Below are 57,506 nucleotides of genomic sequence, written 5' to 3' on the forward strand. Positions count from 1 at the left end.
CGCGGTCCCTCGTCCTTCTTCGCGGGTTCGAGCGCGCCGAGTTCCTCGAGCAGGGCGATGCCGTCGCGGATCGCCCGCGGGTCGGGAGCCTCGACGAACGGGAAGTTCTCGATGTCGCCGAGACCGAGCGCGGTCATCTGCAGCACCACCGACGCCAGGTTGGTCCGCAGGATCTCCGGTTCCGTGAACTCCGGCCGGCTCTCGAAATCGTCCTCCGAGTAGAGCCGGATGCAGATGCCGTCGGCGACACGACCGCAGCGGCCGGCACGCTGCCGGGCCGAGGCCTGCGAGATCGGTTCGATCGGCAGCCGCTGCACCTTGGTGCGCACCGAGTACCGCGAGATGCGCGCGGTGCCGGGGTCGACGACGTACCGGATGCCCGGCACGGTCAGCGACGTCTCGGCGACGTTGGTGGACAGCACCACCCGCCGCCCGGTGTGCGGCGTGAACACCTTGTGTTGTTCGGCGGCGGAGAGCCGGCCGTAGAGCGGGAGGATCTCGGTGTTGCGCAGCTTGCGGTCGCGCAACGCGTCGGCGGTGTCGCGGATCTCCCGTTCGCCGGACAGGAACACGAGGATGTCGCCGTCGCCCTCGCGTTGCAGTTCCTCGACGGCCTCGCACACCGCGTCGACGGGATCGCGGTCGACGAGCGTATCGCCCACCTCGACGGTCAGCGGCCGGTAGCGCACCTCGACGGGATAGGTCCGGCCCGAGACCTCCACGATCGGGGCGGGCGTGCCGTCGGGGGCGGCGAAGTGCCGGGCGAAGCGTTCCGGGTCGATCGTCGCCGAGGTGATGATCACCTTCAGGTCGGGTCGGCGCGGCAGCAACTGCGCCAGATAACCCAGCAGGAAGTCGATGTTGAGGCTGCGTTCGTGCGCCTCGTCGATGATGATCGTGTCGTACTGCCGCAGCAGCCGGTCGCGCTGGATCTCGGCGAGCAGGATGCCGTCGGTCATGAGCTTGACCAGCGTCGACTCGGTGACCTGGTCGGTGAACCGCACCGTGTAGCCGACGGTGTCGCCGAGCTCGGTGCCGAGTTCCTCGGCCAGGCGCTCCGCCACCGCGCGGGCCGCGATCCGGCGCGGCTGGGTGTGGCCGATCAGCCCGCGCACCCCGCGGCCGAGTTCGAGGCAGATCTTCGGGATCTGCGTGGTCTTGCCCGAACCGGTCTCACCGGCGACGACCACGACCTGGTGGTCGCGGATCGCCGCGGCGATGTCGTCCTTGCGCTGGGAGACGGGCAGATCCTCGGGATAGCGGATCTCGGGGACCGAGTCGGCCCGCGTCGCGAGGCGGCTGCGGGCGTTGTCGATCTCGACGGCGATCTTCGCGAGGGCCTCACCGCCCCGCGCCCGATCGAGCCGGCGACGGAGCCGGTTCTCGTCGCGGAGGGAGACCTCGGACAGGGCAGCGCGCAGTTCGCGACGATTCGGGGCAGGGGAATTCGACATGCTGATCGACCAGCCTAGCGAAGCGGCCGGTCCCGGGCTTCTCGGGACCGGCCGTCCTCCGGTGCCTGCACCCGGGCGATCACCGCACCGAACACCTCCCGGTAGGGCGCGTGGACGGTGAAGTGGGTGAACCCGAAGCGGTCACGGCTGCGCAGGAGCTGCTCGGCCATCTCGTCGACCGTGCCGATCAGCACGAAGGGGGAGTCGAGCAGATCCGCGGCGGCGACGGTGCCGCCGAACCGGGCGGCGAGCGCCGCAGCCGCTGCATCCGGGTCGTCGGTCTCGACGACTGCCTGCAGCAGGGTGTGCCACTCGATCCGGTCGGCGCGGTCGCCCGCCTGCGCCCGCGCGAAGGCGACACGCTCGTCGGCCTCGGCGGCGGTGCCGATCCGGAAGCTCCCCGGCGGTCGTCCGCGCAGCCGGACCGCTCCGGCGACGCTCACGACGTCCGCGTGGGCCGCGGCTATGGACAGGACCCGGTCGCCGGTGCCCCCGACGATCAGCGGCGGGCCGTGGCCGCCGAAACCGTGGCGCTGTACGGGCGCGAGCACCGGTACCCCGAAGGCCTCCCGCAGTCCGGCCTGCTCGGGGAAGGCCGGTTCGGCGAAGGCGCACTGCAGTTGCCGCAAGGCGTCCTCGAGCCGGTCGGCGCGCTCGTCGAAGCGCTCCCATTCGATGCCGGCGGTGTCGAACTCCCATTTCATGTGTCCCGCACCGAGTCCGACCTCGAGGCGGCCGCCGGTGAGCAGGTCGGTCGTGGCGATCTCGCGGGCGAGCAGGGCGGGGTTCCAGAACGCCGTGTTGAGCACCAGCGTGCCCACCCGCAGCCGCTCGGTGGCCTGCGCCGCGGCGACCAGCACGGGGAACGGTGCGGGCACCCCGAGGTGGTCGGCGGTGTAGAGCGCGTCGAAGCCCGCCGCCTCCACCTGCCGGCACCACGCGGCGAACGCGTCCGGTCCCTCGACGGTGAAGACGTTGACGGAGAAGCGGAACTCGCCCATGGAATCCAGGGTGGCCGCTGTGGGGTGCCGGGCGCCAGGGTCACCCCGCATCTCGGGCGGCACGGCCGCCCTGCACCTCGGGCGGCGGGAGCGCTCGCGCGCGTCGGGCGCCGGAACCGGTGGATCCGCATACGATGACGGATGTCGTGATCGATCGTGGACGGGAGCTGGTCGTGGGTGCGTTGTGGCACGGATTCGCCGATATGGGCGCGGTCGAGAAGGACGGCGCCTTCGTCGTCGCGCGCGGCGAGGGTGCGTACATCTGGGACACCGACGGCAACCGCTATCTCGACGCCACCGCCGGCCTGTGGTTCACCAACGTCGGGCACGGCCGCATCGAGATCGGGGAGGCCGTCGCCGCACAGATCGGGAAGGTCGCGCACTACTCGAACTTCGGTGACCTGACCGCCGAACCGACCGTCGAGCTCGCCGAACGTCTCGCGGCGATCGCCCCGGTGACCGGCAGCCGGATCTTCTTCACCTCGGGCGGCTCCGACTCCGTCGACTCCGCTGCGAAGCTGGCGCGCCGCTACTGGCAGGAGGTCGGCCGGCCCGGCAAGACCCTGCTCGTCTCGCGCGAGAAGGCCTACCACGGCATGCACGTCGGTGGCACCTCGCTGGCCGGCATCCCGGTCAACGGCGAGGGCTACGGGCAGCTCTGGGAGGACACCGCGCGGGTGGCGTGGAACGACGCCAAGGCCTTGCTCGAACTCATCGACTCCGTCGGCGCCGACAGCATCGCGGCGTTCTTCTGCGAACCGATCATCGGCGCGGGCGGGGTGTACCTGCCGCCGGAGGGCTATCTCGCCGAGGTCCGCGAGATCTGCCGCGACCACGACATCCTCTTCGTCGTCGACGAGGTGGTCACCGGATTCGGGCGTATCGGCGGTTCCTGGTTCGCGTCGTCGCGCTTCGATCTGCGCCCGGACATGATCACCACGGCGAAGGGCCTGACCTCCGGCTACGTGCCGATGGGTGCGCTGTTCGTCGCCCCGCACGTCGCCGAGCCGTTCTTCTCGGGCGGGGTGTGGTGGCGCCACGGCTACACCTACGGTGGGCACGCCGCCGCCGCGGCCGCCGCCCTGGCGAATCTCGACATCATCGAACGTGAGAACCTGCTCGCCGAGTCGGCCAGGATCGAGCGGACGCTGCACGAGAAGCTCGCCCCGCTGGCCGAACATCCGCGGGTGGCCGAGGTACGCAGCGGTCTCGGAGCCGTGGCCGCCGTGCAGCTCGCCGACCCGTCCGAGGCACTCGGCTTCGTCAAGACCCTGCGGCAGCACGGCATCTCGAGCCGGGCGGCCGGTCAGGGCGCGATGCAGATCTCCCCGGCGTTCGTCATGACGGACGAGCAGATCGGCGCTCTCGCCGACGGAATCGCCGCAGCACTCGGCTGATCCGCTCCTTCGGGCCGGACGGGACCTCGTCGAGGGGGAGCTCGGGGCTGCCGTCGCGGGCCGCGAGCGACCGCGCGTACCGCTCGTGCAGCACCGAGCGCACCTCCTCGGGGGTGTAGTTGCGGCGTTGCCGCTCGTTACGGACGGCGACCGCGCCCGTCGCCGCGACACCCACGAGCCCGGCGAGTCCGACGAGCTTCCACCACTTTCCACCGCGCAGCGCCATGGACACGACCCTAACCGTGTAGTGTGCACGGCCCCAGCGGGCAGCGGGCACGGCGCCAGCGGGCAGCGGGCATGGCAGGCTGGCGGCATGGACACTTCACCGGGATCCCGTTCCGCCGGTGCACCCTCGCGGCTGCCGCTCGACGAGGCCGTGGCGACGACCCGCACGGGCGACGTCTGGATCTTCCGGGGAGCGACGCCCGCCGACCGGGCGATCCAGACCCTGACCAACGCGCCCGTGAACCACGTGGGGATGACCGTCGCGCTCGAGGACCTGCCGCCGCTGATGTGGCACGCGGAACTCGGGAGCAGCCTGCCGGACATGTGGACGGGCCGACACCAGCGCGGGGTGCAGCTGCACGATCTGCGCAGCGCGGTGCAGGTCTGGGCCGCCCGCTACGGCCAGCGCGGCTGGCTGCGGCAGATCACGGTGGAGGTCACTCCGGAGCAGGAGGACCAGCTGCTGCGCACCATCGCCCGGCTCGACGGCACGCCCTTCCCGTCGACGACGCGGTTGACCGGGCGCTGGTTCGCCGGCCGGTTGCCGCGCCGCCGCCGCACCGAGACGCCCTCGGGGGGTCTGGAGAGCGCCTACTGCGCGGAGGTGGTGGGCCTGACGATGGAGGAGATGGGTCTGCTGCAGCAGCGGCACCGGGGCAGCAACTGGTACGACCCGGGCCGGTTCTGGAGCGGCGACCGGTTGCCGCTCGCGCCGGGCGTCGAGCTGGGCGGGGAGATCGAGGTCGTGCTGTCGGAGGCGGACCTCGAGGCGGGCCGCGCCGCGGGCGGGTCCTCCTGAGCCGGTGGTAGGTGGGTCTCCGGAATCCTTTCTAAAGGTAAAGATGATAGGTCGTACTACACTGATAGGAATGACCGATCAGAGCTACCAGCCCACGCTGTCGCAGCTGCGCGCCTTCGTGGCGGTTGCCACCTACCGCCACTTCGGGACCGCCGCGGCGCGGCTCGACGTGAGCCAACCCACCCTGTCGCAGGGGCTGGCGGCACTCGAGAACGGCCTGGGGGTGCAACTGATCGAACGCAGCACCCGCCGCGTCCTGGTCACCGCCGCCGGTGAACGACTGCTGCCCTACGCCGAAGTGGTCCTCGAAGCGGCCGACAACTTCGTCGACGCCGCCGCCGGCATGGCCGACGGGCTCTCCGGACCGCTGCGGCTCGGGCTCATCCCCACGGTCGCGCCCTATCTGCTGCCGAGCGTGCTCCCGGCCTTCGACGAGTCCATGCCGTCGCTGACGCTCCACGTCGTGGAGGACCAGACCGCCCGCCTGCTCGACTCGCTGCGCGCGGGCACCCTCGACGTCGCCGTCCTCGCCCTGCCCGCCGACGTGCCCGGCGTGGTCGAGATCCCGCTCTACGACGAGGACTTCGTGGTCGTGCTCCCGCACGGACACGAACTCGCCGGCCGCACCGACCTGCCGGTGTCCACCCTCGACGACGCGCCGCTGCTGCTCCTCGACGAAGGGCACTGCCTGCGCGACCAGACCCTCGACCTGTGCCGGTCGGTGGACGTGCGGCCCACCTTCGGCGACACCCGCGCGACCTCGCTGTCGACCGTCGTGCGCTGCGTCGCCGGGGGACTGGGCGTCACCCTCGTCCCCGCCTCGGCCGTCCCGGTCGAGACCGCGCGCGGCGATCTCGACACCGCCCACTTCGCCGCACCCGCTCCGGGGCGCCGCATCGGCCTGGTCCACCGGTCCTCGTCGCCGCGCAGCGCCGACTACCGGATCCTCGCCGACGTCCTGCGCGGCTGCGTGCCGGAGCAGTGCCGGCCGGTCGTGCCCACCGCCTCTGCCTGAACCGTCGGCGCCTGGACCGTCAGCGACGGCCCTTGCGGCGCGGCGGCTTCCCCGACCGCTTCCGCGCGGGTGTCGTGGACCGGCGGGCGGCCGCACCGTCGCGCGCGCGGCGCGTCGGCGTCGACCCCTTCCGCTCACCCCGCCGCGTCGGCTTCTCCTCCTCGGCCTTCTCCTGCCGGCCGCGGGACGAGTTGGCGGTCCGGCCGCGGACGATGCCCACGAACTCCTCGACCAGATCGGTCGTACGGTCTGTGAGCCACACCAGGCCCACCTGCGAGGACGGCGCGTCGGCAACCGGCCGGTAGGTCAGGTCGCGGCGGTGGTGCAGGCGGGCGAGGGACTGCGGCGTCACCAGCACCCCCACCTCCGAGGCGACGTACGAGATCGCGTCCGCGGTGGTCGCGGGCCGCTCGAAGGCCTCCTCCCCGGGCAGCGAGGCCCAGTCCAGCACGTCGTCGAGGGGATGCAGGACCGTCTCGTCGGCGAGATCGGCCACGGACACCTCGTCCACCGCCGCGATCGCGTGTTCCTTGGGCACCACCACGACCGAGGTCTCGGTGTACAGCGGGATCACCGACAGGCCGTCCCGCAGCAGCGGCAGCCGCAGCAACGCGATGTCGGCCGCACCCTCGCGCAGCGGCTCCGCGCCCACGGTCGGCTCGACGGACACCAGTTCGATCGGCACCTCGGGCATCCGCTCGTTCCACACCCGCACCCACTTGGCGGGGGTCACCCCCGGGACGTAGGCCAGACGGAACGGCTGCACGGTCTCTTCGCTCACCGCGTCAGGCTACCGCCGCCCCGCCCGCCCGATCGCAGCGAATCAGCCCTCGACGATCTCGAACTCGTCGAAGACCACCTCACCGGCGGCGTCCGACTCCGCGAGGTTCACCTCGCCGATCAGCGCCCACCCGTGGTCGCCCCGGGGGTCGTGCAGGGTCTGGCGCACCCGCCACACCTCGGGACCGGTCTCGACGGTGAACAGCAACGGGCCGCGGGCGTCGGGGCCGGTGCCGATCTCGTCGTACTCCTCGAAGTACAGCTCGAGCAGGTCCTCCCAGTCCTCGGCCTCGAGACCGTCCCCGAGCGCCGCGAGGTCCTCCCAGCGCCGGCGCGACGCCAGCTCGACCCGCTTGAACATCGCGTTGCGCACCATCACCCGGAAGGCACGTTCGTTCGCGGTGAGCGGACGTGGCGAGTCGGCGCCGAAGGCGAGCTGCTGTTCGTCGGACTCCACCCCCGGATGGGTGAGCTGCTCCCACTCGTCGAGCAGCGACGAATCCACCTGGCGGATCAGCTCACCGAGCCACTCGATGATGTCCTCGAGCTCCTCCGTGCGCGCCGAGTCGGGGACCGTCTGGCGCAACGCCCGGTACGCGTCGGCGAGATAACGCAGCACCAGGCCCTCCGAGCGGGCGAGCCCGTAGTGCGAGACCAGCTCCGAGAAGGTCATGCTGCGCTCGATCATGTCCCGCACCACCGACTTCGGCGACAACGGGAACTCCGCCACCCAGGGGTGACCGCCGCGGTAGGTGTCGAAGGCCGGTTCGAGCAGCTCCGCCAGCGGCTTGGGCCAGGTGATCTCCTCGAGCAGCTCCATGCGCTCGTCGTAGTCGATGCCCTCGGCCTTCATCTCCGCGACCGCCTCGCCGCGCGCGGCGTGCTGCTGGGCCATGAGCACCTGACGCGGATCGTCGAGGGTCGCCTCGATCACCGAGACGACGTCGAGCGCGTAGGTGGGGGAGTCGACGTCGAGCAGCTCGATCGCGGCGAGCGCGAACGGCGACAACGGCTGGTTGAGCGCGAAGTCGCGCTGCAGGTCGACGGTCAGGCGGGCGCGGCGCCCGAACTCGTCGGGCTCGTCGAGCTGCTCGACCACGCCGGCCTGCAGCAGCCCCCGGTACAGCGAGATCGCCTTGAGGATGAGCTTGCGCTGCGCCGCGCGCGGCTCGTGGTTGTCCTCGAGCAGGTGCCGCATCGCGTCGAAGCAGTTGCCGGGCCGCGCGATGACGTTGAGCAGCATCGAGTTGGTCACCTTGAACCGCGACTGCAGCGGCTCCGGTGACGCCGCGACGAGCTTCTCGAAGGTGCCCTCACCCCAGGAGACGAATCCCTCGGGTGCCTTCTTGCGCTGCACCTTCCGGCGCTTCTTCGGATCGTCGCCGGCCTTCGCCAGCGCCCGGACGTTCTCGATCTCGTGCTCGGGTGCCTGCACCACGACGGTGCCCATCGTGTCGTAACCGGCGCGGCCCGCACGGCCGGCGATCTGGTGGAACTCGCGGGCCTTGAGCTGCCGGGTGCGAGTGCCGTCGAACTTCGTCAGACCGGTGAGCAGCACCGTGCGGATGGGCACGTTGATGCCCACCCCGAGGGTGTCGGTGCCGCAGATGACCTTCAGCAGTCCGTCCTGCGCGAGCTTCTCGATCAGACGCCGGTACTTCGGCAGCATGCCCGCGTGGTGCACCCCGATGCCGTGCCGGACCAGCCGCGAGAGGGTCTTGCCGAAGCCGGTGGAGAACCGGAAGTCGCCCAGTGCCTCGGCGATCACCTCCTTCTCGGCCTTCGTGCACATGTTGACGCTGGTGAGCGCCTGCGCGCGTTCCAGGGCCGCAGCCTGGGTGAAGTGCACGACGTAGACCGGGGACTGATGGGTGGTGACGAGCTCCTCGATGGCCTCACCGATCGGCACCTGCGAGTACGAGAAGGTCAGCGGCACCGGGCGTTCCGACCCGGAGACCTCCACCGTCGGACGGCCGGTGCGGCGGGTCAGGTCCTTCTGCAGGAAGGTCACGTCGCCGAGCGTCGCCGACATGAGCAGGAACTGCGCGTGCGGTAACTCGATGAGGGGTACCTGCCACGCCCAGCCCCGGTCGGGCTCGGAGTAGAAGTGGAACTCGTCCATCACCACCTGGCCGATGTCGGAGTCCGCACCTTCCCGCAGCGCGAGATTGGCGACGATCTCCGCGGTCGCGCAGATGATCGGGGCACCGGAGTTGACCGAGGCGTCACCGGTCATCATGCCCACCTTGTCGGCGCCGAAGACGTCGCACAGGGCGAAGAACTTCTCGCTCACCAGCGCCTTGATCGGCGCGGTGTAGAAGGTGCGCTTGCCGTTCGCCAGCGCGAAGAAGTGCGCACCGAGGGCGACCATCGACTTCCCGGAGCCGGTGGGGGTGGCGAGGATGACGTTGGAACCCGCCACGAGCTCCATGAGCGCTTCCTCCTGCGCCGGGTAGAGCGACAGGCCCCGATCCGACGTCCAGGTGGTGAACGCGTCGAACAGGGCGTCGTCGTCGACGGGGTCGGGTATCAGATCCGGAAGCAGCACTTCTCCAGGCTAGTCGGCGCCCGGTCCCGCGAGCGCCCCGGTCGGCGGGCCCTGCTCAGGTGGCGCTGCGCTCGTCGGTGCCCATCGCTCCCAGCACCGCCATCCGCGTCTGCGGCGCTCCGCCGAGCTGCGATTCGCTGACCCCCTCCATCAGGAGCCGCCGCCAGCGGTCCTCATCGAACTCCAGGGGAGCGGTGGTCTCCAGGAAGTGCTCGACGACGCGCAGGAACCGCAGAGGATCGTCGCGGAACGGGAAGTGGCCGGCGCCGCGGAAGATCTCGAGGTGCGATCCGGGCATGGCCGAATGCGCGAGATAGGCGTGCGAGACCGGGATGACGGTGTCGTGGTCGCCCCAGATCAGCTGCACGGGAAGGTTCTCGGTGAGATAACAGCGGTCGAGCATGGTCACCACCTGCCCGCGCCAGTCCACCACCGCGCGCAGGGTGCGCAGATACGCATCGCACGCCGTGGGATCGGGGAGGTTGCCGAGCACCCGCACCAAATCCGAGGTGTCGTGCAGCAACGCGCCCGGCCGCAGGGGGGAGCCGTGCAGCTGCGTCAGGGCCGCACCGGCCACCTTCAGCGCGGGCATCGCCCCCGGCAGCCGCAGCACCTTGAGCACCTCGCTGACCAGTGGCAGCGACACCAGGCGCAGCGCCGGATGCACGTCCTTGGTGACCCCGCCCGACGACACGAGCACGAGGCGGTCGACCATCCGGGGGAACTGGTAGGCGAACTGCATCGCCACACCGCCGCCGAGGGAGTGCCCGATCACCGTCACCGACTCGATGCCGAGCACCGACAGCAGGTCGCGCATCCCGTTGGCGTAGGCGGCGACGGAGTAGTCGGCGCGGGGCTTGTCCGACCGGCCGTGACCGAGCAGATCCGGGGCGATGACCGTGTACTTCTCGGCCAGATGGGGGATCACGTCCTGCCAGGTGGACGAGTCGTCGCCGATCCCGTGGATGAGCAGCAGCGCCGGGCCGCTGCCCGCCATGCGGAAGGCACGGCGGTAGCCGTGGATCGTCCGGAACACGATGCGCGGTTCCGCGTCGGGAACCGGGCGGAGCGTACGTGCGCGCGGTTGAACCATGAGCGTCTCCTGCCACGTCGGGGATCGCCTACGGGTGGCCGGATGTTCGACCGGGGCGGTGATCGGACGTCCTACCACTGTGGCATGTCGACGAAGCGTACCGTCTGTATGTGACGTCGACAACGGCGATTGTGACGATCATGAAACATCCGCGCGACCGGCCCGGGGCCGGTGCGGCGGACGGAACCCGCGACTCAGCGCGAGGTCGGGTCGTCCCCGTCCCCGCCCTGGTCGGAGGCATCGTCGTCTTCGTTCCCGGCGGGGGTGTCCTCACCGAATCCGGGGTTGTCGGGGAAGCCCTCGCCGAACCCGCCCCGCTGGTCGTACTCGGCGAGGAACCGCTCGAACTCGGCGCCGAGCTCCTCACCGGTGGGCAGGTCGTCGTCGGTCGGCAGGGGAGAGGTCTGCTGCTCCTGGGCGGCGACGTAGCTGTCGTACTGCCGCTCGAGGGCGCGCACCACGGCGAGCACCTCGGCGTTGTCCTCGATGTGCTCGTCGATCTGCTCACGGACCCGGGCGGCGGCCTCCCCGAGCGGCTGCAACGGCAGTTCGAGCCCACCGACCTCGGCGACGTGCGTCAGCAGCGTCTCGGCCGCGGCGGGGTAGTCGGTCTGGGCCAGATAGTGCGGCACGTGCACCGAGAACCCGAGCGACTCGTGCCCGTGCTGTCCCATCCGGAATTCGAGCAGCGACGACACCCCGGCCGGCACCTGCAGCTCACCGGACCAGCGGTGGTGGCCCGCGATGAGCTCCTTGTTCGTCGAGTGCGCCGTCACCGCCAGCGGGCGGGTGTGCGGGATCGCCATCGGAATGGCGTTGAGCCCGATGGTCCGCCGCACCCCGAACTGCTCGGCCAACAACCGCACCGCGGTGATGAACCGCTCCCACTTCAGGTCGGGCTCGACCCCGGCCAGCAGCAGGAAGGGGGTGCCGGCCTCGTCGACGAGGGCGTACAGGTTCAGCTGGGGTTCCGCATAGTCGGAGAAGTGGTCGGCCTTGAAGGTCATCAGCGGCCGCCGCGACCGGTAGTCGATCAGTTCGTCGACGGCGAACGACGCGACGAGCTCGGTCTCCAGGTTCTCGCGCAGATGGGTGGTCGCCAGTCGAACCGCATGGCCGGCATCGGCGAAGCCTTCGAGTCCGTGTACGAGAACCGGCCCCTCGCCGTCCGGCGACGTGAGCCGTGGAGCCGGGAACTCCAGCTCGTACATCCGGGACTGCTCGTCCATCTACGAACCACTCCGATCACACTGCGTCGTCCTGGCATCCGCGCCGGGACGGACCCGGCGTGGCATGGTGGTGTCCGAGTCTAATTGAAACCGTGACGGCCTATTCCGGGGCGCGAGCCCGTGGCCGGCACCGACGACCACGGAGGTTCGGGTGACGCAGCGCGAAGGTCGGCGCGGACACGCGAGAGGGGTCGGCCGGCGCGCACTGCTGCTCGCCTGCCTGCTCGTCGTCCCGGCATGCTCCACCACCGTCCCGGGCGAGCCGCAACCGGAACCCGCGGCGCTCACCACATCGGGGCCCGTCCCGACGACCACCGCGGGTGCGTCCGTCCCCCCGACGGCCACCTCGACGCCGTCCTCCACGGCCTCGTCCACCGCGCCCTCGTCCACCGCACCGTCCGCCGCGACGACGTCGGCCCGGGCCGCCTCCCGCACCCCCGCCGACCTGCTGCTGCCCCCCGACGAGTTCCCGGAGCCCTACGAGGCGGTCGTACTGCCCGCCGAGGCGGTCGCCCAGGCCGCACCCGACCTGACGGGCATCCACCCCGGATCGAAGGTGGATCCGGCCGGATGCCTGCCGCCCGCACAGGACTACGGCCCGGCCCGGACCGCGATGGCCGTCGGCACCGACAACACCAGTCGCGCGACCATCAGCGTCGAGGTGACCACCGCGGCCGGTGGTCTCGACGAGTACCGCAGCCTGCTCGAGCAGTGCCCGCGGGTGGAGGCGACACAGCGGGGCGTGACCGCCACGGTCGTCACGGATCTCGGGTCCGACCCGAAGCCCCCGGTGCCCGGCGCCGGGACGCTCGCCCTGACCCGGTCGGTGACCTCCGGGAAGGTCACGGGCGGTGTCACCCAGTCGATGACCACCCGCATCGCGCAGCTCGACGACGTGCGGGTGACGGTCACCCACATGTCCTTCGACTCCACGCCCCCCGACACCGCCGTCCTCGACGAGGTGTTCCGCGACGCGGTGGTGTACGCCGCCGGCGGATAGTGGGGGTCGCGCACCCTAGCAGCGTGCACCGACACGCCAGGGGTCGCGGGACCCCGATGGACCGGGGCGGCCCGGAGCTGTCCACACCCACCCGATCCATCCCCAGAAACGGCGGATCCGGGCCGGAAGACGGTGTCCGGCCGGCCGCATCGGGGACGGTCGGAGCATGACCACTTCGACACCATCGTCCTCGCATCCGTCCTCGCCGCCGCTGCGCCTCGCCGACGTCGGCGAGCTGATCGCCGCACTGCCCGCGCTGATGGGCTTCCCGCCGGTCCGCTCGATCGTCGTCATGTGCCTGACCCCGAGCGGGATCGCACCCTCGCGGCCCACCGCCCGCACCGCGAGCATCGGCGCCGTCATGCGCCACGACCTGCTGATACCCGGCCCCGGCGAACCCGTCCCGGACCGGATGGACGAGGCGTTCCGACGGTTCCGCGCCGTCTGCGCGCGGGAGGGCGCCGAGTCGGTCGCGGCCGTGCTCGTCGACGACCGCCTCACCGACCCCGGAGCAGACGGGATCGCCGATCTGTGCCGGCTCGTCGACGTGTTCGCCGACCGGCTCGACGTCGTCGGCATCGACCTCGCGGGCGTCTACGCGGTACCGGAGATCGCTGCGGGAGCAACGTGGTTCGTTCCCGGACGGGACGTGAGCGGACGCGTCGCCGATCCCGCCGCATCGGTGGTCGCCGCGGCGCGCGTGTACGAGGGCAGCCCCATCCGCGGCTCCCGTGACGAACTCGCGGCGTTGCTCGCGCCGTACCCGTCCGCGGTCCGGCAGGAGGTCGCGCGCTGCATCGACGAGGTGGTCGACAGCCGCGACCGCGAGTACGAACGCGTCGCCCGCAGCGGCGGCGGCGAACGCGCAGACCGGCTCGAACTCGAAACCGTGCTCGCGCACATCCGTGCCCACGCCGCCGGGACGAGCCTGAGCCCGTCCGACCACGCCGAGCTCGCCGTGCTGCTCGCCAACCGGACCGTACGCGACGCGGTGATGGGACTGGCGAACGGTGCCCTCGCCCGCGACGCCGAACGGTTGTGGATCGAACTCGCCCGGGTCCTGCCGGATCCCGAACGCGCCGACGCGGCCGCCCTGGTCGGCTTCGGTGCCTACGTGCGCGGCGACGGTCCCCTCGCCGGGGTGGCGTTCGCCGCGGCGCTCGGATCGGATCCGCGCCACCGTCTTTCGGACCTGCTCGACCAGGCGCTGCAGGCCGGGTTACGGCCCGACGCAATCCGGGGGCTCGCCGAGACGGGACACGAGATCGCATCCCGTCTCGGGGTGACGCTCCCGCCCCCGGAGGGCGGGGACCGCACCTCCGGGCACTGACCGGGTCAGCGACGCGCGGCGTGCAGACGGTCGCCGAGCGAACGGGTGAACTCCCATGCGTCGGCGACGATCTCGTCGAGGTCGGTGTGCTGGGGGTTCCACCCCAGTTCCGCGATCGCGCGGGCGCTCGAGGCGATGAGCACGGCCGGGTCGCCGGCGCGGCGCGGCGCGTCGACCGACGCGATGGGCAGGCCGGTGACGCGCTCGCACGCCGAGATGACCTCGCGCACGGTGAATCCCTCACCGCTGCCGAGGTTGTAGATGCGGTGGGTGCCGGGTTCGGACTTCGTCAGCGCGAGCACGTGGGCGTCGGCGAGATCCTTGACGTGGATGTAGTCGCGCACCGCGGTGCCGTCCTTGGTCGGCCAGTCGGTACCGAACACGGAGATGCTCTCGCGTACACCCAGCGCGACCTGCAGCACCAGCGGGATCAGATGGGTCTCGACGACCCGGTTCTCGCCCGCTCCGCCGTAGGCGCCGGCGACGTTGAAGTAGCGCAGGCTCGTCGCGGCGAGACCGTGTGCGTGGGCGTACGACGAGATCGCATGGTCGATCGCCAGTTTCGACGCGCCGTACGGATTGGTGGGCCGGGTGGGGGAGTCCTCGGTGATGGGCACCTCCTCCGGCTCCCCGTAGGTCGCCGCGGTGGAGGAGAACACCAAGCGCGGCGTCCCCGAGCGGCGGATGGCCTCGAGCAGGGCCAGGGTGGTCACCACGTTGCCCTGCCAGTACTTCTCGGGGTGCTCCACGGACTCGCCGACCAGCGACTGGGCACCGAAGTGGAGGACACCGTCGAAACGGGATCCGGAGAGCAGTCCGTCGGCGACGGCGGCGATGTCGCCCTCGACGAATTCGGCGCCCGCAGGCACCGCGTCGGCGTTGCCCGTGGACAGATCGTCCACGACCACCACCTCGTGGCCGTGCTCGAGCAGCACGGTGGTGCACACGCTGCCCACATAGCCGGCACCGCCGGTCACCAGAAGTCTCACGCTGGTCGTCCCCTTTTTCGCATGCCCGGCCGGGCATGCGAAAAAGGGGTCTGCATCAGACCTGTTTCACCTGCACGGCGTGGGCCATCTCGTCGGAAAGCTCGAAACTGTCGTGACCGGACACGGTGATGAGCACCGACCCCGGCCGCGTCTCGACTGTAACGCGTGCATCCGGAACCACACCGGCCTCGCGCAGGCGCGCGATGACCTCCGGGTCGGACTGCACGTACTCGGCGAGGCGCCGCACCACGACGGCCGTGGGCTGCCCGTGCGGGATCTCGGTGAGCCGCACGAGCTTCTCCTCGGCCTCCACCGGCTTGTCCAGGCCGAGCTGGGCCAGGCCCGGGATCGGGTTGCCGTAGGGGGAGGTCGTCGGGTTGTTGAGCACCTCCACCAGGCGGCGCTCGACCTCCTCGCTCATCACGTGTTCCCAGCGGCACGCCTCGGCGTGCACGTTCTCCCAGTCGAGACCGATGATGTCGACGAGGAGACGCTCGGCCAGCCGGTGCTTGCGCATGACCGAGACCGCCAGATCGCGGCCCTTCTCGGTGAGCTGCAGGTGCCGGTCGCCGGCGACGCGGAGCAGACCGTCGCGCTCCATCCGGGCGACGGTCTGGCTGACCGTGGGTCCGCTCTGCTCGAGCCGCTCGGCGATACGCGCCCGCAGCGGCACGACTCCTTCCTCTTCCAAGTCGTAGATGGTCCGGAGATACATCTCCGTGGTATCGACCAGGTCCTTCACTCTCACACCCCTTCGTCCGGGCCGATTCTAACCGTGCGAACAGGGCGGCGGGGGTGCCCGTCGTTGCTCGCATGTGGGGGTGCGGACCAGTAGCGTCTGTGGGCATGACCACGAGCTCCACCGCGGCGGGCGGTACGACACAGCTGAGCGGCGATCGGATAGTGGTGTGGAGCCCCGACTACCTCGATTACCGATGGGGTCCGACACACCCGATGAACCCGACGCGACTCGATCTCACGATGGCGCTGTCCCGGAGTATCGGTCTGCTCGAGGGGGTCGAGACACTCCGTCCCTCGCCGGCCGACGACACCGATCTGCTGCGCATCCACACCCCGGCCTACGTCGACGCGGTCAAGCGCGCCGGATCCGCGCCGGAGGGCACACCGCCCCCTCCGGACGCCCCCCACGGACTCGGCACCGAGGACAACCCGATCTTCCCGCGCATGCACGAGGCCAGCGCCATCCTCGCCGGCGGCACCCTCGCCGCCGCCCGCGAGATCGCCTCCGGACGGGCCCGCCGCGCGGTGAGCATCGGCGGCGGCATGCACCACGCCATGGCCGACTGGGCCGCCGGCTTCTGCGTCTACAACGACGCGGCCATCGCGATCTCGTGGCTGCTCGACCACGGCTTCGACCGCATCGCCTACATCGACGTCGACGCCCACCACGGCGACGGCGTCCAGCACGCCTTCCTCGGCGACCCGCGCGTGCTCACCATCTCGCTGCACCAGCACCCGGCGACGCTGTGGCCCAACACCGGCTGGTCCAGCGAGATCGGCTCGGGCGCCGCCGAGGGCACCGCCATCAACCTGCCGGTGCTGCCCGGCACCGTCGACGCCCTGTGGCTGCGGGCCTTCCACGCCGTCGTGCCCGGGGCTCTCGCCGCGTTCCGGCCGCAGATCCTGATCAGCCAGTGCGGCGCCGACAGTCACCGCGAGGACCCGCTCGCCGACCTGTCGCTCACCGTCGACGGGCAGCGCGCGTCCTATCTGGCGATGCGCGAGCTGGCCGATCGCTACTGCGAGGGCCGCTGGCTCGCTGTCGGCGGCGGCGGATACGGGCTCGTGCGGGTCGTGCCGCGTGCCTGGACGCACCTCATCGCCGCGGCGCTGGACCGCGAGATCGACCTGGACACACCGATCCCCGCGGAGTGGAGCGACCGCGTCACGAAGCTCGCCCCGAGCGTCGACCTGCCCACCACCATGGGGGAGGGCTCCGACCTGGCCTATCTGCCCTGGGACGGTCCCGGCGGTACACCCGAGACCGGGATCGCCTCGCTGGACCGGGCGTTGACCCGCATCGACTCGGCGATCATCGCGACCCGGCGGGCGGCCTTCCCTCTGCTCGGCCTGGATCCGGAGGACCCGCGTGACTGATCCGCAGAATCCTGCACCCGCCCCGCAGAAGCCCGCCGCAGCGGAGACCGACCCGGCGCGCGAGGCGGCACTGGCCCGGGCACGGGACTATCCCCGCCACTGGGTCGCCGACGTCCTCGCGTCCGACGGTGGGGTCGTGCACCTGCGGCCCATCGTCCCCGAGGACGCCGACGCGATCCTCGCGTTCCACGCCAAGCTCTCCGAACGCACCCGCTACCTGCGTTACTTCGGCCCGTATCCGACCATCTCGAAGAAGGACCTGTTCCGGTTCACGGTCGTCGACCACCGGTCGCGGGTGGCGTTCGTCGCCGTGCTCGGCGACGAGATCATCGCCGTCGGCCGGTACGAGCAGCTGACCGACGAAGGCGACGGGTTGTCCGCCGAGGTGGCCTTCACCGTCGCCGACTCCCATCAGGGCCGCGGTCTCGGCCCGATCCTGCTCGAGCACCTGGCCGGCGCGGCCGCCGAGAACGGCATCCACACCTTCGTCGCGGAGGTCCTCGCCGAGAACCGCCACATGATCACCGTCTTCCGGGAGGCCGGTTACCAGGTCAGCCGCAGCTTCGAGGGCGGGGTCGTGCGGCTCGAGTTCGCCATCGACCCCACCGAGGCCCTGGTGTCGGTGCGCAACGCCCGCGAACGCGCCGCCGAGGCCCGCAGCGTCCGCAACATCCTCACCCCGTCCAGCGTGGCGGTGATCGGTGCGTCCACCGACAGCCGCAAGGTGGGCAACGCAGTGCTGGTGAACATGCTGCGCAGCGGCTTCACCGGCCCGGTCTACCCGGTCAACGCCGAGAACCGGTCGGTGCGCGGTGTCCGCGCCTATCCCACCGTCCGCGACATCCCCGACGAGGTGGACCTGGCGATCGCCGCGGTGCCCGCCGAAGCGATCGACGCCGTCCTCGACGACTGCCTCGCCAAGGGTGTCAAGGCGCTGCTCGTCGTGTCCTCGGGCTTCGGTGAGACCGGTGCCGAGGGCCGCGACGCCGAGCGGCGGCTCGCCCTCGCGGCCCGCTCGCACGGCATGCGCCTGATCGGCCCCAACGCGCTCGGTGTCGCCAACAACGATCCCGCTATCCGGATGAACGCGACCCTGGCGCCGGTGCTGCCCGCCGCCGGCAACGTCGGCTTCTTCTGCCAGTCCGGCGCGCTCGGCATCGCCATCCTCGACGAGGCTGCCAAGACCGGCGTGGGCCTGTCGTCGTTCGTGTCGGCCGGCAACCGCGCCGACCTGTCGGGCAACGACCTGCTGCAGTACTGGGACACCGACCCCGCCACCGAGGTGATCCTGCTCTACCTGGAGAGCTTCGGTAATCCCCGCAAGTTCTCGCGCATCGCCCGCCGGGTGGCCCGCAGCAAGCCCATCGTCGCCGTCAAGAGCGGCCGGCACGCCGTCCCACCGGCCCTCGCGGCGCGTACCGGTGAGATGGACGACACCATCGTGCGCTACCTGTTCGAACAGGCCGGTGTGGTCCAGGTCGACTCGATCGGGCAGCTGTTCGACTCGGCACTGCTGTTCGGCTACCAGCCGCTGCCCGCCGGGCCCCGCGTCGCCGTGGTCGGCAACTCCACCGCACTCGGGGTCCTCGCCGTCGACGCGGCGCGCGGGCAGGGACTGCAGGCCCCCGACGCGGTGGACCTCGGCGCCCAGGCGACCCCCGAGGAGTTCGCCACCGCGGTCGCGCAGGCCCTCGAATCACCCGAGGTCGACTCGGTCATCGCGGTGTTCGTCCCGCCGGTCGCGGTGGACGTCCAGCCCTTCGCGCAGGCCCTGCGCGACGCCGTCGCCGGGTCGGAGAAACCCGTCCTCACGACCTTCCTGGCCACCGAGGGTATCCCCGACGTACTGGCCGTGCGCGGGCCGGACGGGAACCCGACCCGCGGGTCCGTGCCGTCCTATCCCGGGCCGGAACGCGCCGCCCTCGCTCTGGGGCGGGCCTGGCGCTACGCCAAGTGGCGCAGCCGGCCGCCGTCGCAGGTGGTGCGGCCCGCCGGGATCGATCCGGAGCGGGCCCGCGCGCTCGTCGAGTCCTGGCTCGCCACCACCCCCGAGGGACGATTCCTGTCCGACACGGAAGCCGCGCTGCTGCTGTCCTGCTACGGCGTCGAGGTGGCCCCGTTCCGGGCCGTGACCACGGAGGACGAGGCCGTCGCCGCCGCCGAGGAGATCGGGTTCCCGGTGGCCGTCAAGGCCACGGGCGCGCAGTGGCGGCACCGCCCCGATCTGAGCGGGGTCCGCCTCGATCTGGTCGACACCGACTCGGTGCGGGTCGCCTACCGGGACCTCGCGGCGGCGTCGGGGGAGCCGCTGATGCACGTGCAGCGGATGGTGCCCAAGGGCATCGGCTGCGCCATCCGGGTGCAGGACGACCCGTCGTTCGGTTCGCTCATCTCGTTCGGGCTCGCCGGTGTCATCTCGGACCTGCTCGGCGACCGGGCCTACCGGGTGCTGCCGCTCACCGAGGACGAGGCGGTCGAACTGATCGACGCCCCGAAGGCGGCGCCGCTGCTGTCCGGCTACCGCAACGCCGAGCCGGTGAACAAGCCCGCCCTCGTCGACTTCGTCCAGCGCATCTCCGCGCTCGCCGACGACCTGCCCGAGGTGCGCGAGCTGGTGTGCGAGCCGGTACTGGCGTCACCGACCGGGGCGGAACTGACCGACGCGCACGTGCGCATCGGTCCGGAACCGCACCCGCTCGATCTCGGCCCACGTCGACTGCGCTGAGGTCTCGACCACCGACGGTCCCCGAACGGCAACGATCCCCGAGAACCCAGCCCGGTTCTCGGGGATCGGATACCGCTGACGCGCCCGGTCAGCTGGCGTAGGCGCGAAGGCGCTCGGCGCGCTCGCCTTCGCGGAGCTTGGACATCACTTCGCGTTCGATCTGGCGGACCCGCTCACGCGACAGACCGAACAGCTTGCCGATCTGGTCGAGGGTGCGGGGCTGGCCGTCGTCGAGGCCGTAGCGCAGCCGGATGACCTGCTGCTCGCGCTCGTCGAGGGTCGCCAGCACGCTGCGGACGTCGCTGTGCAGCAGCCCGGCGATGACCGCGGTCTCGGCGGAGGTGGCCTCGGCGTCCTCGATGAAGTCGCCCAGCGGGGCCTCCTCGTCGTTGCCGACCGGCATGTCGAGGCTCACCGGGTCGCGGCTGTGATCGAGCAGGTCGGCGATCTTCTCGACCGGGATGCCCGACTCGGCCGACAGCTCCTCGTCGGTGGCCTCGCGGCCGAGCTGCTGGTGCAGCTCACGCTTGATGCGGGCCAGCTTGTTGACCTGTTCCACGAGGTGGACGGGGAGCCGGATCGTGCGGCTCTGGTCGGCCATACCGCGGGTGATGGCCTGCCGGATCCACCAGGTGGCGTAGGTCGAGAACTTGAAGCCCTTGGCGTAGTCGAACTTCTCCATGGCGCGGATCAGGCCCAGGTTGCCCTCCTGGATGAGGTCCAGCAGCGGCATGCCGCGGCCCGTGTAGCGCTTGGCGAGGGAGACGACGAGACGCAGGTTGGCCTCCAGCAGGTGGCTGCGGGCGGCCTGACCGTCGCGGACGATGATCGCGAGGTCACGCTTCTTCGCCGGGGACAGGCGCTTCTTGGTCTCCAGCAGATGCTTGGCGTACAGGCCTGCCTCGATCCGCTTGGCCAGCTCCACCTCGTCCTCCGCCGTCAGCAGCGCCGTGCGTCCGATGCCGTTCAGGTAGACGCGAACGAGATCGGCTGCGGGGCTCTGGCCGTCGAGGTCGGAATCGAAGCGGGTGGTGGTTTCGGGGCGTGCCATGACGTGCCTCCTCATCGGTGGTGTCTCACAGGGTTCAACGACCGGCGAGGCCGCGGAGTTCCCGTCCACCGTCGAGTACCACCTCTCTGACCTGCGCTAACCCGACGCGTGCCTGAGAAGTTGCTGAGAGATCCGCCTCAGGGAACCCGGACCGGCTCCACGAGACCGTGACGCACCAGACCGTGGACGAGCTCCACCGCCCGGTTCGCGAGGTCCTCCTCGTCCTCCCCGTGCGCGGCCGCCAGGAGCGACACGAGATCACCGAGGGCCAGACCGTCGGCGCGCATCCCGCCCAGCAGCGCCGCGGCGAGATCGTCCACCTCGTGCTGCCAGGCCGGCCCGCCGCCGCGGTGCACCCGCACCACGACCTGCTCCCAGCCCTCCTCGCCGGGCAGATGGACCCGTTCGAGCGCCGTGTCCGGGCGCACCGCGAAGCGGGATTCGAGCACGTCGTGCTCGCGCAGCCAGTCCAGCCGGCGGAAGTAGTCGACGGCCTCGTCGCCCAGCGCGTCGGTGAAGGCGTGCCGCAGATCCTCGGCGAGCACGTCGGAGGGCAGCTCGGTGCGCCGCAGGTACACGAACCCGAAGCCGACACCTTCCACCCCGTGCCGCTCGAAGTGGTCGAGCCACTGCTCGGCGCGCACCGCGACCTCGGGATCACGCTGGTCGGCGTCCCCGTCGCGCAGCCAGGTACCCACGTACAGGGCCGGGTCGGCGACGTCGCGCTGCACGATCCACGCGTCCACGCCGTGCGAGGGCAACCAGGACGCGACCCGCGTGCGCCAGTCCTTGCCCTCGATGTGCACCCAGGAGGCGAGCATCGCGGCGGTGCCGCCGGGGTTCAGGTGCTCCACGGCGCGGGAGATCATCAGCTCGCTGGCGCCGTCGAGGTCCAGCCCGGAGTCGCGGTAGCTGTGCTCGATGTCACCGGTGCTCACCACGAAGGGCGGATTGGCGACGAGCCGGTCGAAGGTGCGCCCGGCGACCGGTTCGAACCACGACCCCTCGAGGAACTCGATGTCGGTGTCGTTGAGGGCGGCGCTTGCGGCGGCCAGCGCCAGGCAGCGCGGATTGATGTCGGTCGCGGTAACCGTGTCGGCGTAGTCCGCCGCGCGGATCGCCTGCACACCGCAGCCGGTACCGAGGTCGAGCACGGTGCCGACCCGGTCGGTGGGGGTGGCCTGCAGCAGCGACAGGGAGGCCTGGCCCACGCCGAGGACGTGGTCGGGTCGGGTGGGAGCGGGGCGCATCGCGCCGTCGAGATCCGACAGGACCCAGCGGCTGCCCGCCCCGGCGTCGAGCGGGCGCAGGTCCAGAGCGGTGCGGATACCGTCACCGTCGGGCTCGAGCAGCCCGGCGCGCACCGCGTCGTCGAGATCGACGGGGTCCAGAGCGCGGGCGACCTCCTCGCGGCTCAGGGTGTCCTGCAGGAGGAACAACCGCACCAGGACGCCCAGGTCGCCGGCCTTGCGGGCGATGCGCCGGGCGGGCACGGGCTCGCTGCGTCCGAGGGCGGCGTGCGCCTCGGCGCCGAGCAGTTCCCGGAGGGAGTCGAGTTCGTAGCGGCAGCGCTGCAGCGCCGTCCGGAGGGCGGGGCAGATCGACAGGAGGAGATCGCGGTCCATCCGGCCATTCTCGCAAGCCGCCGGAACGAGCCCGACCCGGCCGTTCGGGACTCAGCCGTTCGGGACCCGGTCGTTCGGGACTCAGCCGTTCGGGACCCGGCCGTTCGGGACTCAGCCGTCGATGATGTGGTGTCGCGTCGGCTCGATGGCGGGTGCGTCGGTCTCGAACCGGCCGTCCCACCGGCTCGGCTCGTCCTTGCGGCGCGGCGGGCGGTCGTTGGCGATGAGCACGGCCATCCACGGCAGCGGGATGGACAGGCCGATGATCGCCATGGACAGCCAGGGGTTCTCCCAGATCCCGTAGGCGATCGCGGCGAAGAGCAGGGCCGGGATGCGGATGGACATCAACGTGAGGTACTTGCGAACCCGTGCTCGGTGCTGGTCCTCGAGCGACGTGGCCGCCTCGGTGATCAGAACCGGGTTGTCGGGTGATCCGTATTCGGGGGATCCGCCGAAACCGTGAGTTCTTGCCATGTCTTCCACCTTCCCACGCCGGACCGGCTCGTGCACGTACGCATCCGCGCTCCGCGTGCGGCATCATGGACACGTGAGCACGGATATCAAGGAACGGCCGGATACCACCACCGACGAGACGACCCAGGACGACACTCCCAAATTCTTCCACTACGTGAAGAAGGACAAGATCGCCGAGAGCGCGGTCATGGGAACGTACGTGGTCGCGTTGTGCGGTGAGGTCTTTCCGGTGACCCGGTCGCCGAAGCCCGGCTCCCCGGTGTGCCCCGAATGCAAGAAAGTCTACGACGGTTTGCGCAAGGGCGACTGAGGCACCTGAGGCAGCACCGCCCGAGGGCGCACGGGTAGCGGATCGTCGGCCGGGGGAACGCAGCGTCCCCCGGCCTTCTCGTCGTGGCCGGTGACCTCCGGTTCCGTGTCTGCTCGGTCGGTGGTCTTCCGGACCGTGTCCTCCGGTTCCGTGTCCTCCGGTTCCGTGTCTGCCCGGTCGGTGGTCTCCGTCCGCGTCTCCCGTTCGTCGTCCCCGGGTGCCTCGTCGATCGGCCACGACTCGCGATCTCCCGGTCGCAACAGATCCGACAACGGGATGGCGTTCCCACCGGTCAGACGGCGGGTGAGGCTCGTGACCGGACCCGGATCGGGATCCGGATCGCGGGCCGACTGGGCGGCCAGCCACTCGCGCCACTGCTCCAGACGCGTCGCACGGGCCGGCCAGAACTCCTGGATCGTCGCGTTGAACTCGGCGCCGAGCACCACGGCGAAGCCGAGGAAGAAGGTGAACAGCAGGAACGCGATCGGGGTGGCCAGCGCGCCGTAGGTGTAGCCGGTGGCGGCGATCCACGACAGATACCAGCGCAGCACCACGCTCGACGCGAGGAAGAACACACCGGCCAGCACCGCCCCGCCCAGCAGCCGGTGCCAGGGCAGCGACTTCGGCAACGCCACCTTGTAGAGGGTCGTCAACCCCACGAGCAGCAGCAACGCCACCGCCGGGTAGTAGAAGACGTCGATGATCCGCAGCCCGATCTCCGACCACGCCTCCGGTAGCAGCCGGCCGATGAGCGTGGGCCCCAGCGCGACCAGCGGCAGGGTGAACACCGCCAGCACCAGGAACATCACGTAGAGCAGCAGGCCGAAGATGCGCTGCCACACCGGGTGCCGGTGGTCCTGCTGGTGGTGTGCCTCCACGATCGAGTCCACGAAGGTGGAGATCGCCGACGAGCCCGCCCACAGCGACATCACGAAACCCAGCGACATCACGTCGGCGCGACCCCGGTTGAGCACGTCCTCGACGGTCGGCTCGATGATCTGGTCGACGACACTGTCGCTGAACACCGACCGCAGGAAGGTGACGATCTTCGAGGTGATGATCTCCACCGTGTCCGGACCGAACCAGCCGCCCACGTAGCCGAGACTGCCGAGCAGGCCGAGCAGCAGCGGGGGCAGGGAGAGGGTCTGCCAGAACGCGGCCGTGGCGGCCTTGCCGAAGATCGAGTGGTCCCAGGCCGACGACGCGGTGTGCGTCACCACCTGCCAGCCGCGGCGCAGGGCGTGCCGCAGCCGTCCGCCTGCTGCGGATGCCGGGGGTGGTGGTGTGTCGTTCATCTACTTCCAGAATTCCTGAAGACACACTTTCGTGCGCACACAGGCAGGTGAGGACCCGTCGAATTCTGCCACGCACCCCGATTCGGGACCCGTTCACGCCGTGGCGTCGGCGGGTCGGAGGCCGCCGAGACGATAGGCTGCATGGCGGTCGGAACCCGGGGACCCCGCGGAACCGGCCCGAGCGAAGCGGACAAGGAGCACGAGTAACCGGTGAGCACCGAAACCGTCGGACAAGCTACGACCTCCGCCCCCACGGGCCAGCTGCGCGCCTGGCAGCGCCGTGCCCTGACCAAGTACCTGGCGACGAAGCCACGCGACTTCCTCGCGGTCGCGACCCCCGGCGCCGGTAAGACGACCTTCGCGCTGCGGGTCGCCTCGGAACTGCTGCGCGACCGGACCGTGGACCAGATCACCGTCGTCGCCCCCACCGAACACCTCAAGCACCAGTGGGCCGCTGCGGCCGCCCGCATCGGCATCGCCCTGGACTCGAACTTCACGAACTCCACCGGGCAGACGTCGAGCGACTACCAGGGGGTCGTGGTGACCTACGCGCAGGTGGCCTCCCACCCGTTCAAGCACCGCGTGCGCACCGAAGCGCGGCGCACCCTGGTGATCCTCGACGAGATCCACCACGGCGGCGACGCGAAGAGCTGGGGCGAGGGCATCCTCGAGGCGTTCGGGGACGCCACCCGGCGCCTGGCACTGACCGGTACGCCCTTCCGCAGCGACGACAGCGCCATCCCGTTCGTCACCTACGAGCCCAACGAGGACGGACTGCTGCAGTCCAAGGCCGACCACACCTACGGCTATGCCGACGCCCTCGCCGACGGCGTCGTGCGGCCGGTGGTCTTCCTCGCCTATTCGGGAGAGGCCCGTTGGCGCACCAGCGCGGGCGAGGAGTTCACCGCCCGCCTCGGCGAGCCGCTCAACGCCGAGCAGACCGCGCGAGCGTGGCGCACCGCCCTCGATCCCCAGGGCGACTGGATCCCGGCGGTCCTCGGCGCCGCGAACACCCGCCTCGAGCAACTGCGCGCGGGTGGCATGCCCGACGCCGGTGGTCTCGTCATCGCCACCGACCAGACCACCGCCCGCGCCTACGCGAAGATCCTCCAGGACCTCACCGGGGAGGCCCCCACGGTCGTCCTGTCCGACGACCCGACGGCATCGGATCGGATCTCGCAGTTCAGCGAGGGCACCCAGCGCTGGATGGTCGCCGTCCGTATGGTGTCGGAAGGCGTCGACGTGCCGCGTCTCGCGGTGGGTGTCTACGCCACGAGCGCGTCGACCCCGTTGTTCTTCGCCCAGGCCATCGGTCGTTTCGTGCGGTCGCGGCGCAAGGGCGAGACCGCGAGCGTGTTCCTGCCGTCGGTGCCGGTGCTGCTCGAGCTCGCCAGCCAGCTCGAGGCGCAGCGCGACCACGTGCTCGGCAAGCCGCACCGCCCCAAGGAGGGCTTCGACGACGAACTGCTCGCCGACGCGAACCGGCGCAAGGACGAACCGGGGGAGGAGGAGAAGGCCTTCCACTCCCTCGGCGCCGAGGCCGAACTCGACCAGGTGATCTACGACGGGTCCTCCTTCGGCACGGCGACCTTCGCCGGGTCCGACGAGGAAGCCGACTATCTCGGCCTCCCGGGTCTGCTCGACGCCGAGCAGATGCGGGCCCTGCTGCGTCAGCGGCAGGAACAGCAGCTGAACAAGAAGAAGGCGGAACCGCAGGCGCCGACACCCCCGCCGCAGGTGGTCGAGCGGGTGGAGACGGCGGACACCCTCGCGCAGCTGCGTCGCGAACTGAACTCGCTGGTCGCGGTGGTCCACCACCGTACCCGCAAACCGCACGGGGTGATCCACGGAGAGCTGCGCCGGCAGTGCGGGGGCCCGCCGACGGCGATGGCGACCGCCGAGCAGCTGCGCGACCGTATCGCGGTGCTGCGCAGCTGGTGAGCGGCCCCGGAAACACGGAACGGGCGACCACCTCGCGGTGGTCGCCCGTTCGGCTCGGGCCTCGGAACCACTGGTTCCGGACGGCGGATCTACACGGTGGCGTCGGACTCGCTCACGATCGTCGCTCCGAGTTCCCGGAGGCGGTCGGTGTGTTCGTTGGCGTGATGTCCGCAGAACAAGAGTTCTCCACCGGTCGGAAGGACGGCGCGGACACGAGCGGCAGCATTGCACCGATCGCAGCGATCTGCAGCGGTCAACTTCGGGCTGGTCAACGTACCGGGCATGACTCCTCCAAACTGGCCACCGCTCATATCGGGTGCCGGGGTCTGGTCCGCCGCACCGGGGTGGCGCGGTAGATCTACTCTGACAGACGTTTTCCGTTCGCGTGTTGTTCCCCTGGGTGCCCCGCCGTGGTGCGTTTCACGCATCGAGCAGCGAAAAGGCGTCCGACGTGCTGCTTTGTCCCGCAGTGTGTTCGCTCACAGCGCAGCGCGTCACACCACCGGATGTGTCCCGGACCGCACAATGAGGGCATGACCGCCACGCTGCTGCACATCTGTTCCCGCGACGACTGGGAGAGCGCCCGCGGCAGCGGCGCCGTCACCCCGCCCTCGCTGGAGACCGAGGGTTTCGTGCACCTGTCCACACCCGACCAGGTGCACCTGCCGGCCAACCGCCTGTTCGCGGGCCGTACCGACCTGCTGCTGCTGCACGTCGACCCCGCGCGGCTGACCGACCCGGTGCGCTACGAACCCGGTGTGCCGGGAGACCCCGAGTCCATGCGCTTCCCGCACCTGTACGGGCCGCTTCCCGTCGCCGCGGTCGTGGACGTCACCACCTTCGAACCCGGCGCGGACGGGCGCTTCGCCGCCCCGGCGGTACCGGCCACGACCGAGAACGCATCGGAGGGTTAGCCTCAATCTTTCGCGCGGACCGCGTGCCGGCCTGAGCGGTCTCGGATTGGGTGTGGAAACCGTGGATCCGGCGTGCATCCACGGTCGACTGCCCGACACGGTCGGGTGGCGTCGGGGTCCACGGCCCCGGAAATCGTGTCCTTTCGTCTCGATGAAACTGGTACATGCAGGTCACGCAGGCGCAGGTAGCGCTGCGAGCCGGTTCAGGCTGGCCACGAGAAGATCGACATCCGGAGCTGTCGCAGCCAGTCGCAGACGAACACGGCGGGCATGCCGGGCGATCTTCCCGGCGATCGACAGCAACCGCAGCCGCAGCCGTTTCGGTTCCCACCGCCGCGCTGGAACCTCGGTCAAGGCGAGCATCTGCATCCACGCGAGCAGCTCGCATGCCAGTTGCACGAGCGCCAACCAGATGCGGTTCTGGTCGAAACCGTGCAACGGAAGATTCTGCAAGCCGGTGGCTTTCGCTGCCCGGATCCGGTCCTCGCACCGAGCCCGTCGCCGATGCCGCAACTCCAGATCTGGCAGCTGACCGCGGCGGGTGTTCGTCACGAACGCGGTCAGGCGTAGGCCGTCGCGGTCGGTGAACCGCAACTGCGCACCGGGGTGTGGGCGCTCCTTCCGGACGATCACCCGCATGCCTTTCGGCCAGGTGGACAGGTCGAGTAGGTCGGTGATCTCGGTGATCCAGGCACCGTCGCGGACCTGCCCGTCGGCGTCGTAGGCGGGGTCCATGCCTGTTCCGGAACCAGATCGATCGCGTCGGCGTGGGCGTCGGTCAACCCGAATCCGATCGAGTACGATAGGCGACGCTTGGTGAGGTACTCGATCAGGTGGTGGGTACCGCCGGCGCCGTCGATACGGACCAGTACCTTCTTCCCGACCCGGTATGCCGGGTCGAGCGGCAACTGTGCGAGTGCGTCCTGCACCACGGTGATGTGATCGGAGGCGGTGTTCGATCCCGAGTTACCCGGCCGCAGCAGCATCGCGACGGGTTCACCGGTACCGCCGGTGCCGTGGTCGACGAACGCGCACAACGGATGGAAACCGAACCCTCGCTTGAACGTCGGGGCGGCCTGTTCCTTCTCGGAATGCGCGGTGACCAGGGTGGCATCGATGTCGAGGACCAGCGGATGCGCTTCGTCGATGGCATGGTCGGGAGCCGATGTGCCGGCAGCGGCCCAGGCGTGGGAGCGGGCGGTGGCGCGGGCCCGGTCGATCGCGGCCAGTGCGGTGTCGGTGTCGGCGGCCAACCTGCTGATCAGGCGGGAGACGGTCGGGTCGGAGGCCACCGCACCGAACAGTTCGGGGTGAGCGCGCAGTTGTGCGATGTCGGCGAGGCAGTCCCCACCGAGTGCGAGGGATACCGCGAGGTCGAGGACGATCTTGCCGGGATCGTGTCGGGTCAACGGCTTTCGATACGGTGCGAGTTCGGTCGTCAATGCCGTGGCAAGTCCGGTTTTCTCCGCGGTGCGCAGCAGCAGGACGGCTCCGGCATGCGACACGAGGCCGGTTCCGGTGGCTGATGCGGACAGGTGGGGATAGGGGGACGTAGACTTGCTCACCGGAATGGTGCTCCTCGAACTGGGACTGATTCAACCTTCGCAAGTCGAATTATCCCAGCTCAGAGCATCATTCTTCGTGATTGACACGGGTTTCCGCTCAATCGGCATGAATGCCCGAGGTTAGTCTCTGGGCATGAACGTCGACGTGACGCCACTGCCGGGTATCGGCGTGCGGAAGGACTTCGAACTGGCGTCGGGTCGCCGTATCGGAGTGATCACGCACCGGGACGGACACACCGATCTGATCATCTCCAAGGCCACCGACCCGGACGCCTGCGCCGCCTCGCTGCCGCTGACCGTGGAGGAGGCGGCCACCCTGAGCAACCTGCTCGGGGCGCCCCAGCTCGTCGCCCAGCTCGAGGACGAGCACCGCGACGTGCCGGGCGTTCTCACCCGGCAGCTGCACGTCCACGAGGGCTCGCGCTTCGACGGTGCCCAGCTCGGCGACACCGCGTTGCGCACCCGCACCGGGGCGTCGATCGTCGCCGTGATGCGGGCGGGACAGGTGGAACCGTCCCCCAAGCCGGACTTCGTGCTCACCGGAGGTGACATCCTGGTGGTCGTCGGGACCGCGGAAGGCCTCGACGCCGCCGCCAAGATCCTGCGCAACGGCTGAGCCGGGGCCATGAACACGACCACCCTCGCGCTCATCGAACTGGGCGCGGTGTTCTTCGTGCTCGGTGTCCTGGGGCGTCTCGCGGCCCGGTTCGGCATGTCGCCGATCCCGTTCTACCTGATCGGCGGCCTGTGCTTCGGCAACGGCGGATTCATCCAGCTCGGTGACATCGGCGAGTTCAGCCATCTGGCGAGCGAGATCGGCGTCGTCCTCCTGCTCCTGCTGCTCGGGCTCGAATACACGGCCGGGGAACTCGTCAACGGCCTGCGGCGCTCACGCGCGGCGGGCCTGATCGACCTGGCCCTCAACGCCACACCCGGTGCCGCGGTCGCCCTGATCCTGGGCCTCGGGCCGATCGGGGCGTTCGTGCTCGCCGGGGTCACCTACATCTCCTCGTCGGGAATCATCGCGAAGGTCCTCGGAGATCTCGGCCGCCTCGGCAACCGGGAGACGCCGGTCGTGCTGTCGGTCCTGGTCTTCGAGGACCTGGCGATGGCGGTGTACCTACCGGTGCTGACGACGCTGCTCGCCGGCGTGAGCCTGATCGGTGGGCTCGAGGCCGTCGCGATCTCGCTCGGTGTGGTCTCGGTGGTGCTCGTGCTGGTGCTCCGGTACGGCCGGTACATCTCGATCGTCCTCGACAGCCCGGACCGCGAGACCCTGCTGCTCAAGCTCCTCGGCGCCGCCCTGCTCGTCGCGGGTGTCGCATCCGCCCTGCAGGTCTCCGCCGCGGTCGGCGCGTTCCTGCTCGGCATCGCGATCTCGGGGTCGACCGCACACAACGCCGTCCGCGTCCTCGAACCCCTGCGAGACCTGTTCGCGGCGATCTTCTTCGTGTTCTTCGGTCTCACCACCGACCCGACGGCGATCCCGCCGGTGCTCGGATGGGCGATCCTGCTCGCCGTGCTCACCTCGGCCACCAAGTTCGCCACCGGATGGCTCGCGGCGGTCGGGCACGGGATCGCCGTGATGGGCCGCGCCCGCGCCGGGGCCGCGCTCATCGCCCGCGGCGAGTTCTCCATCGTCATCGCCGGTCTCGCCGTCGCCTCGGGGCACGTCGACGAACGGCTCGCGGCGCTCGCCTCGGCCTACGTGATGATCACCGCGGTGCTGGGCCCGATCGCGGCGCGGTTCGTCGAACCGGCGATGCGCGCCGTCATGTCGCGACAGTCGGGACGGGCCGGGCAGCCCGACGTCGCGGCCGAGGAACCCGACCTGCTGTAGAGCACGGGCCCGGAGAACCCCGGGCCGCACACGAACGAAGGAGGGCCGTCCCGCCGGGGACGGCCCTCCTTCGTCGAACTCGTGGTCAGTCGAGGTAGTCGCGCAGCACCTGCGACCGCGACGGGTGGCGCAGTTTCGACATGGTCTTCGACTCGATCTGGCGGATGCGCTCACGCGTCACGCCGTAGACCTGGCCGATCTCGTCGAGAGTGCGCGGCTGACCGTCGGTGAGACCGAAGCGCAGACGGACGACGCCGGCCTCGCGTTCGGACAGGGTCTCGAGCACCGACTGCAGCTGGTCCTGCAGCAGGGTGAAGGAGACCGCGTCGACGGCCACGACCGCCTCGGAGTCCTCGATGAAGTCGCCGAGCTGGCTGTCGCCCTCGTCGCCGATGGTCTGGTCGAGGGAGATGGGCTCACGCGCGTACTGCTGGATCTCCAGCACCTTCTCCGGCGTGATGTCCATTTCCTTGGCGAGTTCCTCCGGCGTGGGCTCGCGGCCCAGATCCTGGAGGAGTTCGCGCTGGATGCGACCGAGCTTGTTGATGACCTCGACCATGTGCACCGGGATACGGATGGTGCGGGCCTGGTCGGCCATGGCGCGGGTGATGGCCTGACGGATCCACCAGGTGGCATAGGTCGAGAACTTGTAACCCTTGGTGTAGTCGAACTTCTCGACCGCGCGGATCAGACCGAGGTTGCCTTCCTGGATGAGGTCCAGGAACGCCATGCCGCGGCCGGTGTAGCGCTTGGCGAGCGAGACCACGAGACGGAGGTTCGCCTCGAGCAGGTGGTTCTTGGCGCGGTTGCCGTCGCGGCAGATCCAGTTCAGGTCACGGCGCTGCGCGACAGGGAGCTTCTCGCCCTTCTCCGCGTACTGCTGGAGCAGGTGGGTCGCGTACAGGCCGGCCTCGATGCGCTTGGCCAGCTCGACCTCCTCCTCGGCGTTGAGGAGGGCGACCTTGCCGATCTGCTTGAGGTAGGCGCGGACCGAGTCGGCCGAGGCGGTGAGCTCGGCGTCCTTGCGGGCCTGCCGCAGCGCCTCGGACTCCTCCTCGTCCCAGACGAAGTCGCCGGAGGCCTTGTCCTTCTCGCTGGGCTCGTCGTCCTCGACCACGACCTCCTCGACGGCGAGATCGCCCTCGGAGATGTCGAGATCGGCGAGATCGGCCTCGTCGGCGGCGTCGAAATCGTCCTCACCGGCGCCTGCGGCCTTGGTGGACTTCTTGGCTGCGGCCTTCTTGGCGGTCTTCTTCGCAGCGGTCTTCTTGGCAGGCGACTTCTTGGCTGCGGCCTTCTTGGCGGGGGCCTTCTTGGCTGCGGCCTTCTTCGCCGGCTTCGCACTCGGTGCGGTGCCTGCCGTGGAGTCCGCAGCGTTGGCGACGCCCGAAGCGTCCGCAACGGGTGCCGATTCGGGGGAGGAATCAGCGGTGTGGATGTCGGTGGCTGCCACGTACGCCCTTTCGTGACGAGGTAGTGCGGCGTCGCGCCAGAGTGGTTCCGGCGGAGAGGTCTGTCGGGATGGGGGCCGGTTCCGGCCGGCTGTGGACCATTGTAACGATCCCTCGGCGGCCGGATGCGCCGGACTCAGGGAGTGACACCTGTTTTCGCAGCGTAGGCGGCTCCCACGATTCCCGCCGCGTTGCGCAGTTCCGCGGGGACGACGGGTGTGCGGTTCGTGAGCAGCGGCACCCACTTCTCGTGCTTGCGGCTGATTCCGCCGCCGACGATGAACAGATCCGGCCACAACAGGGCCTCGAACCGCTCGAGCACCCGCGAGACCTCCTTGGCCCACTGCTTGTACGACAGGTCCTTGCGTTCCTTCACGGACGAGGCGGCGCGGTGCTCGGCTTCCTTGCCGTCGACCTCCATGTGCCCGAACTCGGTGTTCGGCAGCAGGACGCCGTTGTGCAGGACCGCCGAACCGATCCCGGTGCCGAAGGTCAGCAGGATCACCACTCCGTCGGTGCCCTTGGCGGCACCGAACCGGTCCTCGGCGATACCGGCGGCGTCGGCGTCGTTGAGCACCGACACCTCGCGGTCTCCGAGGACCCGCGAGAACAGGGCGCGGGCGTCGGTGCCGATCCACGAGGCGTCGATGTTCGCGGCCGTACGGGCCACTCCGCCGGTGACCACGCTGGGCAGGGTCACGCCCACGGGACCGGTCCATCCGGCCTGGTCGACGATCTGCGCGACGGTCTCCGCGACGGCATCGGGAGTGGACGGCTGCGGGGTGAGGAGCTTGATGCGCTCACCGACGAGTTCGCCGGTGGCGAGGTCCACCACGGCGCCCTTGACGCCGCTGCCCCCGATGTCGACACCGAATCCGAGATTCGCCGAATCCGGTGACTCCGTGGGGACGTCCTGAGCCATGGCAGTTTTCCTCTCGCTGATGGGACCGGGCCGGTGCGGTTGTGCCGCAGAGCCGGGTGCGGCTGTGCCGTGAAGCCTGGTGCGGCTGTGTGGCAACGATAGTGTCTGCCGTGCAGGGACGCCGCACACACTGGAGAAAGCCGGGAGCGTGTGTTCGGATGGGCGGGTGCGACGCGAGAGAACCTTCACCGAAGCGGAACTGTCCACGCTGCGCGAGGTGGCCGTCACGGTCGCCCGCGAAGCGGCCGTGCACGTCCGTGCCCGGCGGGCGGAACTGTTCGGTCCCCCCGGATCCCCGGAGTCCGGGTCGGTGCGGACCAAGACGACGGTCACCGACCCGGTGACGCTGGCCGACACCGAGAGCGAGGACCTCATCCGGCGGCGGCTGGCCGAGCTCCGGCCCGGGGACGCCTTCCTCGGGGAGGAGACCGGGGCCGACGGCCGGCCCGGCGGTGCAGGCAAGGACGGCGGCGTGACCTGGGTGGTCGACCCGATCGACGGCACGGTGAACTTCGTCTACGGGTTACCCGCCTCGGCGGTGTCCGTGGCGGCGAGCGTCGACGGGCACTCGGTGGCCGGTGCCGTGGTGGACATCGCGTCGGGAGACACCTACTCGGCCGCGGAGGGACTCGGCGCGCACCTCGAGACGGGCGGTGCGCGGATTCCGCTGCGCTGCAATCCGGTCACCGACCCGGCGCTGGCGCTCGTCGCCACCGGCTTCTCGTATTCGACCCAGCGGCGTGCCCGTCAGGGGGAACTGGTCGCGGCGCTGCTGCCGCGGGTACGCGACATCCGGCGGGTCGGGGCGGCGGCACTCGACCTGTGCATGGTCGCCGCGGGCCGCGTCGACGCGCACTACGAGCACGGACTGTCCCCCTGGGACTGGGCGGCGGGTTCGCTGATCGCCGCGGAGGCCGGTGCCGTGATCCGGTTGCCCGCCGGATCGGCCGAGGCGGGGGAGATCACGCTCGCCGTGGCGCCGGGGATCGCCGCGGAGTTCGAGGCGCTGCTGAACGAAATCGGCGCACTCGACGCAATTCCGAATTGACGGTTTCGCCCGGATCGGAATATGCGTTCACTTTTTCTCGGAAATGTGATGCAGAACGGAATGGTCGGTTCGTAACGTGATTCCGAACCCGAGCACGGCGCGACGCCCGAGTACCCCCGGGCGCGGAGTCAGCACCGCGCGGGGCGCGGAGTCAGCACCGCGCGGGGCGCGGAGTCAGCACCGCGCGCTGCGTGCGGCGGTGAGCAGATCCAGGTCGAGCGGGGCGGAGTCGCCCGGTGAGACCTCCCGCAGTGCGCGCAGGACCTCCTCGGCGTCGGGGGAGGGGGAGACGTCCTTGAAGTAGGTCCCCAGCGCGAGGTCGACGGTGTCGTCCTCCCGGCCGTCCTGCACGAGTTCGGCGCAGGGGGCGACCAGCCACACCGTCGACGCGGCGGCCCGGCCCGCCTCGCCGAAGCGGATCTGGCCCTGGCACTGCAGGTTCTGGTCGACGTAGACGGGGTCGTTGCCGGCCTGGACGTCGGGAGGGTTGGAGAAGCCGTAGTCGCTCAGCTGGGCGGCGACGTGGCTGGCCTGGCCGCGTTCGCCGTTGCCGTTGTAGACGCGCACCCGCGTGTTCGCCAGAGGCGCGGGATCGACCTCGAGCAGCGTGGAGCGGTCGACGACGTCGCCGAGCGGGGCCGGCTGGGGGCCGTCCGGGTCGGACGCGGTGGCCGGGGGCGCGTTGCACGCGAGCGTCGTGGTGGTGGGCTCGGAGGCGCTGAACACCGAGATCCACACGACGAGGGTGATCGCCGCGAGCACCGCACCCGCCGCGGCGGCCGGGACGACACGGCGCCGGGGGAACGGCCGGCCGTGGTCGTCGGTTGCGCTGCCTTCGGTGATCAGGGAAACCACGTGGCCCTGCCTCTCGTCGTCGTGTCCCACGGATCGTCGCACTCACTGTAGAGGTCTGCACCGCCGGTGGCGGAACGGTGGCGGGCAGGAAATGTCACGAGTCGTTGTGGTGTTGATGACGATTGGCGGACAATTTTCGACGTTTTCGCGGATCGATTGCATATCCGCTCGCGGCGTCGGCTATTGTTCGGCGGCCGAGTCGAAGAAGAAGCAACGACATGGCACACAAAACGAGTGAATTCGGGTATGCCCCGGGAGGTGGCACACCCGTCGGGAACTCCATCGGACGGTCGTGCGTTGCCCTGGCCGGGAGCACCGTTCCGTGTCCCGGCCGGCCATCAGCACGAGTACTAGAAGGTAAGGGAAATGGCGACTGACTACGACGCACCGCGGCGGACCGACAGCGACGATGTGTCGGAGGACTCACTCGAGGAACTGAAGGCGCGGCGCAACGAGGCGCAGTCCGCGGTCGTGGACGTCGACGAATCGGATACCGCCGAGTCCTTCGAGCTGCCCGGTGCGGACCTGTCCGGAGAAGAACTGTCGGTGCGTGTCGTTCCCAAGCAGGCCGACGAGTTCACGTGCTCGAGCTGCTTCCTGGTCCATCACCGGAGCCGGCTCGCGAGCGACGAGAACGGGGTGCTGATCTGCCGCGACTGCGCGGCCTGACGGCGAGCGGGGAACACACCCCGACGGAACGAGACGACCGGGTGACCGCGGCTGGGCCGCGGCACCCGGTCGGTCGTTCTCACGTGTGCCAGCAGCAGGATCGCTGCGAACGGGATGTCAGCCCCGGGCGGGATCACAGCCCAGTGCGGTGAGCAGCTCCGCGGGATGCCGCGTGCTGATCAGCCAGTACGGCGTGGGATCGTCGGGATCGTCGAGCACGATCAGCGCCATGGTCTTCACCCACGGGCGGTGCTGCACGAAGGCCGCCGGATCGAGCTGCCGGCCCATCGCGGCGCTCTTCGCAGAGGCCGGGACCACCACACCGCGCGAGACCACGCCGACGGGCAGGTGCGCACGGCCCACGACCAGCTCGCCGTCGACCACCTCCACCTTGCTGCGGGACATGCGGAACAGCACCCAGACGGGCAGGGGCAACAGGATCACGTAGGGCAGCCACGCGTACAGGCCCGGCGCTCCCATGTGGAGTTCGGCGGCGAGCAGTGCGGCGACACCCAGACCGAGGGGCCACCACCACCAGGGCACCCACATCCGCTCGGAGAACGTCGGGGTACCGGCGGCCGCGGGGGCTTCCGGCCGGGAGTGCGAGGATCGAGACACACCGTAAGGATAGTCGCCTGCACCGGGTGGCCCGTCTCCGCGGAGTAGTCTCGGTCCACGTGACCGATCTTCCCCCGATCCCGCTGCGTCGTCTCGACCCGGGCATTCCCGTACCCACGCGCGCCCACGAGGGCGATGCCGGCGTGGACCTGTGCACCACCGTGGACGTGACCCTCCGGCCGGGGGAGCGAGCGCTCGTCGGCACCGGCATCGCGGTCGCGTTGCCCCTGGGCACGGTGGGTCTCATCCATCCGCGCTCGGGTCTGGCCGCGAAGTTCGGCCTGTCCGTGGTGAACACGCCCGGCACCGTGGACGCGGGCTACCGTGGAGAGATCAAGGTGTGCCTGATCAACCACGACACCGAGAACTCCATCGAACTCCGTCGTGGTGACCGCATCGCCCAGCTGCTCGTGCAACGGGTCGAACTGGTCGACTTCGTCGAGGTCGACGAACTCGACGAGACCGCGCGCGGCGCCGGAGGCTACGGGTCGAGCGGTGGGCACGCCGGCCTCGTGAAGGAAGGTTCCTGACATGTTCGGACGACGCCGCAAGAACCGTGGGTCCGACGTCACCGCGGCCGACGCCGCGATCGACGAGGTCGACACCACCGCCGACGACTCCGCTCCCACCCCGCCCGAGGAGGGCCCCTACGACATCGACGAGGTCGGTGAGGAAGCGGCCACCGCCTCCCGCCTGGACCTCGGTTCCGTTCTCCTTCCGATCCCGCCCGGCGGGCAGATCCAGGTCGAGATGGCACCGAACGGCGCCCCGCAGAACGTGCACCTGGTGACGCAGCACGGCCGCATCACCGTCTCCGCCTACGCGGCTCCCAAGTCGCCGGGGCAGTGGCGCGAGGTCGCCGGTGAGCTCGCCGAGTCGCTGCGCAACGACAAGGCCACCGTCAGCATCGAGGAGGGCCCGTGGGGTCGCGAGCTGCACGGGAAGACCGCGAACGCGGACCTGCGTTTCATCGGCGTCGACGGCTATCGGTGGATGCTCCGCTGCGTCGTGGCTGCACCGTCCGGGAACGCCGACGCCGGTTCCGAACTCGTCGCCGTCGCCCGCTCGGTGGTCGCGCAGACCGTGGTGCGCCGCGGCTCCGATCCGCACCCGGTGCGCACACCGCTGCCCGTCGTGCTGCCCGCGGTACTGGCCCAGCAGCTCGCCGCCGCGCAACAGCAGCAGCTCGCGGCCCGGCAGCAGGCCGCACAGGCGGGGCAGGCCGCTCCGGCGGGTCAGCCGCAGGGCGCGCCGGCTCCCGCGCAGCCGCAGCAGCAGACCCCGCCGCGCCGCGGCGAATCCGGTTCGGCGATGCAGCAGCTCGGCTTCTAGCCGTCCACAGGACGCTCGCCTACGGGATCGGGCCCGCCGCTCGGGCGGCCTCGTCCAGCGCTGCCGCTCGGGCGGCTTCGTCCAGCGCGGCGAAACAGCGGACCCCGAGGATCCCGGGATCCTCGCCGATCCGGTCGAGGGTGACCGTCTCCAGCCGGGCCCGCGGGATCTCCCGTGCCCACTGCTGTCCGACCCCGAGCGGATGGACCGCGTCGTCCACCGCGGCGGTGATGCCCACCGGAACGGTGACGCCGCGCAGGTCCTCGACGTCGAGCGCGCGGTACCGGGCGGCCTCGTCGAGGGCCGACGGCAGGTCGGGCCACTGCGCCCGCCACGACCGGCCCAGTTCCCCGGCAAGCCAGGCCGGGCTCGACGCCGTCATCGCCCCCGTCACCGCCTCCAGCCCGTGGGCCCGGAGTTCGGACGCCGTCCAGCGGGCACTCGCCGCGGCCGGAGCGTCGTCCGGGCTCCCGGTCCAGGCGGGCAGGGCGGCGAGCACGCCCACCACCCGTTCCGGATGGTCGAAGGCCCACCGCAGCGCGACCGCCGCCCCGATGGACACGCCACCGACGACGATCGGCCCGTCCGCGGCGGCCCGGCCCAGGGCGGCCAGATAGCTGTCCACCACGGCCCGCGGATCCGGGTCCACCGCCACGGGCACGAGGCCGCGCCGGCGTGCCTCGGCGCCGAACGCCTTCTCCGCGAACACCGCGTCGGAACCCGTGCCGGGTAGCAGGACCGCGGTCCGCGCGGCCACCGGCGCCGGACCGGACGTCGCTGGAGTGTCGGTCATGGGGACGATCCTGCCCGACCCCACCGGCGGCCGGTCACCGCGGGGGTGCCGTCCGCCGCGGCTTGTATTCGCCGGAATTGGGTCTACAGTGGCGATCGAAGACGTTTCGGGGGCACGCTCTGCGTGCCCCCCTTCAGTACAGGAGCGTGCTATGCCTTCCCCGGCCGGCTATCTGCGTCGGCTCACCCGGCGGTTGACCGAGGACATCGAGGAACTCGACGCCGAGGAGATGGCCGAATCGTCGAGCTCGACGGGCGCGCTACCCGTGGTCCGGTGCACTCGCGGTCAGGAAGTGACCATGTTCGGGCGGCTCCGCAGCGTGGAGTCCGGCTCGCGGGCCGCCGCCGCCGTGGTCGAGGCCGAATTCTTCGACGGCACCGACTCGATCCAGCTCGTGTGGATCGGCCGCCGCCGCATCCCGGGCATCGAACCCGGCCGCACCCTCACGGTGCGGGGCCGGGTGGGGGAGCGCGACGGTCGCAAGGTGATCTACAACCCCTACTACGAACTGCGCGACCCGGCCTGACCGCCGTGTCGGCCGTGTCCACCCCTCCCGGGGGATGTGGCACCCTCGTATGGTGAGCGACAGCAACCAGCAGACGATGCTCGAACAACTCGGCGGCCTCGGCGGGTTGATCTATTCGACACTGCCGGTGCTCGTCTTCGTTCCCGTCAACAGCGTGTGGGGACTGACCGTCGCGATCTGGGCGGCCCTGGCCGTCGCGTTCGGGGTGCTGGTCTGGCGCCTGATCCGACGTACCCCCATCCAGCCCGCGATCTCCGGTTTCTTCGGTGTTGCGCTCTGCGCCTTCATCGCCCACCGCACCGGCGACGCAAAGGGTTACTTCCTGTTCGGCATCTACGCCAGCCTGGTCTACGGCGGCGCGTTCGTACTGTCGGTGCTGGTCCGCCGGCCCCTCGTGGGCGTGATCTGGGGGATGCTCAACGGGCAGGGCTCGCGCTGGCGGTCGCACCCGACGGCGGTGCGCGCCTACGACGTCGCGACCGTCGTGTGGGCGCTGGTGTTCATCGCCCGCTATCTCGTGCAGAACCACCTCTACGACGCCGACCGGACGGGCTGGCTCGCGGCCGCCCGCATCGGCATGGGCTGGCCCCTGACCGCGGTGGCACTGCTCGTCACGCTCTGGGCGGTGCGCCGCGCCGACCGGATCGTCGAGCCGCCGCCCGCCCGCAGCCCGGACGAGACCGGGGAAGACACAGCGGCCGATGGTGACATGGCGGCCGATGGTGACACGGTGGCCCGCCACCGGCGGTTCACCGACTAACGGTTCACCGCCCGGCGCAACTCGTCTTCGACCTCCTCCGCCGCGACGAACAGCAGTTCGTCGCCGCCCTCGAGCGGGTCGTCCGGCTGCGGCACGATCACGCGCCCACCGCGCAGGATCGTCACCAGCGCGACGTCCCGGGGCAGCTCCAGCTTCCGCACCGGCTTGCCGGCCAGCGCGGTGGTGTCCGGCAGGGTCACTTCCACGAGGTTCGCACCCTTGCGCAGCGTCATCAGCCGCACCAGGTCGCCGACAGTGACGGCCTCCTCCACCAGTGCTGCGAGCATCCGCGGGGTGGACACGGCGACGTCCACGCCCCACGACTCGTCGAAGAGCCATTCGTTGCGCGGATCGTTGACCCGCGCCACCACCCGGGGGACACCGAACTCGGTCGTCGCCAGCAGGCTCAGTACGAGATTGGCCTTGTCGTCACCGGTCGCCGCGATCACCACGTCGCACTGTTCGAGACCGGTGGACTCGAGCGAGCTCAGCTCGCAGGCGTCGGCGTGCACCCAGGTCGCCCCCGGGATCGCGTCCGGCTCGACGTGCTCGGGCTTCCGCTCGATCAGCATCACCTCGTGCGCGTTGCGCAGCAGTTCCCGGGCAATCGAACGCCCCACGGCGCCCGCACCCGCGATGGCCACCTTCATCCACGCTTCCTCTCGCTCGACGGCGGACGTACCGGGCCGGTCACTCCTCGTCCACCGGTGCGTTCTCGGCCAGTGTGATCGCCTCGGCCACCGATCCCGACACCGCCGCGATGTACACGCTGTCCTCGGCCTGGATCACGGTCTTGCGGTCAGGCAGGAGACCCGTACCGAACCGGATCAGGAACGCCACCCGGGCGCCGATGGCCTCCTCGAGCTCGGTCACCCGCCGGCCGACCCACCCTTCGTGCACGACGACCTCGGCGATCGCGACCGACCCTGTGGGATCACGCCACCGCGCGGTCTCGCTGTCGCGGGTGAGCGCGTGCAGGAACCGGTCGGTGGTCCACGGCACGGTCGCGACCGTGGGGATGCCGAGACGCTCGTACGCCGCGGCGCGCTTCTCGTCGTAGATGCGCGCGACGACCCGCTCGACCCCGAAGTTCTCCCGCGCGACCCGCGCCGAGATGATGTTCGAGTTGTCGCCGGAGGACACCGCCGCGAACGCGTCGGCGCGCTCGATCTCCGCCGAGATCAGCACCTCGCGGTCGAAACCCATGCCCAGCACGGTCCGGCCGGGGAAGTCGTCGCCGAGGCGCGCGAACGCGCTCTCGTCCCGGTCGATGACCGTCACCTCGTGGCCGAGCCGGACGAGGGCCCCGGCCACGGCCGCACCGACCCGGCCACACCCCATCACCACCACGTACACCCACGGACTCCGTTCAGGTCGACAGACTTCGCGGCGGGCCGAGTACGGCCCGCCGATCGAACGGTACCGCCTGCACGTCCGGGCGGTGTTCCGGACCGACATCCACCCCGCCGGAAGGCCGTATCGGTGTCCGATCGGGTACCGAGGGGCCGCGACCGCATAGGCTTTGCGCGTGTCCAAGCTTTCCACCGCGACGAAGCGGCTCCTCCTGGGTCGGCCCTTCCGCAGCGACACTCTCGGGCACGAACTGCTGCCCAAGCGCACCGCGCTGCCGATCTTCGCCTCGGACGCGCTGTCCTCGATCGCCTACGCGCCCGAGGAGATCTTCCTCGTTCTGTCCGTCGCCGGCCTGTCGGCCTACGCGTTCTCGCCGTGGATCGGGGTCGCCGTCGCGATCGTCCTCGTCATCGTCGTCGCCAGCTACCGGCAGACGGTGCGGGCCTATCCCTCCGGGGGCGGCGACTACGAGGTCGCGACGAAGAATCTGGGGGAGACGGCCGGTCTGACGGTGGGCAGTGCCCTGCTGGTCGACTACGTCCTCACCGTGGCCGTGTCGATCTCCTCCGCCGCCGCGAACATCGGCTCGGCGGTCCCGTTCGTCGCCCAGCACAAGGTGCTGTTCGCGCTCGCGGCGATCGTGCTGCTGACCGGTATCAACCTGCGGGGTCTGCGCCGCGAGTCCGGGATCGCGTTCGCGGTGCCCGTCTACCTGTTCCTCGCGGCCATGATGGGAATGCTCGGATGGGGCCTGTTCCGGGTGGTCGTCCTCGGTGACGAGCTGCGCGCCGAGTCGGCCGGATTCGAACTCGTCGCCGAGCAGTCCGACCTGACGGCCGTGGCGTTCGTCGTCCTGCTGGCCCGCGCGTTCTCGTCGGGATGCGCGGCCCTGACCGGTGTCGAGGCGATCGGCACCGGGGTGCCGGCCTTCCGCAAGCCCAAGGCCCGCAATGCGGCGACCACACTGGCGGTGCTCGGCGCTCTCGCCGTCGCCCTGTTCCTCGGGGTGGTCTTCCTCGCCGACCGCCTCGGTGTGGTGGTCGCCGAGCATCCGCAGACCCAGCTGCGCGGCGCCCCCGAGGGATACGAGCAGAAGACCCTGCTCGGGCAGCTCGCCGAGACGATCCTCGGCGGCGTGCCCGGCGGGTTCGTCCTGCTGATGGTGCTCACCGCCGTGATCCTGGTCCTGGCGGCCAACACCGCCTTCAACGGTTTCCCGACGCTCGGCTCGGTACTGGCACGCAACCGCTACCTGCCGCGGCAGTTCCACACGCGCGGTGATCGCCTGGCGTTCAGCAACGGCATCCTGTTCCTCGCCGGTCTCGCCATCGTGTTCGTGTGGGTGTTCCGTGCCGAGGTCACCGCGCTGATCCAGCTGTACATCGTGGGTGTGTTCGTCGCCTTCAGCCTCGGCCAGGCCGGGATGGTGCGGCACTGGACCCGGGAACTGGGCACCGAGAAGGACCCGGTCACCCGCCGCCGGATGCAGCGCTCGCGCACGATCAACGCCGTCGGTCTCGTGTCCACCGCGACGGTGCTGCTCGTCGTCCTGATCGGCAAGTTCACCGTCGGCGCGTGGATCGCGGTGGCGGCGATGGTCGTGGCGTTCGGGGTGATGAAGTCCATCCGCCGCCACTACGACTCGGTCGCGGCGGAACTCGAGAGCGCCGAATGGGACGGCGTGCTGCCGAGCCGCACCCACTCGATCGTGCTGGTCTCGACGCTGCACCTGCCCACCATGCGCGCGCTCGCCTACGCCCGTGCGACCCGCCCCGACGTGCTCGAGGCGATCACCGTCAACGTCGACGACGAGGCCACGCGCCGCCTGGTGCGCGAATGGGAGGACAGCGACCTGACGGTGCCGCTGAAGGTCGTCGAGTCGCCCTACCGGGAGATCACCCGGCCGGTGCTCGACTACGTGCGGCGGATCCGGCGGGATTCCCCCCGCGACGTGGTCACCGTCTTCATTCCGGAGTACGTCGTGGGGCACTGGTGGGAACAGCTCCTGCACAATCAGAGCGCACTGAGGCTCAAGAGCCGACTCCTCTTCCAGCCGGGGGTGATGGTGACCAGCGTGCCGTGGCAGCTGCGTTCGTCGGCGCAGGTGCCCGCCGATCGGGGTGGGGTCCCCGAGGGCACGCGCGAGGGTATGCCGGACGCACGGCGACAAGAGTTCGACAACGAGGAGGAACCGCGGTGAATCGTCACGCGCATCCGCGCACGGATTGGTCCGGACGGAGGATCGAGGTGATGCTGGGCAATCCCGCCCACGGCGGTGCCTGCGTCGCCCGGTACGAGGGACGGGTCGTGTTCGTCCGGCACGGTGTGCCGGGGGAGAGGGTGTTCGCCCGCGTCACCGAGGATCGCGGCGGGTCGTTCTGCTTCGCCGACGTGGTCGACGTGCTCGAGGCCTCGCCGGACCGCGTCGACCCGGTCTGCCCGATCTCCGGTCCGGAGGGCGCGGGCTGCTGCGACCTGTCGCACATGACGGTCGAGGCGCAGCGGCGGTTCACGGGGGCGGTGGTGGCCGAGCAGCTGCGCCGCCTCGGCGGAGTGGAACGCGAGGTGGAGGTCGAGGAGGTGCCCGGTGGCGCCTCGAACGGCACCCTCTGGCGCACCCGGGTGCGGCTCGCCGTGGACGTCGTGGGCAACCCGGGCTACCGGCGCTACCGCAGCAACGAGGTGGTGCCGGAACTGGCCTGCCCGCAGATCGATCCGCGCGCCTACATCGGCCTGGCCGACCGCGTGTGGCAGCCGGGCGCGGAACTGCAGGTCGTGCTCGACGCCGACGGTGAGCGGCACGTCGTGGAGATCGCCCCGCCCGTCCTGTCCGGGGGCGCGCGGCGGCAGGGCCGGCGGGGCGCGGCCGCGCGGCGTGCCGCGGCGAGCGCACCGCGGCCGGAGAAGGTCGTCGAGGGCTCAGGCCGGGTGGTCGAGCGGGTCGGCGACCGGGAGTGGCGGCTGTCCGCGACGGGGTTCTGGCAGGCGCACCGTGGGGCGGCCGGGCTGTACTCGAAGGTGGTGGGCGAGTGGGCCCAGGCCTCCGAGGGGGCGACGGCGTGGGATCTCTACGGTGGCGTCGGTGTCTTCGCGGCGACCCTCGCCGGGCAGGTCGGACCCCGCGGACGCGTGGTGTCGGTGGAATCCTCCCGGATGGCCGTCGACGACGGTGCCGAGGCGCTCGCCGATCTCGAGCAGGTGTCGTTCCGGCACGGCCGGGTGGAGCGGGTGATCGCGGACCTGCCCGCCCCCGAGGTGGTCGTCCTCGATCCGCCGCGGGCCGGTGCGGGCCGCGAGGTGGTCGAGGCGGTCGCCGAGGCCGGACCGCGCCGGGTGGTGCACGTGGGGTGCGATCCGGCGTCCTTCGGTCGGGACGTGGGCCTGTACCGCGATCACGGATTCGAGCTGGCGGACGTGCGGGCCTTCGCGGCGTTCCCGTCCACCCACCACGTGGAGTGCATCGCGCTGTTCACCCGCTGAAGCCGGGCGGGGGCGTCGCGCGGTGCCGGGCGCGACGCCTCGGTGGGGATGAATCGCCGGTGTGAATTGCGTCCTACGAGTGCTTGCGGTCCGCAAACAACTGTTATCGTTGCATGACGTAATCAATTAGTTTTCGTCGGTCGGAGGTGCGCGGTGCCGGACAAGTCCCGGGCCAACGAACTCGCCGACGCCATCTTCCTGTTCGGCCGCACACTGCGTGGTGCCCTCGTGCACCACGACACCGACGTGCTTCCCCCAGCACTCGTCGCGGTGCTGTTCGTGCTCGCACGGATGGGGGAGTGCCGCCCCAGCGAGCTCGCCGTGGAGATGTGCGTCAGCCAGTCGTCGCTCAGCAGACAGATCGCCGAACTCGTCGAGCGGGGCCTCGTGGACCGGCATCCCGATCCCGACGACCGCCGCGCTCACCGGGTGAGCTGTTCGGTCGCGGGCATCGAGATCCTCGAGCTCGTGAAGAAACGCCGGACCGAACGGCTCTCCGCCGAACTCGAGGACTGGAACGCCGGCGAGATCGCCGACGCCATCACGACCCTCGAGCGGCTCACCGCGTCGCTGGCTCCGCTCGTCATCGATACCCGAAGGACCAATTCATGACCACAGTCTCCGGATCGGGCTCGCAGCCCGCCGCTCCCGCGGACGAGGAGCAGATGACGCACCGCGAGATCCTCGCGGTGCTCTCGGGTCTGCTCGCGGCCCTCTTCACCGCGCTGCTGAGCAGCACGATCGTCTCGACGGCCCTGCCGACGATCATCGCCGACCTGAACGGCACCCAGACCCAGTACGCCTGGGTCATCACCACGGCGCTGCTCGCCAACGCGGCCTCGACCCCCATCTGGGGCAAGTTCGCCGACCTGTTCAACAAGAAGCTGCTCGTCCAGCTCGGCATCCTGATCTTCGTCGCCGGATCCGTGCTGGCCGGTGTCGCCCACAACGTGCCGATCCTGCTCGTCGCCCGCGTGATCCAGGGCATCGGCATGGGTGGCCTGACCGCGCTCGTCGTGGCCATCATCGGCAGCATCATCCCGCCCCGCGCGCGCGGTCGGTACTCCGGCTACATGGGCGCGGTCATGGCCGTGGCCATGTCCGGCGGACCCGTGCTCGGCGGTGTCATCGTCGACACGCTCGGCTGGCGCTGGTGCTTCTACGTCTGCGTCCCGATCGCCGTGGTGGCGCTCGTCCTGCTGCAGCGCACCCTGCACATCGCGACCGTCCGCAAGGACGACGTCAGCATCGACTGGTTCGGCGCGACCCTCATCACCGCCGCCGTGAGCGTGCTGCTGATCTGGGTGTCGTTCGCCGGCAAGGACGGCTACTACGAGTGGATCTCCACCGAGTCCGCCCTCTACGTCGGCGCCGGTGTCGTCCTGCTCGTCGCCACCCTGATCGTCGAATCCAAGGTCGCCGACCCGATCATCCCGCTGAAGATCGTCACCGAGCGCACCACCGGGCTGGCGATCATCGCGTCCGTCGCCGTCGGTATCGGCCTGTTCGGTGCCACGACCTTCCTCACGCAGTACTTCCAGACCGCGCGCGGCTACAGCCCCACGGCCGCGGGCCTGCTCACCATCCCGATGGTCGCCGGCACCCTCGTCTCGTCGATGCTCTCGGGCCAGCTCATCACCCGCTTCGGCAAGTGGAAGGGCTTCCTCATCGGCGGCGCCGTGCTGCAGCTGATCGGCTTCGGTCTGCTCGGCAGCCTCGACCACCTCACCTCCATGTGGGTGATCGGCCTCTACATCGCCATCGTCGGCCTCGGCACCGGCATGCTCATGCAGAATCTCGTGCTCGCCGTGCAGAACACCGTCAGCGTGCGCAACATCGGCGCGGCCAGCAGCTCCGTCGCGTTCTTCCGTACCTTCGGCGGCGCGATCGGCGTGTCGGTGCTCGGCTCCATCCTGGCCAGCCGCGTCACGACCCTGTCCGCCGAGGGCCTGGCGAAGCTCGGCATCGACACCTCCTCGGGTGGCTCCACCGGCGGTCTCGACATGTCCGCGCTGCCCGCCCCTGTGGCGGAGGTCATCCGGTACGCCTACGGCGATGCGACCGGCACCCTCTTCCTGGTGGCCGCCGCCTTCGCTGTGGTTACTCTGATAGCAGTGGTGCTGATTCCCAACCGGGCGTTGCGTACCACCATCGACCTCGTCGAGGAGAAGCCGGCAACCGATCGGGCCGACGTCCCCTCGCAGGGGTGACACGGCTCACGGCGGGTTATCCGGTTCGTCGCTGACCCCGATGTGGCGTCGTTCACGGGAGCGATACGAAGGATCGCCCCGCTCCGGCGCTCCGTAGACTGAGGAAACTGCTCGCGCGACTCGCGCGAGGTACGAGCCGGAGGGAGCTAGTCCAGTTGGGTGTTCTGTCCAGCATCCAGTCGCCCGACGATCTGCGTCGGCTCTCCCCCGTGGAGCTCACCGAGCTCGCGGGGGAGATCCGCGAATTTCTCGTCCAGAAAGTGGCGGCGACCGGAGGCCACCTCGGGCCCAATCTCGGTGTGGTCGAACTGACGATCGCCCTGCACCGGGTCTTCGACTCACCGCGCGACCCGATCCTGTTCGACACCGGCCATCAGGCCTACGTCCACAAGATCCTCACGGGTCGCCGCGACGAGTTCGACACCCTGCGCCAGAAGGGCGGCCTGTCCGGCTATCCCAGCCGTGCGGAGAGCGAACACGACTGGATCGAGTCGTCGCACGCCTCGGCCGCGTTGTCCTACGCGGACGGTCTCGCCAAGGCCTACAAGCTCACCGGTGAGTCGGACCGCACGGTCGTCGCGGTCGTCGGCGACGGCGCGCTGACCGGCGGCATGTGCTGGGAGGCCCTCAACAACATCGCCGCCGGCAAGGACCGGTCGCTGGTGATCGTCGTCAACGACAACGGACGCTCCTACGCCCCCACCATCGGCGGTCTCGCCGACCACCTCGCGGCACTGCGGCTGCGCCCCGGCTACGAGAAGGTCCTCGACAACAGCCGCCGTTTCGTCAAGCGCCTGCCGTGGGTGGGCTCGGTGGCCTACTCCGTCCTGCACGGCATGAAGGCAGGGGTCAAGGACGCGGTCAGTCCCCAGGTGCTGTTCACCGACCTCGGCATCAAGTACCTCGGACCGGTCGACGGGCACGACGAGCAGGCGATGGAGTCCGCGCTGCGCCGCGCCAAGGCGTACGGCGGCCCGGTGCTCGTCCACGCCGTCACCCGCAAGGGCGCCGGCTACGCCCCCGCCGAGAACCACCTCGCCGACCAGATGCACGCCACCGGCATCATGGATCCCCGCACCGGGCGGTCGAAGTCGTCGTCCTCCGCCCCGGACTGGACGTCGGTGTTCGCCGACGAACTCATCGCCCTCGGCGAACAGCGCGAGGACCTCGTGGCGATCACCGCCGCGATGCCCGGCCCCACCGGCCTGGCGAAGTTCGGTGAGCGCTTCCCCGACCGCACCTTCGATGTCGGCATCGCCGAGCAGCACGCCGTCACCTCCGCCGCGGGCCTGGCCCTGGGCGGGCTGCACCCGGTGGTCGCGGTCTACTCGACCTTCCTCAACCGTGCCTTCGACCAGTTGCTGATGGACGTCGCGCTGCTGAAGCAGCCCGTCACCATCGTGCTCGACCGCGCCGGCATCACCGGCTCCGACGGGGCCAGCCACAACGGCATGTGGGACCTGTCGCTGCTCGGCATCGTGCCCGGCCTGCGCGCGGCGGCCCCGCGCGACGCCGCGACGCTGCGGGAGGAACTGGGCGAGGCTCTCGCCGTCTCCGACGGCCCCACCGTGCTGCGTTTCCCCAAGGGCGCCGTGGGCGACGACATCCCGGCCGTCGAACGCATCGACGGCACGGTCGACGTGCTGCGCATGCCGAAGGACCGGCGCGGCGACGTGCTGATCGTCGCGGTCGGCGCGTTCGCGTCCCTCGCGCTGGACGTCGCCGAGCGGCTGTCCCGGCAGGGCATCGACGCGGCCGTCGTCGACCCGCGCTGGGTGCTGCCCGTGCCCGACGCGGTCGTCGACCTCGCCCGCGACTTCCGGCTCGTCGTCACCGTCGAGGACAGCGGTGTGCACGGCGGCATCGGTTCCGCCGTGTCGTCGGCGCTGCGCCGTCACGACGTCGACGTGCCCACCCGCGATCTCGGTGTCCCGCAGCGGTTCCTCGACCACGCCTCGCGCAGCGAGATCCACGCCGAACTCGGCCTGACCGCGCAGGACGTCGCCCGGCAGATCACCGGCTGGGTGGCCGGCCTGGACGACACCCCCGTCGCCGGTGCGGCTCCCTCGGCCGTCGAGCAGACCGACCGCGAAGCGGGCTGAACGGATCCATCACAGGGATCCGCTCACCACAGGACTCGGAACGAACGAAGGCCGCGCACCGAACCGGTGCGCGGCCTTCGCTCGTTGTGGACCTCGACGGCCGTCGCCGTCGGACGGACGGGAACCGTCCGTCAGGAGTGCATCTCCTCGAGTTCCATGCCCTTGGTCTCGGGGATCCGCGCCTTGACGAAGAAGAACGACAACAGCGCGAAGAACGCGAAGAGGCCGTAGAGGACCCACAGACCCAGCGTGGAGGTCAACGGCGGGAACGCCAGCGTGACCGTGAAGTTCGCGATCCAGTTCGCGGCCGTGCTGATGCCCAGGGCCACCGCGCGCATACGGTTCGGGAACATCTCGCCGAGCATCACCCACATGATCGGGCCCCAGGTGGCGGCGAAGAAGATCACGAAGACGTTCGCGCCGACGAGGGCCAGGGCACCCCACGGGGCGGGCAGTTCGATGTCGTCCCCGCTGCCCGTGGCCTGGGAGAAGGCGATCGCCGCGAGCAGCAGGCTCACGAACATACCGAGCGAGCCGGTCATCAGCAGCGGACGGCGACCGAGCTTGTCGACGAACAGGATCGCCACGAAGGTCATGACGACGTTGATGACCGCGGTGATCACCGAGGTCGTGAACGACTGGTTCTCGGTGAAGCCGACCGACTTCCACAGGGTCGTCGAGTAGTAGAAGATCGCGTTGATACCCACGAACTGCTGGAAGATCGCCATGGTGATGCCGACCCACACCAGCGGCTGCAGACCGAACACCGGGCCGCGGATGTCGCCGAAGGAGGCGTTGGACTCGCGGCGCAGCGTCAGCTTGATCTCCTGCACCCGCTCGTTCGGGCGCAGCTCACCGGTGACGTTCGCGAGGATCTCGGCGGCCTCCTCGTCGAGATCCTGACCGACGAGATAACGCGGCGACTCGGGGATCATCAGCGCGAGCACACCGTAGACGACCGCCGGGACGACACCGACGATGAACATCCAGCGCCAGGCCTCGAGATTCCACCACAACTCGTTGGAGGCGCCGCCCGCGGCGTTCTGCAGGATCGCGTCGGACAGCAGAGCCGCGAAGATACCGAGCGTGATGGCGAGCTGCTGCAGCGACGCGAGCGCGCCGCGGTAACGGGCGGGGGCGATCTCCGAGATGTAGGTGGGGGCGATCACCGAGGCGATACCGATGCCGAGACCGCCGAGGACGCGCCACAGCATCAGGTCCGGGACACCGACGGCCAGGCCCGACCCGATCGACGACACGACGAACAGCACCGAGCCGAGCATCATCACCCGGCGGCGGCCCCAGCGGTCGGCGAGCCGGCCGGCGAACCACGCACCGACCGCGCACCCGAGCAGGGCGATCGCCACCGCGAAACCCGTCACGAACGAACTGAGACCGAAATCGCCCTGGATGGAATCGACTGCACCGTTGATGACCGAACTGTCGAAACCGAACAGGAAGCCGCCCACGGCCGCCGCCACCGTGACGGCGATGACTTTCGCCGCATGCGCGGACGAAGGTTGGGTCACGAAAACACTCCTGATTGAACGCGTCACGACGGACGCGGAAAAGTACAGAACACTTGTATTGCTCAGGGGACATTACGCTGCGGACCTGCGCAGAACGGCCTCTTCGGGCGAGAATCCGCCCACATCGACGGCCCGGCGGGGAACCAGGGAAGCCGGTCCGCGATCCCGGCAAGGGCCGGGAAGTTAAGAAGGATTCTCTCCATCCGCTCGGGGGTCCGACCTTCGGGACCGCTCGGTCGGACCTCGCCTTGACACCGATGATCTGGACATTCATTCTCGTGTCCATGATGAGCCGACGGCCGGAACCCACCGTTCGGGGTGTGGTTGGTGAAGCAGTGTTCCTTCTCAGCTCACCGCGACGTTTCCTCATGGAGATCGCGCTGCCCCCGGTGGGGCACGGTGTGGTGGAACACAGCAAGGCGCTGACCGACCCGATCACACGCTTCCGCAACACGAGCGCGTACATCTTCCTCGTGGCGTTCGGTGACGAGGAGGAGCGCCGGCGGGTCGTGCGGTTCGTCAACCGTGCCCACGGGCCGGTGCGCTCGGAGGGCTACAACGCGTTCGATCCGGCGCTGCAGCTGTGGATCGCGGCGGTGATGTTCCACGGCGGCCGCGACATCTACGAACGGTTCTTCGGTCCGCTCGACCGCGCCGAGGTCGAGCGGCTCTACCAGGAGTTCTCCGTCTACGGCACCTCGCTGCAGGTGCCCGCCGAGCTGTGGCCCGCCGACCTCGAGGCCTTCGACGCCTACTGGCACAGCGTCGTCGACGATCTCGAGATCGACGACACGGTCCGCCGCTATGCACGCGCGCTGCTCGCCGGCGGCGACCTGCCGGTCCTCCTGCGGCCCGCGATGGCGGTGAACCGCTTCCTCACCCTCGGCATGCTCGACCCGCGGATCCGCCGGGCCTACGGCTTCACCTGGACCGAGACCCACCAGAAGTGGTTCGACCGCGTCATGAAGGTCGCGGCCCCCGCCTATCGCGCCCTGCCCGCGAGCCTTCGGCAGCTACCGAAGAAGCTGGTGCTGCGTGACGCGCGGCGTCGCTTCGCCGCCGCGCCGGCCTCCCGGACCGAAGCGGCCGCTGCGTAACCTCGTCACTCCGACCCGGTCAGTGCCTTCGTCAGCCGGGGCACGGTCAGCTGCCGCTGCCACGGCCGCGCACCACCCTCGACGAACCGCCGCTCGATGTAGGTCTCGACGTCGGCGTCGGTGTGCACCTCCCAGTCCCAGCACACCCGGCGCACCAGCTCGGGGCTGACGAGGTTCTCGACCGGCACCGACACCTCCTCGCTCAGCGTGGCCAGTTCGCCGCGCGCGGCGGTGAGCCGGGCCGCGGCCTCCGGATGGTGCCGTGCCCACTTGCCGGGCGGCGGCGGGCCGGTCAGGGGAGGGCTGAGCGGGGGCAGCTGCTCCTTCGGTAGCGCCCGCGCCCGTTCGATCGCGCTCAGCCAGACCCGTGAGGACCGTCGCTGCCGGGGTCCGCCGAAGACGGGCAGGGCCCGCAACTCCTCGATCGTCGTCGGGGTCGCCTCGGCCGCCGCGATGATGGCCGAGTCCGGCAGGATCCGGCCCGGCGCGATGTCGCGGCGCGCGGCGATCTCGTCGCGCGCGGCCCACAGCTCCCGGACCACGGCCAGGCCCCGCTGATCCTTGATGACGTGGATCTTCGAGGTGCGCCGCCACCGTTCCGGCTTCGGCGCCGGGGGACCGGCCAGGCGGACGTGCTCGAACTCCTGCGCGGCCCACTCGCCCTTGCCCTGCCGGTCCAGTTCGCGGGCCATCGCGTCGCGCAGTTCGACGAGCGGTTCGACGTCGAGCGCGGCGTAGTTCAGCCACGACTCGGGCAGCGGGCGGGTGGACCAGTCGGCCGCGCCGTGGCCCTTGCGCAGTTCGAGGCCGAGCACCTCGGCGACCATCGCGGCCAGTCCGACCCGGGGGAAACCGGCGAGCCGGCCCGCGAGTTCGGTGTCGTACAGCGCCGCCGGCCGCAGCCCCAGTTCCGCGAGCCCGGGAAGGTCCTGGTCGGCGGAGTGCAGCACCCATTCGAGGTCGTTGATCACGTCCGCGAGCGGCGCGAGATCGTCCCGGGTCGGGATCGGGTCGAGCAGCACGGTGCCCGCACCGTCGCGCCGGAGCTGCACGAGATACGCCCGCGCCGAGTAGCGGTAACCCGAGGCCCGCTCGGCGTCGACGGCCAGCGGGCCGTGTCCACCGGCGAGCAGCGCGGCCGCCTCGGCGACACCGGCGGCGGTGGTGACCACCTCCGGGACCCCGTCGCGCGGTTCGAGGAGCGGCACGGTCGGCACGGGCGTGCCGTCGTCGTGCCCTGCATCGCGGTTCTGTACTGCCGACATGGGCGTGACTCTAGCGCTGTGCGGCGCCGGTGCGATTCCTCACACGGCGAGCCGGGGCGAATCCGCCGGTCATCGCTGCAGGGCTTCCGCCGCTGCGAGCAGCTCCTCGAGGGCGGGGGCGAAGTCGTCGACGAGCTGCCACAGATCGGGCACGAGATCCGGACAGGAGATCATGCCGATGTCGAGCATCCCGTCGAGCGAGAGCACCGTGATGTTGAGTGCCGCGCCGTGGAAGATCGGTCCGAAGGGGTACATCCCGGTCATCCGCGCGCCGAGGAAGTACAGCGGGAAGGGCGGGCCGGGCACGTTGGAGATCACGAGGTTGTGGATCACCGGGTGCCGCTCGGCGAGCCGCAGCCCGGCGTAGGCGCGCATGGCCGAGCCGAACACCACGGCCCCGAGGAACTGCGACCAGTCCTGCAGCAGGTTCGCGCCGAGATCGGCGTTGTGCTCCTTGGACACCGAATTGGCGTCGGCCAGGGCCCGCAGCCGCTCGGCCGGGTCGGCGATGTGGGTGTGGAGTTCGGCGAACATCGCCGAGACCTGGTTGCGGCCGGGCCGGTCGGAGACCCCGTGCACCGACACCGGGATCATCCCGACCAGCGGCGAGTCGGGGAGTTCGCCGCGCCGCTCGAGATAGCGCCGCAGCGCCCCCGCACACAGCGCGGTGACCACGTCGTTGACGGTGACCCCGAAGGCCTTCTTGACCGCTTTGACGTCGTCGAGATCCAGCTGGGCGAACGCGACGTTGCGGTGCCCGGTGATCGTGCCGTTGAAGTTGGTGCGCGGTGCGGTGAACGGGGCGGGCATGGCGTCGCCGCGGCGGGCCCGCGCGATCCACGAGGTCACCGAACCCACCGCGGCGGGCAGGATCTTGAGCAGGTGCAGCGGGCGCAGGGCGACGTTGACGGCCCCGCCGACGACGATGGCGAGATCGGTCGCGTCGCCGGCGCCGGACGCGGCGGGCTCGGGATGCGGATCGGAAGGATCGAGGCTGCACAGCTGGGCGAGCAACGCCGCGCCGCTCACTCCGTCGACACCGGCGTGGTGCATCTTCGCGACCACCGCGACGGAGCCGTCCTCGAGGCCCTCGATCACCCACATCTCCCACAGCGGCCGCGAGCGGTCCAGGGGCTGGGCCGCGATGTGCCCGCACAGCTCGGCCAGTTCCTCGCGGCCCCCGGGGGCGGGCACGGCGATGCGGTGCAGGTGACGGTCCAGGTCGAAGTCGTGGTCGTCGACCCAGACCGGATGGTCGAGGTTGAGCGGGTTGTCGGCGATCTTCATCCGGAACTGCGGTACCGCGGGCAGCCGGGCGGCCAGTTCGTCCCGCAGGGCGGCGTAGCTGTACCCGTCGGGGACGGTGGACGGATCGAGGACGATCAGCCCGCAGATGTGCAGGAGCTGACTGGGTGTCTCCAGATAGAGGAATCCGGCGTCGAGGCCGCTGAGTCGCTGCATGCCCCAACAATAGAACTTGTTCTAGAAATATGCGCGCGCAACGCGCTCACCTGTGGAACCGTCACGATGCGAGAGCACGTCGATGTTCAGCCACGTCGATGTTCGTTCGAGGAGAGCCGTACCCGGTATGTGGCGCGCGACGGTCAGCGCTGCAGGCGGGAGACCCCGACCGGGGGAAGCCCGGCGGCATAGGCGAGGACCTCGCAGAACGCTTCCACGTGCGGGGTGAGCCGGTCGGTCCGCGGCGTCCACGACGCCCGCAACTCGAGCTGGTGCGCGCGGGCCGGGCCCGCGATGTCGCCGAAACGCACCGAGGTCGTCGCCGTCACCGTGCCCCCGAGCGCCGTCATCGCCTCCCCGTGCGCCTCGAGCGCGTCGACCAGCCAGCTCCACGCGACCTCCGGCAGCAGCGGATCGGCGGCGAGGGTCTCGTCGACATCCGCCTGGATGTACGCCACGAGCCGCGTGGTGCCGTGCCACGCCTCGTCGCCCTCCGGGTCGTAGAGCAGGATGAGCCGCCCGAACGCGTCGCCCTCCGACTGCTCGGGGACCCGATCGGCCTCGTCGTGCAGCACCTCGGCGCCGAGCGCATAGCTGTACGGCGCGAGCCGCTGCGGAGGGCGGATCGGGCCGACCTCGATCTCCGGCCGCACGGTGGCCGCGTTCATGGCATCGACTGCAGCGCGAAAGCGGGCCGGCTCGGCTGGCGAGGTGGTCACGGATGCGGACGTTAGTGCCGGTGACGCACCGCACGCGGGAGGCGCGCCGATTCCGGCCCACCGTCGAAGCGTGGCAGCATGGGCAACGGCCCCGGTCGAGGCTCCCCGGCCGCGGCCCCGACCCCACACGGATCTGCCGCCCGCACCGGACGTGCAGTGATCGAAGAACGAGGATCGATGACCGGCTTGGAGAACACGAACGTCGGCTCCGCGGAACCCGCGGAGTACCCCTCGCGGAGGGTGCTGCCGCAGGCACCGCTGCTCGCGGCGGCGCGGGGCGAGCAGCCGGTCCACCGGCCGGTGTGGTTCATGCGCCAGGCCGGCCGCTCGTTGCCCGAGTACCGGGAGATCCGGGCCGGCATCGGAATGCTCGAATCGTGCTTCGACCCCGAGCTGGTCTGCGAGATCACCATGCAGCCCGTCCGCCGGCACAAGGTCGACGCCGCGATCCTGTTCTCCGACATCGTCGTGCCCCTCAAGGCCGCCGGGATCGACCTCGACATCGTCGCCGGCACCGGCCCGGTCGTGGCGAACCCCGTGCGCACCGCCGCCGACGTCGCGGCCCTGCCCACCCTCGAGACCGAGCAGGTGGGCGCGGTGGCCCGCGCGGTGCGGCTGCTCACCCGCGAACTCGGCGACACCGCGCTCATCGGCTTCGCCGGCGCTCCGTTCACCCTGGCCTCCTATCTCGTCGAGGGCGGCCCGAGCCGCAACCACGAACGCACCAAGGCGCTCATGCACGCCGACCCGCAGACCTGGCACGCCCTGCTCGGCAAGCTCACCGACATCGCCGTGACCTTCCTCCGCGCCCAGATCGGGGCCGGCGTCGACGCGATCCAGCTGTTCGACTCGTGGGCCGGGGCGCTGTCGCTCGCCGACTACCGCGAGTACGTCCTGCCGCACTCCGAGCGGGTGTTCGCCGAGATCGCTGGAGCCGGCGTGCCGCGCATCCACTTCGGTGTGGGCACCGGCGAACTGCTCGGCGCGATGGGCGAGGCCGGCGCCGACGTGGTGGGCGTCGACTGGCGCATCCCCCTCGACGTCGCCGCGACCCGCGTCGGCCCGGGCAAGGCCCTGCAGGGCAACCTCGACCCCGCGATCCTGTTCGCCGGCCCGGAGGTCATCGAACGCGAGGTGCGGCGCATCGTCGCCGAGGCCGACCGCGCGATCGCCGCCGGCACCACCGGCCACATCTTCAACCTCGGTCACGGTGTCCTGCCCGACACCGACCCCGACGTCATCACCCGCGTCGTCGAGCTGGTGCATTCGCTGTGACCCCGCCGACCGTTGCAGTCGTCGGCGGCGGTATCAGCGGACTCGTCGCCGCGTACCGGCTCCGCCGCACCCTCGGCGCCGCCGCCCGGATCGTCGTGCTCGAACGGTCGCAGCGGCTCGGTGGGAAACTCCGCACCGTCCCGCTCGCCGGCGACCCGGTGGACGTCGGCGCGGAGGCGTTCATCGCACGCCGCCCCGAGGTGCTCGACCTCGTCGCCGAACTCGGCCTCATCGACCAGCTCGTGTACCCCTCCGGTGCCCGCCCGCTGCTCTACGCCGGCGGCGAGCTGCACTCCCTGCCCGCCGGCACGCTCATGGGCATCCCGGCCTCCGCGCAGGCCGTCGAGGGCCTCGTCGACGACGAGACCCTCGCCCGCATCGCCGCCGAACCCACCGTGCCGCTGCACTGGGAGCCCGGCTCGGACGTGTCCGTCGCCGAACTCGTTTCCTCCCGCTTCGGGGAACAGGTCGTGCGGCGCAGCGTCGACCCGCTGCTCGGCGGCGTGTACTCCGGCCTGTCCGACACCGCCGGTGTGCGCGCGACCATCCCCGCCCTCGCGGCCGCCCTCGACGCCGGGGCGACCAGCCTGAGCGACGCCGTCGCCCGCGCCCTGCCCCCGAAGTCGGACGCGCCGGTCTTCGGCACCCTGCGCGACGGTTACGGGGTGCTGCTCGAGGCCCTCGTCCGCGAGGCCGACGCCGAGTTCCTCTACGGCACCGCGGCGTCCGGCCTGAAACGCAGCGGCGGCAGGTGGTCCCTCGACCCGCTCGGGGAGGTCGACGGTGTCGTGCTCGCCGTCCCGGCCCCCGACGCCGCGCGCCTGCTCGCCGACAGCGTGCGGCCCGCGGCGCAGTGCGCCGCCCAGATCCCGCTCGCCTCGTCGGTGGTGGTCGCCCTCGCCCTCCCGGGCGACGCCGCGCTGCCGCAGAACTCCGGCATCCTCGTCGCGACAGGGGAGGAGCTGTCCGCGAAGGCGTTCACCTTGTCGAGCCGTAAATGGCCGCACCTCGCCGAGCGGCCCGTCGCACTCGCCCGCGCCTCCTTCGGGCGGTTCGGCGACGACGCGCTGGTCGACGCCCCGGACACGGACCTGATCGCCCTGGCCCGCAAGGACCTGGCCACCGTCACCGGCGTCGACGCCGAACCCGCGGCGGCCTTCGTGCAACGCTGGCACGGCGGTCTGCCGCAGTATCGCGCACACCACGGTGAGATCGTCTCGGCGCTCGAAGCGGAGATCGCCGGGATCGACGGGATCGAGATCACCGGCGCGATGCTGCACGGCGTGGGCGTACCCGCCTGCGTCGCATCGGGGACTACCGCCG

At 70.6% G+C, this 57,506-nt stretch carries 51 protein-coding genes and 1 pseudogene (2 of these 52 only partly in view); 26 read left to right on the forward strand and 26 right to left on the reverse strand.

Features of this window, described 5'->3' with window-relative positions:
* Both hrpA and OED52_RS08945 read right to left on the reverse strand, forming a co-directional pair.
* Window positions 1-1,454, reverse strand: the start of a protein-coding gene (hrpA, locus tag OED52_RS08940; RefSeq protein ID WP_264154278.1) for an ATP-dependent RNA helicase HrpA. Its footprint begins 2,440 nt before the window's first position; the window shows 1,454 of its 3,894 coding nt (coding positions 1-1,454); the start codon lies at window positions 1,452-1,454; its stop codon lies off the left edge, out of view.
* Window positions 1,455-1,468: 14 nt separating this feature from the next.
* A complete protein-coding gene (locus tag OED52_RS08945; RefSeq protein WP_264154279.1) occupies window positions 1,469-2,455 on the reverse strand; it encodes a TIGR03621 family F420-dependent LLM class oxidoreductase in 987 nt (328 codons plus the stop codon).
* 134 nt (window positions 2,456-2,589) lie between these two features.
* Here OED52_RS08945 and OED52_RS08950 point away from each other — a divergent pair, with 134 nt between their 5' ends.
* Window positions 2,590-3,852: an aminotransferase family protein gene (locus tag OED52_RS08950; protein WP_264154280.1), complete on the forward strand. Its 1,263-nt coding sequence runs from the start codon at window positions 2,590-2,592 to the stop codon at window positions 3,850-3,852.
* Here the strand turns inward: OED52_RS08950 and OED52_RS08955 are convergent.
* Window positions 3,794-4,078, reverse strand: a complete 285-nt coding sequence (locus OED52_RS08955) for a hypothetical protein (RefSeq protein WP_264154281.1) — start codon at window positions 4,076-4,078, stop codon at window positions 3,794-3,796. The two genes, OED52_RS08950 and OED52_RS08955, sit on opposite strands and share 59 nt — an antisense overlap.
* An 87-nt stretch (window positions 4,079-4,165) precedes the next feature.
* On the opposite strand from OED52_RS08955, the gene OED52_RS08960 reads away from it, so the two are divergent.
* On the forward strand, window positions 4,166-4,876 hold the full coding sequence (locus OED52_RS08960; protein ID WP_264154282.1) for a hypothetical protein: 711 nt from the start codon (window positions 4,166-4,168) through the stop codon (window positions 4,874-4,876).
* A gap of 70 nt (window positions 4,877-4,946) precedes the next feature.
* Window positions 4,947-5,891: a hydrogen peroxide-inducible genes activator gene (locus OED52_RS08965; RefSeq protein ID WP_264154283.1), complete on the forward strand. Its 945-nt coding sequence runs from the start codon at window positions 4,947-4,949 to the stop codon at window positions 5,889-5,891.
* 19 nt (window positions 5,892-5,910) lie between these two features.
* Here the strand turns inward: OED52_RS08965 and OED52_RS08970 are convergent, their stop codons facing one another.
* From OED52_RS08970 to OED52_RS08985, 4 genes are all read right to left on the reverse strand, one after another.
* Complete coding sequence (locus OED52_RS08970) at window positions 5,911-6,672, reverse strand: LysR family substrate-binding domain-containing protein (RefSeq protein WP_264154284.1); 762 nt, start codon at window positions 6,670-6,672, stop codon at window positions 5,911-5,913.
* Window positions 6,673-6,714: 42 nt separating this feature from the next.
* Complete coding sequence (locus tag OED52_RS08975) at window positions 6,715-9,219, reverse strand: DEAD/DEAH box helicase (RefSeq protein ID WP_264154285.1); 2,505 nt, start codon at window positions 9,217-9,219, stop codon at window positions 6,715-6,717.
* Between the two features lie 55 nt (window positions 9,220-9,274).
* Window positions 9,275-10,312 (reverse strand): alpha/beta fold hydrolase, encoded by a 1,038-nt coding sequence (locus OED52_RS08980; protein ID WP_264154286.1) that lies wholly within the window; start codon window positions 10,310-10,312, stop codon window positions 9,275-9,277.
* Window positions 10,313-10,506: 194 nt separating this feature from the next.
* A complete protein-coding gene (locus tag OED52_RS08985; RefSeq protein ID WP_264154287.1) occupies window positions 10,507-11,541 on the reverse strand; it encodes a proteasome assembly chaperone family protein in 1,035 nt (344 codons plus the stop codon).
* 151 nt (window positions 11,542-11,692) lie between these two features.
* Between OED52_RS08985 and OED52_RS08990 the strand changes: the two genes are divergently transcribed.
* Both OED52_RS08990 and OED52_RS08995 read left to right on the forward strand, forming a co-directional pair.
* Window positions 11,693-12,541: a sensor domain-containing protein gene (locus OED52_RS08990; RefSeq protein WP_264154288.1), complete on the forward strand. Its 849-nt coding sequence runs from the start codon at window positions 11,693-11,695 to the stop codon at window positions 12,539-12,541.
* A 166-nt stretch (window positions 12,542-12,707) separates the two neighbouring features.
* Window positions 12,708-13,871 (forward strand): DUF4192 domain-containing protein, encoded by a 1,164-nt coding sequence (locus tag OED52_RS08995; RefSeq protein WP_264154289.1) that lies wholly within the window; start codon window positions 12,708-12,710, stop codon window positions 13,869-13,871.
* A 5-nt stretch (window positions 13,872-13,876) separates the two neighbouring features.
* Here OED52_RS08995 and galE read toward each other — a convergent pair whose 3' ends face one another.
* Both galE and OED52_RS09005 read right to left on the reverse strand, forming a co-directional pair.
* Complete coding sequence (galE, locus tag OED52_RS09000; protein WP_264154290.1) at window positions 13,877-14,860, reverse strand: UDP-glucose 4-epimerase GalE; 984 nt, start codon at window positions 14,858-14,860, stop codon at window positions 13,877-13,879.
* Window positions 14,861-14,915: 55 nt separating this feature from the next.
* Window positions 14,916-15,602, reverse strand: a complete 687-nt coding sequence (locus tag OED52_RS09005; protein ID WP_264154291.1) for a metal-dependent transcriptional regulator — start codon at window positions 15,600-15,602, stop codon at window positions 14,916-14,918.
* 104 nt (window positions 15,603-15,706) lie between these two features.
* On the opposite strand from OED52_RS09005, the gene OED52_RS09010 reads away from it, so the two are divergent.
* A complete protein-coding gene (locus OED52_RS09010) occupies window positions 15,707-16,978 on the forward strand; it encodes an acetoin utilization protein AcuC (protein WP_264154292.1) in 1,272 nt (423 codons plus the stop codon).
* A gap of 70 nt (window positions 16,979-17,048) precedes the next feature.
* Window positions 17,049-19,703, forward strand: a complete 2,655-nt coding sequence (locus tag OED52_RS09015) for a bifunctional acetate--CoA ligase family protein/GNAT family N-acetyltransferase (RefSeq protein ID WP_264154636.1) — start codon at window positions 17,049-17,051, stop codon at window positions 19,701-19,703.
* 88 nt (window positions 19,704-19,791) lie between these two features.
* On the opposite strand, the gene OED52_RS09020 is transcribed toward OED52_RS09015, so the two are convergent.
* The 3 genes from OED52_RS09020 to OED52_RS09030 all read right to left on the reverse strand — a co-directional run bounded on the left by OED52_RS09020 (window position 19,792) and on the right by OED52_RS09030 (window position 22,853).
* Window positions 19,792-20,754 (reverse strand): sigma-70 family RNA polymerase sigma factor, encoded by a 963-nt coding sequence (locus OED52_RS09020; RefSeq protein ID WP_264154293.1) that lies wholly within the window; start codon window positions 20,752-20,754, stop codon window positions 19,792-19,794.
* A 137-nt stretch (window positions 20,755-20,891) separates the two neighbouring features.
* Window positions 20,892-22,379, reverse strand: coding sequence for a DUF7782 domain-containing protein (locus OED52_RS09025; RefSeq protein ID WP_264154294.1), 1,488 nt, complete (start codon window positions 22,377-22,379; stop codon window positions 20,892-20,894).
* A 111-nt stretch (window positions 22,380-22,490) separates the two neighbouring features.
* Window positions 22,491-22,853: a DUF3099 domain-containing protein gene (locus tag OED52_RS09030; protein WP_264154295.1), complete on the reverse strand. Its 363-nt coding sequence runs from the start codon at window positions 22,851-22,853 to the stop codon at window positions 22,491-22,493.
* 73 nt (window positions 22,854-22,926) lie between these two features.
* Here OED52_RS09030 and OED52_RS09035 point away from each other — a divergent pair, with 73 nt between their 5' ends.
* Window positions 22,927-23,163: a DUF3039 domain-containing protein gene (locus OED52_RS09035; RefSeq protein WP_264154296.1), complete on the forward strand. Its 237-nt coding sequence runs from the start codon at window positions 22,927-22,929 to the stop codon at window positions 23,161-23,163.
* Here OED52_RS09035 and OED52_RS09040 read toward each other — a convergent pair.
* Window positions 23,136-24,458: a YihY/virulence factor BrkB family protein gene (locus OED52_RS09040; RefSeq protein WP_264154297.1), complete on the reverse strand. Its 1,323-nt coding sequence runs from the start codon at window positions 24,456-24,458 to the stop codon at window positions 23,136-23,138. The two genes, OED52_RS09035 and OED52_RS09040, sit on opposite strands and share 28 nt — an antisense overlap.
* A gap of 210 nt (window positions 24,459-24,668) precedes the next feature.
* On the opposite strand from OED52_RS09040, the gene OED52_RS09045 reads away from it, so the two are divergent.
* Window positions 24,669-26,399, forward strand: coding sequence for a DEAD/DEAH box helicase (locus OED52_RS09045; RefSeq protein ID WP_264154298.1), 1,731 nt, complete (start codon window positions 24,669-24,671; stop codon window positions 26,397-26,399).
* Window positions 26,400-26,488: 89 nt separating this feature from the next.
* Here the strand turns inward: OED52_RS09045 and OED52_RS09050 are convergent, their stop codons facing one another.
* Window positions 26,489-26,683, reverse strand: coding sequence for a DUF7455 domain-containing protein (locus tag OED52_RS09050; RefSeq protein ID WP_006551338.1), 195 nt, complete (start codon window positions 26,681-26,683; stop codon window positions 26,489-26,491).
* 249 nt (window positions 26,684-26,932) lie between these two features.
* On the opposite strand from OED52_RS09050, the gene OED52_RS09055 reads away from it, so the two are divergent.
* On the forward strand, window positions 26,933-27,313 hold the full coding sequence (locus OED52_RS09055; protein WP_264154299.1) for a DUF952 domain-containing protein: 381 nt from the start codon (window positions 26,933-26,935) through the stop codon (window positions 27,311-27,313).
* A gap of 171 nt (window positions 27,314-27,484) precedes the next feature.
* Here the strand turns inward: OED52_RS09055 and OED52_RS09060 are convergent.
* Window positions 27,485-28,878: pseudogene (locus OED52_RS09060) on the reverse strand (IS1380 family transposase).
* Between the two features lie 133 nt (window positions 28,879-29,011).
* Between OED52_RS09060 and OED52_RS09065 the strand changes: the two are divergent.
* Entirely contained in the window at window positions 29,012-29,494 is a 483-nt protein-coding gene (locus OED52_RS09065) for a cation:proton antiporter regulatory subunit (RefSeq protein WP_264154300.1), read from the forward strand.
* Window positions 29,495-29,503: 9 nt separating this feature from the next.
* On the forward strand, window positions 29,504-30,718 hold the full coding sequence (locus OED52_RS09070; RefSeq protein WP_264154301.1) for a cation:proton antiporter: 1,215 nt from the start codon (window positions 29,504-29,506) through the stop codon (window positions 30,716-30,718).
* An 85-nt stretch (window positions 30,719-30,803) separates the two neighbouring features.
* On the opposite strand, the gene OED52_RS09075 is transcribed toward OED52_RS09070, so the two are convergent.
* Both OED52_RS09075 and ppgK read right to left on the reverse strand, forming a co-directional pair.
* Entirely contained in the window at window positions 30,804-32,171 is a 1,368-nt protein-coding gene (locus OED52_RS09075) for an RNA polymerase sigma factor (protein ID WP_264154302.1), read from the reverse strand.
* A gap of 134 nt (window positions 32,172-32,305) precedes the next feature.
* Window positions 32,306-33,091, reverse strand: a complete 786-nt coding sequence (gene ppgK, locus OED52_RS09080) for a polyphosphate--glucose phosphotransferase (protein ID WP_264154303.1) — start codon at window positions 33,089-33,091, stop codon at window positions 32,306-32,308.
* Between the two features lie 166 nt (window positions 33,092-33,257).
* On the opposite strand from ppgK, the gene OED52_RS09085 reads away from it, so the two are divergent.
* Window positions 33,258-34,139 carry an inositol monophosphatase family protein gene (locus tag OED52_RS09085; protein ID WP_264154304.1) on the forward strand — a complete coding sequence of 294 codons (882 nt, stop codon included), beginning with the start codon at window positions 33,258-33,260 and terminating at the stop codon, window positions 34,137-34,139.
* A gap of 174 nt (window positions 34,140-34,313) precedes the next feature.
* Here the strand turns inward: OED52_RS09085 and cei are convergent, their stop codons facing one another.
* Window positions 34,314-34,994: an envelope integrity protein Cei gene (gene cei / locus OED52_RS09090; RefSeq protein ID WP_264154305.1), complete on the reverse strand. Its 681-nt coding sequence runs from the start codon at window positions 34,992-34,994 to the stop codon at window positions 34,314-34,316.
* Between the two features lie 366 nt (window positions 34,995-35,360).
* On the opposite strand from cei, the gene OED52_RS09095 reads away from it, so the two are divergent.
* Window positions 35,361-35,663: a DUF4193 domain-containing protein gene (locus OED52_RS09095; RefSeq protein ID WP_264154306.1), complete on the forward strand. Its 303-nt coding sequence runs from the start codon at window positions 35,361-35,363 to the stop codon at window positions 35,661-35,663.
* Between the two features lie 117 nt (window positions 35,664-35,780).
* On the opposite strand, the gene OED52_RS09100 is transcribed toward OED52_RS09095, so the two are convergent.
* The gene (locus OED52_RS09100; RefSeq protein WP_264154637.1) at window positions 35,781-36,212 is read right to left on the reverse strand and encodes a DUF3093 domain-containing protein; all 432 of its coding nucleotides are present in this window, start codon (window positions 36,210-36,212) and stop codon (window positions 35,781-35,783) included.
* 128 nt (window positions 36,213-36,340) lie between these two features.
* Here OED52_RS09100 and dut point away from each other — a divergent pair, with 128 nt between their 5' ends.
* Together dut and OED52_RS09110 are read left to right on the forward strand one after the other, a co-directional pair.
* The gene (gene dut / locus OED52_RS09105) at window positions 36,341-36,811 is read left to right on the forward strand and encodes a dUTP diphosphatase (RefSeq protein ID WP_264154307.1); all 471 of its coding nucleotides are present in this window, start codon (window positions 36,341-36,343) and stop codon (window positions 36,809-36,811) included.
* A gap of 1 nt (window position 36,812) precedes the next feature.
* Window positions 36,813-37,613, forward strand: a complete 801-nt coding sequence (locus OED52_RS09110) for a DUF3710 domain-containing protein (protein ID WP_264154308.1) — start codon at window positions 36,813-36,815, stop codon at window positions 37,611-37,613.
* 19 nt (window positions 37,614-37,632) lie between these two features.
* On the opposite strand, the gene OED52_RS09115 is transcribed toward OED52_RS09110, so the two are convergent.
* The gene (locus OED52_RS09115; RefSeq protein ID WP_264154309.1) at window positions 37,633-38,406 is read right to left on the reverse strand and encodes an alpha/beta fold hydrolase; all 774 of its coding nucleotides are present in this window, start codon (window positions 38,404-38,406) and stop codon (window positions 37,633-37,635) included.
* Between the two features lie 151 nt (window positions 38,407-38,557).
* Between OED52_RS09115 and OED52_RS09120 the strand changes: the two genes are divergently transcribed.
* On the forward strand, window positions 38,558-38,932 hold the full coding sequence (locus OED52_RS09120) for an OB-fold nucleic acid binding domain-containing protein (protein WP_264154310.1): 375 nt from the start codon (window positions 38,558-38,560) through the stop codon (window positions 38,930-38,932).
* Between the two features lie 49 nt (window positions 38,933-38,981).
* Window positions 38,982-39,692: a DUF3159 domain-containing protein gene (locus OED52_RS09125; RefSeq protein ID WP_413247735.1), complete on the forward strand. Its 711-nt coding sequence runs from the start codon at window positions 38,982-38,984 to the stop codon at window positions 39,690-39,692.
* Here OED52_RS09125 and OED52_RS09130 read toward each other — a convergent pair.
* Both OED52_RS09130 and OED52_RS09135 read right to left on the reverse strand, forming a co-directional pair.
* A complete protein-coding gene (locus OED52_RS09130; RefSeq protein ID WP_264154312.1) occupies window positions 39,689-40,342 on the reverse strand; it encodes a potassium channel family protein in 654 nt (217 codons plus the stop codon). The genes OED52_RS09125 and OED52_RS09130 overlap by 4 nt on opposite strands.
* 40 nt (window positions 40,343-40,382) lie before the next feature.
* Window positions 40,383-41,048: a potassium channel family protein gene (locus tag OED52_RS09135; protein ID WP_264154313.1), complete on the reverse strand. Its 666-nt coding sequence runs from the start codon at window positions 41,046-41,048 to the stop codon at window positions 40,383-40,385.
* 172 nt (window positions 41,049-41,220) lie between these two features.
* On the opposite strand from OED52_RS09135, the gene OED52_RS09140 reads away from it, so the two are divergent.
* The 5 genes from OED52_RS09140 to dxs all read left to right on the forward strand — a co-directional run bounded on the left by OED52_RS09140 (window position 41,221) and on the right by dxs (window position 48,837).
* Window positions 41,221-43,245 carry an APC family permease gene (locus OED52_RS09140; protein ID WP_264154314.1) on the forward strand — a complete coding sequence of 675 codons (2,025 nt, stop codon included), beginning with the start codon at window positions 41,221-41,223 and terminating at the stop codon, window positions 43,243-43,245.
* Between the two features lie 50 nt (window positions 43,246-43,295).
* Window positions 43,296-44,525, forward strand: coding sequence for a class I SAM-dependent RNA methyltransferase (locus OED52_RS09145; protein WP_264154315.1), 1,230 nt, complete (start codon window positions 43,296-43,298; stop codon window positions 44,523-44,525).
* Between the two features lie 153 nt (window positions 44,526-44,678).
* Window positions 44,679-45,137 (forward strand): MarR family winged helix-turn-helix transcriptional regulator, encoded by a 459-nt coding sequence (locus OED52_RS09150; RefSeq protein ID WP_264154316.1) that lies wholly within the window; start codon window positions 44,679-44,681, stop codon window positions 45,135-45,137.
* Entirely contained in the window at window positions 45,134-46,735 is a 1,602-nt protein-coding gene (locus tag OED52_RS09155) for an MDR family MFS transporter (protein WP_264154317.1), read from the forward strand. Before OED52_RS09150 ends, OED52_RS09155 begins: the two co-directional genes overlap by 4 nt.
* 155 nt (window positions 46,736-46,890) lie before the next feature.
* Window positions 46,891-48,837 (forward strand): 1-deoxy-D-xylulose-5-phosphate synthase, encoded by a 1,947-nt coding sequence (gene dxs / locus OED52_RS09160; protein ID WP_264154318.1) that lies wholly within the window; start codon window positions 46,891-46,893, stop codon window positions 48,835-48,837.
* Window positions 48,838-48,968: 131 nt separating this feature from the next.
* On the opposite strand, the gene OED52_RS09165 is transcribed toward dxs, so the two are convergent.
* Complete coding sequence (locus OED52_RS09165) at window positions 48,969-50,366, reverse strand: sugar porter family MFS transporter (RefSeq protein ID WP_264154319.1); 1,398 nt, start codon at window positions 50,364-50,366, stop codon at window positions 48,969-48,971.
* A 335-nt stretch (window positions 50,367-50,701) separates the two neighbouring features.
* On the opposite strand from OED52_RS09165, the gene OED52_RS09170 reads away from it, so the two are divergent.
* Complete coding sequence (locus OED52_RS09170) at window positions 50,702-51,463, forward strand: oxygenase MpaB family protein (RefSeq protein ID WP_264154320.1); 762 nt, start codon at window positions 50,702-50,704, stop codon at window positions 51,461-51,463.
* Between the two features lie 5 nt (window positions 51,464-51,468).
* Here OED52_RS09170 and OED52_RS09175 read toward each other — a convergent pair whose 3' ends face one another.
* The 3 genes from OED52_RS09175 to OED52_RS09185 form a co-directional block, all read right to left on the reverse strand.
* Window positions 51,469-52,728, reverse strand: a complete 1,260-nt coding sequence (locus tag OED52_RS09175; protein WP_264154321.1) for a ribonuclease D — start codon at window positions 52,726-52,728, stop codon at window positions 51,469-51,471.
* Window positions 52,729-52,797: 69 nt separating this feature from the next.
* Window positions 52,798-54,189, reverse strand: coding sequence for a WS/DGAT/MGAT family O-acyltransferase (locus tag OED52_RS09180; protein ID WP_264154322.1), 1,392 nt, complete (start codon window positions 54,187-54,189; stop codon window positions 52,798-52,800).
* A gap of 143 nt (window positions 54,190-54,332) precedes the next feature.
* The gene (locus tag OED52_RS09185; RefSeq protein WP_264154323.1) at window positions 54,333-54,908 is read right to left on the reverse strand and encodes a DUF3000 domain-containing protein; all 576 of its coding nucleotides are present in this window, start codon (window positions 54,906-54,908) and stop codon (window positions 54,333-54,335) included.
* Between the two features lie 177 nt (window positions 54,909-55,085).
* Between OED52_RS09185 and hemE the strand changes: the two genes are divergently transcribed.
* Together hemE and OED52_RS09195 are read left to right on the forward strand one after the other, a co-directional pair.
* Window positions 55,086-56,183 (forward strand): uroporphyrinogen decarboxylase, encoded by a 1,098-nt coding sequence (hemE, locus tag OED52_RS09190; protein WP_264154324.1) that lies wholly within the window; start codon window positions 55,086-55,088, stop codon window positions 56,181-56,183.
* A protein-coding gene (locus tag OED52_RS09195; RefSeq protein WP_264154325.1) for a protoporphyrinogen oxidase crosses the window boundary here: on the forward strand, window positions 56,180-57,506 show its 5' portion. Its footprint extends 32 nt past the window's final position; 1,327 of the gene's 1,359 nt are visible here — the first part of the coding sequence; its start codon is at window positions 56,180-56,182; its stop codon lies off the right edge, out of view. The genes hemE and OED52_RS09195 overlap by 4 nt, the downstream gene beginning before the upstream one ends.

This window comes from Rhodococcus sp. Z13, assembly GCF_025837095.1.
Classification (GTDB): domain Bacteria; phylum Actinomycetota; class Actinomycetes; order Mycobacteriales; family Mycobacteriaceae; genus Rhodococcus; species Rhodococcus sacchari.

Coding starts and splice junctions, on each gene's coding strand:
- ppgK (WP_264154303.1), bottom strand. CDS start 33,091: ATGGCTCAGGACGTCCCCACGGAGTCACCGGATTCGGCGAATCTCGGA.
- OED52_RS09175 (WP_264154321.1), bottom strand. CDS start 52,728: ATGTCGGCAGTACAGAACCGCGATGCAGGGCACGACGACGGCACGCCC.
- OED52_RS09100 (WP_264154637.1), bottom strand. CDS start 36,212: ATGTGGGTGCCCTGGTGGTGGTGGCCCCTCGGTCTGGGTGTCGCCGCA.
- OED52_RS09025 (WP_264154294.1), bottom strand. CDS start 22,379: ATGGACCGCGATCTCCTCCTGTCGATCTGCCCCGCCCTCCGGACGGCG.
- OED52_RS09125 (WP_413247735.1), top strand. CDS start 38,982: ATGGTGAGCGACAGCAACCAGCAGACGATGCTCGAACAACTCGGCGGC.
- OED52_RS09030 (WP_264154295.1), bottom strand. CDS start 22,853: ATGGCAAGAACTCACGGTTTCGGCGGATCCCCCGAATACGGATCACCC.
- OED52_RS09115 (WP_264154309.1), bottom strand. CDS start 38,406: ATGACCGACACTCCAGCGACGTCCGGTCCGGCGCCGGTGGCCGCGCGG.
- OED52_RS08980 (WP_264154286.1), bottom strand. CDS start 10,312: ATGGTTCAACCGCGCGCACGTACGCTCCGCCCGGTTCCCGACGCGGAA.
- OED52_RS09120 (WP_264154310.1), top strand. CDS start 38,558: ATGCCTTCCCCGGCCGGCTATCTGCGTCGGCTCACCCGGCGGTTGACC.
- OED52_RS09155 (WP_264154317.1), top strand. CDS start 45,134: ATGACCACAGTCTCCGGATCGGGCTCGCAGCCCGCCGCTCCCGCGGAC.
- OED52_RS09130 (WP_264154312.1), bottom strand. CDS start 40,342: ATGAAGGTGGCCATCGCGGGTGCGGGCGCCGTGGGGCGTTCGATTGCC.
- OED52_RS09065 (WP_264154300.1), top strand. CDS start 29,012: ATGAACGTCGACGTGACGCCACTGCCGGGTATCGGCGTGCGGAAGGAC.
- OED52_RS09110 (WP_264154308.1), top strand. CDS start 36,813: ATGTTCGGACGACGCCGCAAGAACCGTGGGTCCGACGTCACCGCGGCC.
- OED52_RS09095 (WP_264154306.1), top strand. CDS start 35,361: ATGGCGACTGACTACGACGCACCGCGGCGGACCGACAGCGACGATGTG.
- OED52_RS09010 (WP_264154292.1), top strand. CDS start 15,707: ATGACCACGAGCTCCACCGCGGCGGGCGGTACGACACAGCTGAGCGGC.
- OED52_RS09020 (WP_264154293.1), bottom strand. CDS start 20,754: ATGGCACGCCCCGAAACCACCACCCGCTTCGATTCCGACCTCGACGGC.
- OED52_RS08995 (WP_264154289.1), top strand. CDS start 12,708: ATGACCACTTCGACACCATCGTCCTCGCATCCGTCCTCGCCGCCGCTG.
- OED52_RS08960 (WP_264154282.1), top strand. CDS start 4,166: ATGGACACTTCACCGGGATCCCGTTCCGCCGGTGCACCCTCGCGGCTG.
- OED52_RS09145 (WP_264154315.1), top strand. CDS start 43,296: ATGCTGGGCAATCCCGCCCACGGCGGTGCCTGCGTCGCCCGGTACGAG.
- OED52_RS09050 (WP_006551338.1), bottom strand. CDS start 26,683: ATGCCCGGTACGTTGACCAGCCCGAAGTTGACCGCTGCAGATCGCTGC.
- OED52_RS08950 (WP_264154280.1), top strand. CDS start 2,590: ATGACGGATGTCGTGATCGATCGTGGACGGGAGCTGGTCGTGGGTGCG.
- OED52_RS08955 (WP_264154281.1), bottom strand. CDS start 4,078: ATGGCGCTGCGCGGTGGAAAGTGGTGGAAGCTCGTCGGACTCGCCGGG.
- OED52_RS08965 (WP_264154283.1), top strand. CDS start 4,947: ATGACCGATCAGAGCTACCAGCCCACGCTGTCGCAGCTGCGCGCCTTC.
- OED52_RS09055 (WP_264154299.1), top strand. CDS start 26,933: ATGACCGCCACGCTGCTGCACATCTGTTCCCGCGACGACTGGGAGAGC.
- OED52_RS09180 (WP_264154322.1), bottom strand. CDS start 54,189: ATGCAGCGACTCAGCGGCCTCGACGCCGGATTCCTCTATCTGGAGACA.
- OED52_RS08945 (WP_264154279.1), bottom strand. CDS start 2,455: ATGGGCGAGTTCCGCTTCTCCGTCAACGTCTTCACCGTCGAGGGACCG.
- OED52_RS08985 (WP_264154287.1), bottom strand. CDS start 11,541: ATGGACGAGCAGTCCCGGATGTACGAGCTGGAGTTCCCGGCTCCACGG.
- OED52_RS09040 (WP_264154297.1), bottom strand. CDS start 24,458: ATGAACGACACACCACCACCCCCGGCATCCGCAGCAGGCGGACGGCTG.
- hemE (WP_264154324.1), top strand. CDS start 55,086: ATGACCGGCTTGGAGAACACGAACGTCGGCTCCGCGGAACCCGCGGAG.
- OED52_RS09070 (WP_264154301.1), top strand. CDS start 29,504: ATGAACACGACCACCCTCGCGCTCATCGAACTGGGCGCGGTGTTCTTC.